The organism is Leptospira adleri, from assembly GCF_002811985.1.
In the GTDB taxonomy this organism is placed as follows: domain Bacteria; phylum Spirochaetota; class Leptospiria; order Leptospirales; family Leptospiraceae; genus Leptospira; species Leptospira adleri.
The window spans coordinates 1-57671 of the sequence record NZ_NPDU01000022.1 but is presented as its reverse complement, the minus strand read 5'-3'; the positions used below and the strand labels follow the sequence as shown (position 1 = coordinate 57671).

The 57671-nt window shown below is 44.1% G+C and carries 44 protein-coding genes, 2 tRNA genes and 1 pseudogene (1 of these 47 running past the window's edge); 19 read left to right on the top strand and 28 right to left on the bottom strand.

Going from position 1 to position 57671, the window contains the following annotated elements; translation table 11 throughout:
• The 3 genes from CH376_RS10350 to dusA all read right to left on the bottom strand — a co-directional run.
• Window positions 1–540, bottom strand: partial view of a leucine-rich repeat domain-containing protein gene (locus CH376_RS10350; protein WP_100785232.1) — the 5' portion only. The gene continues 369 nt to the left of window position 1, outside the view; 540 of the gene's 909 nt are visible here — the first part of the coding sequence; the start codon lies at window positions 538–540; the stop codon falls past the left edge of the window.
• A 556-nt stretch (window positions 541–1096) separates the two neighbouring features.
• A complete protein-coding gene (locus CH376_RS10345) occupies window positions 1097–3037 on the bottom strand; it encodes a PP2C family protein-serine/threonine phosphatase (protein WP_100785231.1) in 1941 nt (646 codons plus the stop codon).
• Window positions 3038–3100: 63 nt separating this feature from the next.
• The gene (gene dusA, locus CH376_RS10340) at window positions 3101–4159 is read right to left on the bottom strand and encodes a tRNA dihydrouridine(20/20a) synthase DusA (protein ID WP_100785261.1); all 1059 of its coding nucleotides are present in this window, start codon (window positions 4157–4159) and stop codon (window positions 3101–3103) included.
• A 92-nt stretch (window positions 4160–4251) separates the two neighbouring features.
• On the opposite strand from dusA, the gene CH376_RS10335 reads away from it, so the two are divergent.
• The 7 genes from CH376_RS10335 (at window position 4252) to CH376_RS10300 (ending at window position 14032) form a co-directional block, all read left to right on the top strand.
• Window positions 4252–5241, top strand: a complete 990-nt coding sequence (locus CH376_RS10335) for an LIC10647 family lipoprotein (RefSeq protein ID WP_100785230.1) — start codon at window positions 4252–4254, stop codon at window positions 5239–5241.
• A complete protein-coding gene (mnmC, locus tag CH376_RS10330; RefSeq protein WP_100785229.1) occupies window positions 5241–7202 on the top strand; it encodes a bifunctional tRNA (5-methylaminomethyl-2-thiouridine)(34)-methyltransferase MnmC2/FAD-dependent 5-carboxymethylaminomethyl-2-thiouridine(34) oxidoreductase MnmC1 in 1962 nt (653 codons plus the stop codon). Before CH376_RS10335 ends, mnmC begins: the two co-directional genes overlap by 1 nt.
• A 246-nt stretch (window positions 7203–7448) precedes the next feature.
• Window positions 7449–9323, top strand: a complete 1875-nt coding sequence (locus tag CH376_RS10325) for a RecQ family ATP-dependent DNA helicase (protein WP_100785228.1) — start codon at window positions 7449–7451, stop codon at window positions 9321–9323.
• 245 nt (window positions 9324–9568) lie between these two features.
• On the top strand, window positions 9569–10843 hold the full coding sequence (gene srpA / locus CH376_RS10320; RefSeq protein WP_100785227.1) for a sigma factor sigX-regulated lipoprotein SrpA: 1275 nt from the start codon (window positions 9569–9571) through the stop codon (window positions 10841–10843).
• Window positions 10844–11251: 408 nt separating this feature from the next.
• Window positions 11252–11773 (top strand): RNA polymerase sigma factor, encoded by a 522-nt coding sequence (locus tag CH376_RS10310; protein WP_100785260.1) that lies wholly within the window; start codon window positions 11252–11254, stop codon window positions 11771–11773.
• A 2-nt stretch (window positions 11774–11775) separates the two neighbouring features.
• Window positions 11776–13065: a FecR family protein gene (locus tag CH376_RS10305; RefSeq protein WP_100785225.1), complete on the top strand. Its 1290-nt coding sequence runs from the start codon at window positions 11776–11778 to the stop codon at window positions 13063–13065.
• 13 nt (window positions 13066–13078) lie between these two features.
• A complete protein-coding gene (locus CH376_RS10300; protein WP_100785224.1) occupies window positions 13079–14032 on the top strand; it encodes a hypothetical protein in 954 nt (317 codons plus the stop codon).
• A gap of 4 nt (window positions 14033–14036) precedes the next feature.
• Here CH376_RS10300 and dinB read toward each other — a convergent pair whose 3' ends face one another.
• The 3 genes from dinB to ompL47 form a co-directional block, all read right to left on the bottom strand.
• Window positions 14037–15131 (bottom strand): DNA polymerase IV, encoded by a 1095-nt coding sequence (dinB, locus tag CH376_RS10295; protein ID WP_100785223.1) that lies wholly within the window; start codon window positions 15129–15131, stop codon window positions 14037–14039.
• A gap of 42 nt (window positions 15132–15173) precedes the next feature.
• Window positions 15174–15911, bottom strand: coding sequence for a ComF family protein (locus CH376_RS10290; RefSeq protein ID WP_100785222.1), 738 nt, complete (start codon window positions 15909–15911; stop codon window positions 15174–15176).
• Between the two features lie 87 nt (window positions 15912–15998).
• On the bottom strand, window positions 15999–17081 hold the full coding sequence (ompL47, locus tag CH376_RS10285; RefSeq protein WP_100785221.1) for a multi-beta-barrel domain surface protein OmpL47: 1083 nt from the start codon (window positions 17079–17081) through the stop codon (window positions 15999–16001).
• Window positions 17082–17230: 149 nt separating this feature from the next.
• On the opposite strand from ompL47, the gene CH376_RS10280 reads away from it, so the two are divergent.
• Window positions 17231–17845: a flagellar filament outer layer protein FlaA gene (locus CH376_RS10280; protein ID WP_420843543.1), complete on the top strand. Its 615-nt coding sequence runs from the start codon at window positions 17231–17233 to the stop codon at window positions 17843–17845.
• Between the two features lie 665 nt (window positions 17846–18510).
• On the opposite strand, the gene CH376_RS10270 is transcribed toward CH376_RS10280, so the two are convergent.
• Window positions 18511–20892: a PAS domain-containing sensor histidine kinase gene (locus tag CH376_RS10270; RefSeq protein ID WP_100785219.1), complete on the bottom strand. Its 2382-nt coding sequence runs from the start codon at window positions 20890–20892 to the stop codon at window positions 18511–18513.
• A gap of 544 nt (window positions 20893–21436) precedes the next feature.
• Here CH376_RS10270 and CH376_RS10265 point away from each other — a divergent pair.
• Window positions 21437–24937 (top strand): PAS domain-containing hybrid sensor histidine kinase/response regulator, encoded by a 3501-nt coding sequence (locus CH376_RS10265; protein WP_100785259.1) that lies wholly within the window; start codon window positions 21437–21439, stop codon window positions 24935–24937.
• A 17-nt stretch (window positions 24938–24954) separates the two neighbouring features.
• On the opposite strand, the gene CH376_RS10260 is transcribed toward CH376_RS10265, so the two are convergent.
• The gene (locus tag CH376_RS10260; RefSeq protein ID WP_100785218.1) at window positions 24955–25464 is read right to left on the bottom strand and encodes a MarR family winged helix-turn-helix transcriptional regulator; all 510 of its coding nucleotides are present in this window, start codon (window positions 25462–25464) and stop codon (window positions 24955–24957) included.
• Between the two features lie 18 nt (window positions 25465–25482).
• Window positions 25483–26013 carry an acyl-CoA thioesterase gene (locus tag CH376_RS10255; RefSeq protein ID WP_100785217.1) on the bottom strand — a complete coding sequence of 177 codons (531 nt, stop codon included), beginning with the start codon at window positions 26011–26013 and terminating at the stop codon, window positions 25483–25485.
• Window positions 26014–26302: 289 nt separating this feature from the next.
• Here CH376_RS10255 and CH376_RS10250 point away from each other — a divergent pair, with 289 nt between their 5' ends.
• Window positions 26303–27133 carry an Fpg/Nei family DNA glycosylase gene (locus CH376_RS10250; protein ID WP_100785216.1) on the top strand — a complete coding sequence of 277 codons (831 nt, stop codon included), beginning with the start codon at window positions 26303–26305 and terminating at the stop codon, window positions 27131–27133.
• A 36-nt stretch (window positions 27134–27169) separates the two neighbouring features.
• On the opposite strand, the gene CH376_RS10245 is transcribed toward CH376_RS10250, so the two are convergent.
• A complete protein-coding gene (locus tag CH376_RS10245; protein WP_100785215.1) occupies window positions 27170–28192 on the bottom strand; it encodes an NAD(P)-dependent oxidoreductase in 1023 nt (340 codons plus the stop codon).
• 87 nt (window positions 28193–28279) lie between these two features.
• On the opposite strand from CH376_RS10245, the gene CH376_RS10240 reads away from it, so the two are divergent.
• The 3 genes from CH376_RS10240 to CH376_RS10230 are packed head-to-tail and all read left to right on the top strand — an operon-like array spanning window position 28280 to window position 31854.
• The gene (locus CH376_RS10240) at window positions 28280–29332 is read left to right on the top strand and encodes a lipase secretion chaperone (RefSeq protein WP_100785214.1); all 1053 of its coding nucleotides are present in this window, start codon (window positions 28280–28282) and stop codon (window positions 29330–29332) included.
• Complete coding sequence (locus CH376_RS10235; protein WP_100785213.1) at window positions 29332–31080, top strand: apolipoprotein N-acyltransferase; 1749 nt, start codon at window positions 29332–29334, stop codon at window positions 31078–31080. The genes CH376_RS10240 and CH376_RS10235 overlap by 1 nt, the downstream gene beginning before the upstream one ends.
• Window positions 31081–31854 carry a ribonuclease H-like domain-containing protein gene (locus CH376_RS10230; RefSeq protein WP_100785212.1) on the top strand — a complete coding sequence of 258 codons (774 nt, stop codon included), beginning with the start codon at window positions 31081–31083 and terminating at the stop codon, window positions 31852–31854.
• A gap of 46 nt (window positions 31855–31900) precedes the next feature.
• Here the strand turns inward: CH376_RS10230 and CH376_RS10225 are convergent, their stop codons facing one another.
• The 4 genes from CH376_RS10225 to CH376_RS10210 all read right to left on the bottom strand — a co-directional run bounded on the left by CH376_RS10225 (window position 31901) and on the right by CH376_RS10210 (window position 38131).
• Window positions 31901–32923, bottom strand: a complete 1023-nt coding sequence (locus CH376_RS10225) for an MBL fold metallo-hydrolase (RefSeq protein ID WP_100785211.1) — start codon at window positions 32921–32923, stop codon at window positions 31901–31903.
• 114 nt (window positions 32924–33037) lie between these two features.
• Window positions 33038–33433 (bottom strand): response regulator, encoded by a 396-nt coding sequence (locus tag CH376_RS10220; protein WP_100785210.1) that lies wholly within the window; start codon window positions 33431–33433, stop codon window positions 33038–33040.
• A 24-nt stretch (window positions 33434–33457) separates the two neighbouring features.
• Window positions 33458–36958, bottom strand: a complete 3501-nt coding sequence (locus CH376_RS10215) for a PAS domain-containing protein (protein WP_100785209.1) — start codon at window positions 36956–36958, stop codon at window positions 33458–33460.
• Window positions 36959–36967: 9 nt separating this feature from the next.
• Window positions 36968–38131: an LBF_2804 family protein gene (locus CH376_RS10210; RefSeq protein ID WP_207767170.1), complete on the bottom strand. Its 1164-nt coding sequence runs from the start codon at window positions 38129–38131 to the stop codon at window positions 36968–36970.
• 160 nt (window positions 38132–38291) lie between these two features.
• On the opposite strand from CH376_RS10210, the gene CH376_RS10205 reads away from it, so the two are divergent.
• Window positions 38292–39041: an LIC10920 family plasminogen-binding lipoprotein gene (locus tag CH376_RS10205; protein ID WP_100785207.1), complete on the top strand. Its 750-nt coding sequence runs from the start codon at window positions 38292–38294 to the stop codon at window positions 39039–39041.
• Window positions 39042–39099: 58 nt separating this feature from the next.
• Here the strand turns inward: CH376_RS10205 and CH376_RS10200 are convergent, their stop codons facing one another.
• The 5 genes from CH376_RS10200 to CH376_RS10180 form a co-directional block, all read right to left on the bottom strand.
• Window positions 39100–39603: an SRPBCC family protein gene (locus CH376_RS10200; protein WP_100785206.1), complete on the bottom strand. Its 504-nt coding sequence runs from the start codon at window positions 39601–39603 to the stop codon at window positions 39100–39102.
• 748 nt (window positions 39604–40351) lie between these two features.
• Window positions 40352–41311: a polyprenyl synthetase family protein gene (locus CH376_RS10195; RefSeq protein ID WP_100785204.1), complete on the bottom strand. Its 960-nt coding sequence runs from the start codon at window positions 41309–41311 to the stop codon at window positions 40352–40354.
• A 68-nt stretch (window positions 41312–41379) separates the two neighbouring features.
• Window positions 41380–42279 carry a transglutaminase-like domain-containing protein gene (locus CH376_RS10190; protein WP_100785203.1) on the bottom strand — a complete coding sequence of 300 codons (900 nt, stop codon included), beginning with the start codon at window positions 42277–42279 and terminating at the stop codon, window positions 41380–41382.
• A gap of 192 nt (window positions 42280–42471) precedes the next feature.
• A complete protein-coding gene (locus CH376_RS10185) occupies window positions 42472–43296 on the bottom strand; it encodes a transketolase (RefSeq protein ID WP_100785202.1) in 825 nt (274 codons plus the stop codon).
• Between the two features lie 60 nt (window positions 43297–43356).
• Window positions 43357–43743 (bottom strand): hypothetical protein, encoded by a 387-nt coding sequence (locus CH376_RS10180; protein ID WP_100785258.1) that lies wholly within the window; start codon window positions 43741–43743, stop codon window positions 43357–43359.
• A 192-nt stretch (window positions 43744–43935) separates the two neighbouring features.
• On the opposite strand from CH376_RS10180, the gene CH376_RS10175 reads away from it, so the two are divergent.
• Both CH376_RS10175 and CH376_RS10170 read left to right on the top strand, forming a co-directional pair.
• Window positions 43936–44008: transfer RNA gene (locus tag CH376_RS10175), tRNA-Thr, on the top strand.
• A gap of 11 nt (window positions 44009–44019) precedes the next feature.
• Window positions 44020–44101 (top strand) — tRNA-Tyr (locus CH376_RS10170).
• 722 nt (window positions 44102–44823) lie between these two features.
• Here the strand turns inward: CH376_RS10170 and CH376_RS10155 are convergent.
• The 5 genes from CH376_RS10155 to CH376_RS10135 form a co-directional block, all read right to left on the bottom strand.
• The gene (locus tag CH376_RS10155; RefSeq protein WP_100785200.1) at window positions 44824–46392 is read right to left on the bottom strand and encodes a hypothetical protein; all 1569 of its coding nucleotides are present in this window, start codon (window positions 46390–46392) and stop codon (window positions 44824–44826) included.
• Window positions 46382–49159, bottom strand: a complete 2778-nt coding sequence (locus tag CH376_RS10150; protein ID WP_100785257.1) for a transglycosylase domain-containing protein — start codon at window positions 49157–49159, stop codon at window positions 46382–46384. The genes CH376_RS10155 and CH376_RS10150 overlap by 11 nt, the downstream gene beginning before the upstream one ends.
• A gap of 44 nt (window positions 49160–49203) precedes the next feature.
• The gene (locus tag CH376_RS10145) at window positions 49204–50061 is read right to left on the bottom strand and encodes a ChaN family lipoprotein (RefSeq protein WP_243394707.1); all 858 of its coding nucleotides are present in this window, start codon (window positions 50059–50061) and stop codon (window positions 49204–49206) included.
• A gap of 63 nt (window positions 50062–50124) precedes the next feature.
• Window positions 50125–50673: a glutathione peroxidase gene (locus CH376_RS10140; protein WP_100785199.1), complete on the bottom strand. Its 549-nt coding sequence runs from the start codon at window positions 50671–50673 to the stop codon at window positions 50125–50127.
• Window positions 50674–50781: 108 nt separating this feature from the next.
• The gene (locus tag CH376_RS10135) at window positions 50782–51771 is read right to left on the bottom strand and encodes a zinc-binding dehydrogenase (RefSeq protein WP_100785198.1); all 990 of its coding nucleotides are present in this window, start codon (window positions 51769–51771) and stop codon (window positions 50782–50784) included.
• Window positions 51772–51860: 89 nt separating this feature from the next.
• On the opposite strand from CH376_RS10135, the gene CH376_RS10130 reads away from it, so the two are divergent.
• Window positions 51861–52763 (top strand): LysR family transcriptional regulator, encoded by a 903-nt coding sequence (locus tag CH376_RS10130; protein ID WP_125231923.1) that lies wholly within the window; start codon window positions 51861–51863, stop codon window positions 52761–52763.
• Here the strand turns inward: CH376_RS10130 and CH376_RS10125 are convergent.
• The 3 genes from CH376_RS10125 to CH376_RS10115 all read right to left on the bottom strand — a co-directional run bounded on the left by CH376_RS10125 (window position 52731) and on the right by CH376_RS10115 (window position 54919).
• Window positions 52731–53378 (bottom strand): hypothetical protein, encoded by a 648-nt coding sequence (locus CH376_RS10125; protein ID WP_100785196.1) that lies wholly within the window; start codon window positions 53376–53378, stop codon window positions 52731–52733. The genes CH376_RS10130 and CH376_RS10125 overlap by 33 nt on opposite strands.
• A gap of 134 nt (window positions 53379–53512) precedes the next feature.
• Window positions 53513–54133: a hypothetical protein gene (locus tag CH376_RS10120; RefSeq protein ID WP_100785195.1), complete on the bottom strand. Its 621-nt coding sequence runs from the start codon at window positions 54131–54133 to the stop codon at window positions 53513–53515.
• A 177-nt stretch (window positions 54134–54310) separates the two neighbouring features.
• A complete protein-coding gene (locus CH376_RS10115) occupies window positions 54311–54919 on the bottom strand; it encodes a hypothetical protein (protein WP_100785194.1) in 609 nt (202 codons plus the stop codon).
• 472 nt (window positions 54920–55391) lie between these two features.
• Between CH376_RS10115 and CH376_RS24840 the strand changes: the two are divergent.
• A pseudogene (locus CH376_RS24840) lies at window positions 55392–55763 on the top strand (tetratricopeptide repeat protein); the annotation flags it as partial.
• A gap of 54 nt (window positions 55764–55817) precedes the next feature.
• Complete coding sequence (locus tag CH376_RS10105; RefSeq protein ID WP_100785192.1) at window positions 55818–56039, top strand: hypothetical protein; 222 nt, start codon at window positions 55818–55820, stop codon at window positions 56037–56039.
• 479 nt (window positions 56040–56518) lie between these two features.
• On the opposite strand, the gene CH376_RS10095 is transcribed toward CH376_RS10105, so the two are convergent.
• On the bottom strand, window positions 56519–57424 hold the full coding sequence (locus CH376_RS10095) for a DMT family transporter (RefSeq protein WP_100785190.1): 906 nt from the start codon (window positions 57422–57424) through the stop codon (window positions 56519–56521).
• Window positions 57425–57671 lie beyond the last annotated feature (247 nt).

Genomic DNA, 57671 nt, shown 5'->3' with positions numbered 1-57671 from the left:
AAATTCTAAATTATCGAGTTCCATATTTGAAAATGATAATTCTTTTAGTTTTCTCATTTTGGAAAGATCGCTTAAGTCCCCAAGGTCGCAAGAACTGAGTGAAAGTTTTTTTATGTTCGATAGCGAAGATAGCTCGAGAGCAGAAAGGCCGCTAATCTTGAATAGATCAAGGTCGATGAGTTTCGGCAATCCATTCAGTAGATCGATTTTTGAAACATGCATGTTACAAATATGAATCCTTTTTAGTTGCTTACATTCAACCAGTAGTCGGAGATCTTCTTGATTCAATGAGGAGCTATTCAGACATATTGATCTAAGAGATTCTAATTTTGATATGTATTTTTTATTCGCGAGTTTTGGACAAAGTAAATGAAGTTCTTTTAAATTCTTCAGAAACTTAAGCGGCTCTAAATCCACTTCTTCTACGATATCGTTGGTTAAATTTAACCAGCTATCACATTTGCCAAATTTTTCTTTGTCGAGAACTCCCGACTGGAAACAGTTTTTGAAAGCCTCTTCCCAAAATATTTTTGTTTGCATGCAATCTCCTGCATATCGGCTGAAATCAAGATGAATTCTTTTATCTTATAAATTCAGTCGATACTATCAGTGCCTTTTACGAATTTTTAAAGCGCGATTTCCTAAAACGAAATCAAAACAAGTCGACTGAATTTAAAAGATGATTCGCACCAACTCTTGCTCGTTGTAACAAATCTTACATCGAAAACTGTCTCGTTTTTCCTAACGTGTCCCATATTTTTCCCAGATTTAAAATGGATAAATAGAGCTTCTTTCAGAATGAGTTTGTAGGGGCAAATTCAAAAATAAGAATCAAAAACGAAAGTGAAATCGTGCGAAGGTTGTCGCAGTGTTACTAAATGGAAACTCAGTGATTATGTTTGCCGCCGGAGTCTTCGACGAATTTTATAAATTCGATGAGAACTAAAATATCTGTTGATTTTGAGGAATTTAAAGAGTTACAAATTTCAAAGTTCACGGCTTGACGCTTTTCAAGCATTACCTGAAATTCTAATTGCGCGGAACTTTAAGGACACTATCACAATTGGGCGTTGTGCGAAATGTAAGAAAGGAATAACTACAATATATCCACGGTCAAGTAGGTTAGATCGTCAGGAATTTTAGAGGAGGAAAAAGATCTCACTGTCGCCAAAATTTCTTCGTTTAGATTTCTAGGATTTCTAAAAAAATTATTCTTCAGAACTTCCAGAAGTCGTCTTTCTCCGAAAATTTCCCTCTGCGGACTGAGCGCTTCCGTCACGCCGTCCGTATAAAAGAAAAATCGATCTCCGGTTTTGAGAGCGACCGTATAAGTTTCCGGTTCGATCGTCTTTAGCATCCCGAGAATCATTCCCCTTCCTTTTAGAAACTCCGGCTCGACGGGATCTTCCCGGATCAAAACGGGCGGAGGATGTCCCGCGACCGAATATCTAAATTCTTCTTTTTCAAGATCATACAAACATACGAAGGCGGAAATAAAATTCTTCTCCAAAACCTGAAACATCCTGTTGTTCAATTCGGAAAGAATTCGGGAAGGCTCCTCCATCTTTCGGCTCAGCTCCAAAAAGGAAACCTTGAGCATGGAAGAAACCAAAGCGGACGCAACCCCGTGTCCCAAAACGTCGCAGAGAATAAACATTATCTTTTTCTCATTTAGAATATGATAATCTAGAAAATCTCCTCCTACCTGATCCACGGGAATATAAACCGAGTTCACGGACAAACGATGGATTCTCCCGTCGAGCTGAGGGATCAACCTTGTCTGAAGATTGGCCGCCATTCCCAATTCTTCGTGAAGAATTCGGTTCTGCTTTTTTAATTCCTCCGTCCTCTGATCGACCTTAGCCTCCAGAGTGGTATTCAATTTTTTGAGTTCCGAGTGAGCTCTCGCGTTTTGATACGAAATGCTCACTGCGCCCGAAATGAGAAGTGCGAAAAATCCGTACTGGGATAAGAACATATTCTTACCCGAAACGTTGTCTAAAACGACGTCCACGATCGCAAAGATTGCGAGAAGTCCCACTCCTCCCACCATAATCAGGGCTTCCATGACCTTCTTTCGAAGTTCGGAATAAAAGATCGGAACGAGAAGTAAGAACATGGAAAACAAAATTCCTTCCCAAGCGTAAACGAGCAAAACTCTCTGCGTCCCGTCGAGTTCCAAAAGATGAAGCGCTCCGATCACAAGACTCGACTTCATAACGAGTTTCGCCGCAGCGCCCGTTTTTTTCCGGAACAACGCATACAAAAAATATAATATACAAGTCGGAAAAACCGTCTGAGCCAAAAAGAAGGATCTGGATAAAACTCCGAAAGGAATGTCTATGTAGTGCATCTTATGAAGGAGCGGCAATCTCCAAAATACGAAAAGAGAGGCGGATAACGCGAGAAAGATACTCGCTCTCGAATATCGATTGAGAGAATATGAAATCGACTGTTGTAAGAAAACGCCTAAGAATAAAACGATCAGCACGAGTTGAAGGGCGTCTTCCTGTATGAGAGCATCCTTGAGTTCGTCAAAGTCGCCTAACTTGGGAATACTTCTGAAAATTCCGCAGTGAAAACCGAGTTCTTGGCATTCTATCTCGATTCGAATCGTATTCTTCTTTCCTCTTTCGATCGATTCCAGGGGGATCTTATACAAACGACTTCGAAACCAAGCCGGAGAATACGGATCCATCTCGCCGGTCTTGCCGATCAATTTATCGTTGAAATAAACTTTATCCGCGGACTGAATTCTATCTAAAAAAATTCCTTGAGATCCGGAAGGAGCCGTCTGCGGATACTCGACCGAGATCGTATAATAACCTTTGATCGGAATCTCCAAACCCTGGCTCGTCAACCCGACTCCGGGAAGAATGATCCGATAACTTTTTCCGTCCGCGTTATAGTATTCCCATCCTTCGCTCAATAGCTGAACCTTCTCGGGATCGATAGGCTCCGAATAAACGGCGGAGGTAAGTAGACATAATAGAAATAATCCGAATGAAATCGGTTTCATACAAAATAAGGGGGTCAAACTAACTCTGCGTACGCGTCTGTAAAGTTAAATTTGAATTGGAAATAAAAGAATGAAGAAAGGCTACGCGGAAGCGATCGTGGATTCGAAGTTTCGTTTTTTATTTTGCGAAGGAATGAAATCTAACGCGGAATCGGGAATCTCGCCGGCGGCTTGGAACAAAAGATCGCGCGTATAATGCGAAAACATTTGTTCGGTAAGAATTCTTCGATAACTCCGAGCTCCTTTTTCGGCGTGAAACAAACCGAGAAGATGTCTTAGAACGAAATGAGGTTTTGAGTTTGGTTCGCCTAACACATAACGGTCGAGGTAATCCTGCATCCGAATCAGGATTTCCCTTCTGCTCGGCGGCAAAGAATTCTCCCCGAAAAAACGGGAATCGATCTCCGAAAAAAAATACGGAGTTTCATACGCGGCTCTTCCGATCATCACTCCGTCGTTCTTCTTCAATCGTTCTTCGATCTCGTCGTAGGTCCGAATCCCTCCGTTGATTTCGACGACGAGATCCGGAAACGTTTGTTTGATCCTCTCCACGTCCGCATAACGCAAGGGAGGAATCTGCCGATTCTGCGCGGGTGAAAGACCGCCTAAGATTGCGATTCTTGCATGGATGATAAAACGTCTTACGCCCGCGTCCTTTACGACTTCGATAAATCGACAAAGATCCTCGAAACTTTCTTTTCCCGGGATTCCGATTCTACACTTAACGGTTATCGGAATCGATACGGACGAGTCCATCGCAGCGACGAGTTCCGCGACTTTCTCCGGTGTTTCCATAAGACAAGCGCCGAAGTTTCCTTCTCTCACACGATCGCTCGGACAACCTACATTCAGATTGACCTCAGAATATCCGTAGTCTTCACTGATCTTGGAACATTCCGCAAGAGCCTTCGGTTGATCTCCGCCCAATTGAATCGCAAGAGGCAATTCTTCCGGATTGTATGATAAGAATCGTTTCCGATCTCCGTGAAGAATCGCACCCGTATGAATCATCTCCGTATAAAGAAACGTATGTTTGGAAATCAATCTGAGAAGATAACGAAAATGACGATCGGTCCAGTCCATCATAGGAGCCAGAGAAACGGGATATCTTTTTGGAATTTTAGAGCCGATCTCGATCATACAACTTCTTACCAGAATTTTTTTTCTAAGGTCTTCGGTCAAGGATCCTCTATCGCCGACTCGGCGAGGAATCGTTCGGGAACGAAAAAAGGATGAAACTTTCGGATGAGAATTTCGGACTTCGCGCCGTGCTCGGATTTTTTTCAAAGAAAAATCCATTCTTATTTGTTTGTGTCTTTCTCTCTTTCCATTCTTCCTGCAGAACCTTGGAATCTTTTTTTGAAACGATCGTATTAACCGGCGGCGTGGATTCTACAAAACTCTCGTTTTCCACGCACTATAGTCCTTTGGAAAACGTGGTTCGTTCGAACGCCGGAAGCAAAGAACCCGCGACGTCCGATAGAACCGTAAACCAGGATCCGTTCAAATCGGTTCCTTTTTATACGATCGGATCGATACCAAGAAGAATTCCGGGAACGCCCTTTGAAGGATATTTGAAATATCTAAACTACATGGCTTACGGATTGACCCTTACCGCGCCGAGAACCTTTCGAGGAAATCTTCTCAATTTTCCCGACGACGGAAGAGCGGCGACAAACGGATACGAACTCGCGGCTTACGGACTCTTTCCTCTCCCCGATCCTTTCGGAAGAAAGTCCGAATATCTCTATTCGGATTATCAGGCTTACGCGACGATCTATCTCGCCTTTTTAGAATTTCAAAATTGGAATTTCGGAGCCGGGTTCAACGTGGGTTTCAGCGTATACGACTTCGACGTATTGGAAAGAAACGTGAGAGTCTCATCGACGAGAAATCGAGTGAGGATGGTGACCGGAATCAAATTGTTATACGAATACAATATCGGAAGATTTTTGGAGGATTCCATCTTCTACAACACTTATCTTTACTTCGAAGTCTCCACGCTTTCCTCCGCGCACGATCCGATCAAGCAGACGATCCCGACTTCGATGGGAGGAACCGTACCCGATCTTTATCTTACGATGGACACATATCGAATCGGAGTCAGAAAAGAAATTCAGTTGTCTCGTCCATTGCAGGAGGAATCCTTGAGAAGAGACAGCGGCCCGACGAGAGAATCCACTCCGCCGAAACAAACCGAGCCGCTTCCACCTAGAATTTGATGTTGTCTTGGAAAGAAAATCTAACGCCGGTCTCGGAACAATTCGGAGACATCTATTTTTCACCGGAAAACGGATTGGAAGAAACAAAACACGTTTTTATCGAAGGAAACGATCTCATACGAAGATGGGAGGACCCGAATCTTCAAAAATCTTTCTCTATCTTAGAATTGGGATTCGGCACCGGACTCAACTTTTTAACGACTTGGAAAGAATATTCCAAACACGCGGATCGTTTTCGACTTCATTACGTTTCCATTGAAAAGTTTCCGTTGAACAAAGAGGAAATCTCAAAAGCGCTTTCGGTATTTCCGGAATTGAATTCGATCCGAGAAGAATTTCTGAATTCTTATCAAGACCTGATTCCGGGAATGAACTATTTCAAATTTCTAAACGGAAAGATTCATCTTACGCTTTTTATAGGAGACGCGGCGGACGCGTTATCCGAAATCTCGGGGAAAATGGACGCGATCTTTTTGGACGGATTCGCTCCGTCCAAAAATCCGGACATGTGGGAACAATCGATTCTCATCCGCCTAAAACGCGTTTGCAAACCTGGAACCACGTTTGCCACGTTCACGGTCGCGAGAATGGTAAGAGATTCATTGACTTCCTGCGGATTCTCTCTCGAAAAACGTCCCGGCTTCGGAAGAAAAAGGGAAATGCTCGCGGGAACATATCCGCAAAACAAAGAAAAGGCGGAAGAATTCATCCCGAAGGAAAAACCCTGGTGCAGGCGTCCCGATTCAGAACCGGAAACAAAAACCGCGACGATCATCGGAGCGGGAATCGCCGGTTCCTCTTTGGCTTATTCCTTATCCAAACGCGGGGTCCGAGTCGTTCTGATCGATCCTTCCGGAATCGCAAACGAAGCCTCCGGAATTCCGGGAGCGATCTCCCATCCTCACATAACGAAAAATCCGACTCCGACAAGCCTCTTCACGTTACGCGCCTTTCGATACGCGCTGCACTTTCTTTCATTCTTTGCTGACAAAAAAGAATTCAGAGCGTCCGGTCTTTTTCACGGAATCACCGCAGAGATGAGTTCCGAAAGATTCAGAAAAGGTCTGGAGAATCACGGACTTTCCGAAATGATCGCAACTTGGAAAGAATCCGCTCCAAATTCCGAAAACAAAACCGAACTGGAAAAAGAAACGGGCGACGGAATTTTTTTCCCGAAAGGATTTTGGACCCATCCGAATTCCATTTCGAAAAGAATGGTCGATTCTTCTTCGATCGAATTCGTTCGCCGAAAAGCCGTTTCGGTCCAACCGGACGGATCGCGCTGGAAAACGGTTCTTTCCGATTCGAACGAAGAAATACATTCCGATTCTATTATATTCTGTAATTCTCATAGAATCGAGGACTTACTCCGTTCTTATCTGGGCGAGGAATTCCTGCCCGTCAAAAAAGTAAGAGGACAATTGCTCGTCCTAGGAGAGAACGAAAATTCTTCCCGATTCTCGAGCATCCTCTGCGCGGAACACTATCTCACTCCTTCCATCGAAGGAAAACATGTCCTCGGTTCCACCTTCGACGAATTCGATCTCGATCCCGAAACGAGAAAAAAGGATACGAAGGAACTTTTAGAATACGTTCAAAACAAATACCCGAGTATAAAATGGAACGAAGAATCGGTTCTTTCCGAAATTGTCGGATTCCGCGCGCAGACTCCGGATCGTTTTCCCGTAATCGGCCCGGTCGTTTCTCCGCGAGAGTTTACAAAAATTTACAAAGGAATCGATCTCCCGCGGAATCGAAACAAAACCTACCCCGCATTAAAAACGATTCCGGGACTTTTTGTTTTCGGGGCGTTAGGTTCCCGTGGAATTATAAGTTCTTTTTTGGGTGCAGAGATTTTAGCGTCTTTGATACTGGATGAACCCGCACCCGTCGAATCTTCACTAATGGAATCCTTACATCCCGTTCGATTCTTATATCGTAAGATTCGAAGTCTGGATTGATTCCTTTGTTCTTTGTTTCGACAAAGAACTGGCTTATCTCGAAGGCGAAAAAGTAAGCCGGAAAATCGGATCTCCGATTCGATTCCTCGCGGATCAGAATAGATAAGAACCTGCCCCAAAAATGGGGACAGAACCTTGCAGCTTGATCTTTCTGATAGAGTAAAATAAGGTTTTAGGACAGGCTGTAAGTAAATCGATAGACACGGTTCCAAATCCATAGAAAGAAATTTACAAAAAACGGATTCCATGAACTCAGAAACAGACAAGAAGTTTAAAGATTTAGAATCAGCCCTCCGCGAAGTCTGGGGCCTTCCCCGTTTTCGAAAAGGACAAAAGGAAGCGATCGAGTCCGTCTTAGACGGAAACGATACGTTAGTCATCCTTCCCACCGGCGGAGGAAAATCCCTCATCTATCAGCTTCCGTCCATTTTGGAAGAAAGCTCCCTTACTCTCGTCATCTCGCCTCTGATCGCTCTTATGAAAGACCAAGTGGACTCTCTCAAAGCGAAGGGAATCACGGCGGAATACTGCAATTCCACTCAGGACGATCTCGAGCAGTTGAGAATTCTAAGCCGCGCCGCAACCGGTAAAATCCAAATTCTTTATCTGTCTCCCGAAAAAGCGCTGAGTCGTCAGGTGCTCGAAATTCTTCCCAAACTTCCCTTGAAAAGAATCGCCGTGGACGAAGCCCATTGTGTTTCCCAGTGGGGTCACGACTTTCGACCGGAATACAGAAAACTCTACGAACTCCGGGATAAATTTCCGAAAAAAATTCCGATCATCGCGTTAACCGCCACTGCGACGCAAAGAGTGATCAAGGACATTTCGGATTCTCTGGGACTCAAAGATCCTTCGCTTATCAAGGGAAGTTTTTACAGGGAAAACCTAAACTTTTCGGTTCTTTTCCCGCAGAACGAAACGTTTCGAGAAACTCAACTTCTGAAGATCCTGATCAAAGGCAATTTTCAAAAATCGACCTCCGGAAGAGCCATCATCTACTGCGCGACCAGACAAAAAGTGGAATCGGTTTACGATTTTCTAAAGAAGAACGGATTCAAAGTCGGAAAGTATCACGCAGGAAGAACCGATTCAAGCAGAGAAAAAGCACAGGACGGTTATTCAACCGGAAAAACGAACGTCCTTGTTGCGACTAATGCGTTCGGAATGGGTTTGGACAGCCCGGACGTAAGAATGGTGATTCACTATCAAACCCCGGCGTCCCTGGAAAGTTATTATCAAGAGGCGGGAAGAGCCGGAAGGGACGGAAAGAATTCGGATTGTATTCTGTTTTATCATCCGTCCGATTTGGTTACCCAAAGTTTCATCATCGGAAAGGAATCCAATCGCAAAGGAGGAGAAACTCTTCTTTCCTACGTAAAAGAATACGCGATCTCCAATCTTTGCAGACAACGGACGCTTTGTTCTTATTTCGGCGAAGAAATTTCCGAATGCAAAACCTGCGACATCTGTTTGGAGAAAGAATCCGAGGCGGAACTTTCATCCTCGGGAAGAGAAGAATTTCTCAAAAGAGAAGAAGATAAAAAACAAAAGAAAGAACAAAAAGAAAAATACGATTTCTCCGATGAAGAATTGAAAACGATCGAAGACTTGCTCGAACTCATTCCCGGAAAATTCGGAAAAAGAATGATCGCCGGAGTTCTCAGAGGATCGCGCTCGAACGAAATTCTTAGAAAAAAACTGGATCGAACTCCGATGTACGGAACGTTACGCTCCGTTCCCGAAGAAGCCGTCTTAAGAATCCTAGACGAATGGATCTCAGAAAAAAAAGTCAAAATCGTCGGAGACAAATATCCCAAGCTCATCCTATCATCCACCGTGATCGTAAGAACTCCGCGTAAGAAAAAAGAGGAAGACCCGAATACCGAACGCAAAACTCTTCCCGCAAAAAACGTGATCCAAGAACTCAAGAATTTTCGAGACAGAGAAGCGCGAAGAAGGAAGTGGAAAAAGTTTATGGTTCTTCAAAATCCGGTGATCGCGGAAATCGCAAAGGCCATGCCCGAAACTCCGGAAGACCTGTCCCTCATCAAAGGAATGGGTTCCGCCAAAGTCGAAAAATTCGGAAACGACATTTTAAGAATATTAGAAAAATGGAAATGACCGACTTCGCCCCTCCTCAATAAAGCTCGTATGAGCATAACCCTCCGCTAAAGATAAATTGCCTTGTTTTTGGTAAGCCGCGTTCCTTCAACTTCAATCATCGCTATACATTGCAGAGTTATAATTTGATTCGATTTTCGAATAAAATCGATCCGCAATTTCTTTCTTATTTTTAGCAAAAACTGTCTCGGTCCGCTCCGACTTTCTCTATATTTCATTCGTGATTTCATTGGAGGTTTTACGCGATGAAACAGAATAGAAATAAAACGGAACGGAACTTGTGGCAAGTAGCTGCATTCGCAATAGCAGTTCTGTTCTCGGTAACAAGTTGCAAAAAAGAAAAGAACGATAACATGAATTTACTGTTGGCAGCCGCCATATTAAGCGGACCGAACGGAACGGCAACGTTTAACTTTTCGAATACAAACGGATTGCTCGCGGCAAGGACTCAGGATTCATCCCACTTTTCTCTTCTTCCTGACTCAATCGGACAAACTTCCGGACTTCTAACGGATTTAGCCGGCGAAGATCCACAAGCCTACGGAGACGGGGCCGCGGACGGATTCAATGACAAGTTTTTGACTCCCGAAGCTGCCGGGATTCAAGTTTGTCAAATCGTTGCTTATAAATCCGTATCTAAGGGTGGGCCGGCAAAAGGGACCGAAACATTAGCAAACGCTAATTTTCTTTCCTTTAAATCCGAAGCCCCTGCATCGCCCTTTGGGGATTTGGGACCCTGCGCTGCTTTCTCTACGATGGGGATCACAAACCTAAACGGGACAGTGAAAGCCAGTTTGCCAATTCGACAAATTCCGGAAGGTGAGAAATCCGATTATGATCGAATTGGACTCGTTATCAGAGCGTTTTCGTATTATTTTAAACCAAGTGATGTACCGGAAAATTCTTATCGTTACGTGGATCTCATTCTAAATAAACCCATCACACCGAATGTTCCGGGAATGGAAGGATTTGTGATGGCGGAAAGGGGCGACGTTTCACCTGACATATTCTCTCCCGACTCACCACAATCTTTTTTGACATCCCCGAGTTTTATCTTTCCGGATTTGTTGTCTGGAAGCGAAGGGAGAAACAGCTTCTCTTTCTCAGAATCTTTCATCGATGCTTCCAGCGGATCGTTCTTAAGAATACCGGGAAGTCAGGGAGACCAAGTATTCGGAAACAATCTGAATTCTCCTCTGCCTCCTGGAATTTCTTATACGAGTAATTCACAGAAATTAAAGTTCAAAATTCCGACTTCCGCCTCTTCTTTAGGAGCAAACGAGCCTTATATTCTGGTCGTGGATTTAGATTCAACCAAAGGCAAGAACGGAAACCTTGTCTTTAACGTCTCCGTCGATAAGACGCTCTTCTGGGATTCCACAGCGGGGGATAACGTTTTTTCTCCCCAATTGGATGCAGCGGATAGACCGAACGCAACAAGCGGAATCGACAACCTGACCAATACAGCAAGAAGAAATTTGATCTTTCACTTACCGACGATCTTAAGTGAGACGAAATAAAGTAATTTCGAAAGAATTATATTCAGGAGAATATTTTTTCTTAAAGTGAAACACGGAAAGGAGCCTCGCGCTCCTTTCCTTACTTGAAGAGAACAGTCTCATTCTTAATAATGTCGACTTCAATTTTACGAATGATAAGGCGATCCTAAACCCTACTGCGGGAGAGGAGATCGTTTTCTGGTTTTCAAATGATAAAACGGTGTGCAGAAAAATAATTTTGACTCGATCAAACAATGTCTCTTTTGTGACCTTACAAATGCGAGTCCTTCATTGAGTGTGAAGGAATGAGAGCCATGCAAAGAAATTTAAGATTGAAACGTAGAATTGCATATTCGCCATTTAATTCTTTTTATTTTCGTCTGTCTTATTATCGATGTATTTTTGCGTTCTTATTTTCAAAGGATTAAAATGAAGTTAAATCAAGATCACGATTTTTCTTTGTTTTACCAAAATTACAAAGAGGCGATATACAAGGTCATTCGATATCTATCGGCGGATCCGAACGAAGTGGAGGACATTGCGCAAGAGGTATTCATCAATCTATACAGAGCCTTTTCGAATTTTTCGGAAGAGAAAGGAAGTTTTTACACTTGGGCCGCGGCAATAGCGAAAAATACGTATTTCTCATATCGTAAAAATCGCAAAAAGGAATTTGCCCTTGAAGAAAATGCTTCAATGGAAGCGCTTCTTGTGAAAGATGATTTTATTCAGGAACTGGAAAATAGAATCGTAGAGGAAGAATTGAGGGAGATCATCTCTTCGTTGCCTGAACCGGAAAAAAGTATCATCCTATTAAAAGAATTCAACAATTACACTTTGGAGAAAACCTCGCAAGCGTTGAATATATCTTCCAGAACCGTCAGTAGAAAATTATTAAAAGCCTTGGATCTGCTCCGAGAAGAATTAGAAAGAAGAAAAGTGGCTTTGTAAAGATGGAAAGAAACGATCTAATAGAAGAATTCGAAGATTTAATGTCTTTAGCCCTTTTCGGCGAAATCACCGAGGAGCAGAAAGAACGATTGAATCAAATCGTCGATCAAGACCCGTCCTTGCAAGAGCGATACGAAAACTATATCAAAATGCAAGAAGGCCTAAGACTTCATAAAACCGCGCTTTCACATTCCGAAAATCAAAACTTGTTTCCGTCTCGCGTATCCTTCACGGAAAAAATATTTAAGAATAGAATTCTTCTATTGGCCGCAATCGTTCCGTTGATCGTTTCCATTTCTTTTGTCTTTCGATCTTGGATATTTCCGAAAACGGATTCGGTCGCAATTCAAACGTTCGGCGCTTGCAATTCTCAATCCATCCGTGCGACGGAACGGATTCAACTGGATCAGAATTCCTTTTGTGACGTTGAAATTGTAAGAGCACAAGGTTCGATTCGTTTTAAAATTTTTCCGAACTCGGAAGTAAGAATTCTGCGTCTCCCGAGATCCGGCGATTCGGAAGAATCCCTGTCCTTATATTTTGCAAAAGGAAAACTTTTGTTAAACGAAACGGTTCGTTCCACCGGCAAAACAAAACTCTATTCGAACGGAACTCAGATCGAATTGCTCGGTACCAAAGTTCTGGTCGAAGATTTAGAAAAAGGAAGAAGTGTCAAAGTGTGGGACGGCGCGGTCGCGGTTCGTTCCGGGATTAGATATCTTCTTCCATTCTTGCTAAACCCTTCCGAAAACGAAATCGGAATCTTCGAAAAAGATAACGAAGAATTATTAAGCGACATCCAAGAAATAAAACTTTCTAATTCTTCTTTGGAAACAAAATCCATCGATCTTTCCGAGGAATCTAAAACCCTTTTCGTTTCAAAGGACGATCCTAAGACAATAAACAGGGAAAAGCTCCGAGACGAACTGAGACGGATCCGAAACGTCCTTTCGCTCGCTCTCAAAGAAAACAAAACAAAACCTTTGAGCGTTCAAGACCTTGAAAATCTGGAAAAAATCATACAAAGCTCCGGAGGCGACGAACTTCCGGACTTGAAAGAGAAAATCGAGCAACCGATTCAAACCCAAAAGAACGTTAAGCGCCTTGTGGTCGAAGAAAAAGAAGAGCCGCAAAAACAGGAACCCGTCCGCTTGGGAAACAAGACGATCAAGTTGAAAGACGGATCCGAATTAAAAGGAAATCTTATCCAATATGAAAACGAATACGTTCTGGAAGCGGAAGGTAAAAAAAGAATCATCAAAGCCGAAGACGTGGAATCCATTTCCTTTTAAATCGAAAGGTTTCATGAGAAATTTTTTCTTCGTACATCGAATCCGAATTCTTCTTTGGATTCTTTTTTTCTTTTTGATTACGATTCCAAAATTGATATTCGGGAATTCGGTGGTTTTAAAGGACGGTTCGGTTTTAAAAAACGTAAAAACCACTTTAAGAGAAGATCATGTATTGATCGAAGATAAATTCGGCAAGGTTGAAAAAATAGATCTTCAACTCGTGGAAAAAATTCTGGTTTCGGAAATTAAAAAAGAGGAAATTCAAAATCCGAAGGATTTCAAAAAATTCTATCTTTCACTGCTCGGTTCGCAATGGAATTCTCGAATTTCCGAGCCTATGGATCTCAACCGTCATTATACTCTAACTGATTTCGTTACGACCACCCTCTATATCGATCCTTATTTGGAAAAAAAATATTCAGTAACGGTTCAATCCGTCGCTTTACAGGGAGAATACCGCCGCAACCCGAACTTTGCGTTTGCCCTTGCTTTGGAGCATAACAACTTTTCATTTCCGACGACGGGGGTTTCGGCGCTTACGGCGATTGCGACTAACGCGAGTTTGAATCAATCGCCCGAATACCAGACCTTAGCCGGTCTGTCGACATTGACTCAAATTTTCGGCTCAAACTCGAGCGAATACAAAGGAAGTCGAGCTTCCAGTTCGGCGTTCACGATTTCGACGTTTTCACTTTTACCGAGCGTTAAGTATTTGATTCCAATCTCGGATTCTATCGTTTGGTTTGCGCAGGCGGGCGCAGGGGTCGGAAGAAGCTACAATAGCGGAATTTATTCGCGACAATTGATTTACGGAACCGCCTTGGTCGGAACGGGTCTTCAAGCGGAATTCGATTCTTATTTTTTCAATCTTACGGTTCAATACAGAAAGACGATCTTAAACGGGTCCGTAAATACCTATCAATTCGGCGAACCTATGATTCTTTTCGGAATCGGAATCAAAATTTAGAATATTATAAAGTTGGAAATAAACTCGGCTCGTCTTCTTCTTCCGCGGTATTCGGATGAGAAAGACTGATTCCTAAAAGTCGGATCGCCTTGATCGCAACGAGTTTTCCGTCCTTCGATTCTATAAACTCCTCGAGAAGCGCGGAAGCGGTATTAAAAAGCTCCTCCCCCGAAAAGATCGTTTCGGAAAGAGTTTTGGATCTTGTTTTCAGCGTAAAGTCGTGAAACTTGATTTTCAAAGTCAGAGTTCTTCCGGAAAAATCCCTTTTTTTCAATCGTCGTTCCACTTCTCCGGAAACGTATTTGAGTTGGTTAAAGAGGTCTTCCTTTTCGATTCGATCTTGATCGAATGTGATTTCGGCGCCGAGAGATTTTCGTTCCCTCGAGGATTCCACCTCTCGGTCGTCTTCTCCTCTCGAAATCTTATAATAATAGATTCCCATTTTTCCGAAGTGCTGGACGAGTTCTTCGACGCTCTTTGTGCGAAGATCCTTTCCCGTGTGGATTCCCAATTCTTCCATTTTTTGAGCGGTCACCTTTCCGATTCCGTGAAAACTGCTCACAGGCAACGGTTCGATAAACGAAACCACGTCCTCCGGTAAGACGACTGTAAGACCGTTGGGTTTATTTTTTTCCGAAGCCAACTTGGCGATGAACTTTGAGTTTCCGACTCCGGCGGAAGCCGTAAGACTCGTTCGTTTCAAAATTTCGCTTCGAATCTCTTTTGCGATCGTAACCGCGAAAGGAATATTCTTTTTATTGAATGTAACGTCCAGATATCCTTCGTCCAAGGACAACATCTCGACTCGATCTGTGTATTCTAAAAAGATTTCCTTGATCTGTCTGGAAACTTCCTTGTAAGCCTCGAAACGCGGAAATACAAAAATCGCCTGCGGAGCCAACTGAGCGGCCCGAGAACAAGGCATCGCGGAACGAACGCCGAACCTTCTTGCCTCGTAAGAAGCCGCAGCAACCACGGATCGACTTCCCGGAGGACCTCCTACGATCAGAGGTTTTCCCTTGTATTCCGGAAAGTCTCTTTGTTCCACGGAAGCGTAAAAGGCATCCATATCCACATGAATGATTTTTCGTGGTTCCATCTTTAGTTCAGGTCAAATTATAACATACTAAACATTTGTAACCTATTTTTTCAAAGCGCCTTTTCCTTCCGTTCGAATCAGGGTGAGAACCCGAACGGAGTCGGCTCCGTTCTCCAAAAGGATTCTCGCCAATTCGTTTGCGGAAGCCCCGGTTGTAAAGACGTCGTCCAAGAGAAGATAATCGCCTTTCAGCCTCCCTTTATACTCCTCTTTGATTTGAAACGCAAGCCTTGCATGAATGAATCGTTCCGCATAACTTTTACCCGCTTGTTTTTCCCGGCTGATCTTTGCGACGGGCGCGAGAAGAGGAAACGGAAGAATGGTTCTCATTCTTTTTAGGGCGAAATCACAGGATTCAAAAGGTCTTTTTTTCTTTCTTTGATACCATCTTGTTTCCGTAGAAGGCATCACGATGATTCCAGAAAAAGAAATTTCTTTCCAAGACGCGAGTTCCCTTTTGATTCCAAGACAGAGATAAACGGAAAGCAGATAGACGGATTGAAATTTGACGTAATTGATGACCTTCGCTAAAAAAGGAGTTCTGCTTCTTAAAAATCTTAATTCTTCAAAGAAAAGATTTCGGGAGAAACAAAAGGAACATTCGGTTTCAATATTCCATTCTTTGCATATTCCACATTCGGAGCCCTGGAATGTTTCGGCGCTTCGATGATCGTTGTGACAAAGTTTACAGACTCCGATCTTGGAGGAGAAAAAATCGTGTCTTCCGCAAAACTCGCAAGAAGAAGGAAGAAATATATCTAAGAATTTCCAGATTCCCATACCCTTTACGGTTCCGGGAAGAATGCGGAGAAAATAAAAAAGCCCGGCAAACCGGGCTTTTTTATCATCGGTAAGATTTTTTAATTCTTACTTTTTAGCGGGCGCGGGAGTTGTAGTCGCCGGCTTTGCTGGTTGAGCTGGAGGCGCAGGTTGTGTGTTGCTGTTAGAGCTTGCATCCACCTTACGAATCTGAGTAGTCGGAGGATTTACGTCTACGGAAAAGCTGACTTTTTTAGTTTCACTTTCGTTGCCCACGTTATCCACGGCCTTTGCTTCGATCGTGTGTTCTCCTTGAGAATCGATTACGATCGATTCGGCATAAGGAACGAAATCGGGAGCGTTGTCGACTTTGATCAGAATTCTTTTGATTCCGGATTGTCCGTCCACCGCTTTGATGGTGAAAGAGTTTCCTTTTCTGGAATATGTTTTTCCGTCGATGATCACAAGAGGAGTATTTCCTTGGATTTCAACTTCGGGTTTTACGTCGTCCAAAGTTACGACAAGAATCGCTTCCGAAGTTGCGTTTCCTGAGTTGTCCACCGCGGAATACTTGATCAGATTGACGCCGGCTTTTTCCAGTTTGATCGGCTGGTTGTCGTAAGTTTTCAAATCTCCGCCGTTGATGGAATACTTTACTTCCTTCACGCCGGAAAGACCGTCGATCGCGGTGATTGTGTAAGTTACGTTCTTAGAACCGAAATTGTATCCTTCCAAGTTGTAAAGAATTTCACTCGGAGCGATTTTGATGGTCGGAGCTGTGTTGTCCACAACCACGACAAGAGCCTTTGCAGGTTCTTTGTTTCCGGCTTTGTCCACGGCTCTGTAAGTCAGACGGTTTACGCCTTCTTTGAGAATCGTGATCGGAGAAGTATATTTTGCGTAATCCGCTTCGCCGATTTTGTATTCGATATAATCTACCGTACTGGAATCGTCTTTTGCGGAAATTTCAAAAGAACTTTTAGAGTTCACGTAAAGATCTGCATTCTTTACGTCATCAATTTGAGTGTTTCCTGCAGTTTTAGTGGTAGCCGCAGGCGCTGTCGCCCCTGTTTGCCCTTGGGTCGTTGCCTGAGGGGAGGAATTTTCGTCCAGATCTTCCTGCGCTACGAGAGCCACGGAAAAGGACATTAAAAAAGCGATTGCGAGTCTTGCGAGATAAGAACCCTTCATTTTACACTCCTATGAATTAGGTTAATTAGTTTTTTGACGATATTCGGATAGTGGAAACCTTTGGAAGGAGCGTGTCAACCGATTCTATGAAAAAAAAATCCTTCCCGTCAAGGAGAAAGACCCGACTCGAAAATTACGTTCTCTTAGTGATGCTTCTTTTTTTCAATTTGTCCAATGAGCTGAACGCTCAAGAAAAATCGCCGGCGGAAATTTGGAAACAAGTAGTAGTCGAGGATTTCGAAACAAAAGAATGGACTACGAAGAATCTAAAGACGCGCCTGGCGGACGAATACCATCCGGACATAAGAACTTCCTCCTTATTACTCAGCCCCGAACGCAATTCATCCAAAAGCCTTCTTTTAGAAGTGCCCTCTGAAAAAAATCAATCCTTTGAAATCCTCTGGGAATCTCCTTGGAGAACCCGCGGTTTCGTTCAGGAATTCCAGTTTCACGTCTATTCTTCCGGATCGGGGGCGTCGCTTTACGTTTTGTTAAGGGATTCTACTTTAGAAGTTAAGAAAATACTAATCACCCATCTCAGCTTCGAAGGATGGAAAAAGATCAAACTCAACGTTGTAAGAAAGATCAGGCAAGACGATATCGTTTTTACAAAACAAGCTCCCGTCGAATTTTTGGGTCTTCTCTACGAGGCGCCGTTCGAAATGAAACGCGGCACCAGAGATCTTTTTGCGATCGACGACATTCTTGTGATCATACGAGATAAGAATCGGATGTTTCAGAACGACAAGACCTTGGTCCGCTGATCCGAGCCGGACTTTTTCAAAAGAAGAACGGTTACCTCCGGGTTCGCGGAACGTTTTCGCAAATTAAATTCAATTTTTCTAATATATTAGAACGGGAAACGGAAGTTTTGTCTTTAAAAACGAAATCGATCCGAATTTTAGATTCGGTAAAAATTAAAATCCTCCGCAATTCTACTCGGAGCGGACCTAAAGCCTTACCCAAAAAAACTCAGAAAACAAAAAAGTTTCGAGTTAGAGCTTGCCCCAAAAGTTGTCTGACTCTTTCAAAGAATTTGTCGGAACTCCAACGGTTTTTTCCGTGAAAGGCGCGGGCCCCAACCCTGCATAGCGACTCATAGGGAGCGAATCATTGAGTTTTGGAGGCGGAAAACTCGGGAGACTTTCCTCTATCACAAAAACATCCTTTTCGCAAGTAAAATTCCCTCACGAGCGCCATGTAGGAACTCCTACGAAAATTCTCCCCGGGATCTTCTTTCCAATTTACCGGCGAGGCTATACAAAACGCGGAAGATCGAAAAAGACGTTTTGTAAAATTCGAACACTTTCGTGTGAGTTCCCACAAATTACAATTTGTTCGGTTTCAAAGAAGATTTTGAATCCTTCCTCGTTTCCAAAAAAAGTATGAGTTCCTACTTTTTTAGATTTCGGGACGGGCTCTAAGTTTGTTAGGCGATAGGAAGAGTGACGAAAAATTTTGTTCCGGAAGCGGAAGTTTCAAAACGAATCGAACCTCCGTGTGTTTCTATGATTCTTCGGGCGATATCCAGACCGAGACCGGAACCTTCCCCTTGAGCTTTGGTGGTAAAAAAAGGTTCGAAGATTCGGTCCTGAACCGCAAACGGAATTCCGGGGCCCGAATCGGAGACGATCACCTCGACTTCGTTTGCACCGCTTCGTTTTAACGTAATACCCAGAATCCCCTTAAAGGACATCGCCTGAACCGCGTTATAGATCAGGTTTGTCCATACGTGGATGAGATCGTCCGCATAACCCTGAATAGGCGGAACATCGTCGTAGTTTTTCCGAATTTCAACCCCCGTTTTCAACTGATTTTGATAGATAGTAAGAACGGTTTCCAGATTTTCGGACAGAATCACGGATGTTTTGATTCCTTCCGAACCGAAATGAGAAAATTTCCGAAGAGCAAAAACTACCTTGGAGGTTCGATTTACGGACATATCGATCAGCCTCGAACTTTTAGAAGCCTGAATCTCTTCCATAGCGAAGTTCAAAAGGATCTGAACGTGCTCCGCGGAAAATAACTTCGGAAATTCGTGAAGAGCGTCTTCCAAACCGGATTCCACCAAATCCTGGGCGACAGAATGTGAGTTCTCGATTTTGAACTCCTTGAGTTTCGCTTCCAATGCCTTGATCTTGGATCGAGCTTCCTTCGGAGAAATCATTTCTTGAAGTCTTTTACCTTTGTTCATAAAAGCGAAAAGTTCCTTCAAAACTGAAATGTCCAAACTCTGAATCAGATCCGAATGTCTGGACAAACGGTCCGTGGAATGTTCGAAATAATTCTGAATCGAGTCGTTGGCCGCTTTGATGACTCCGATCGGATTGTTGATTTCGTGAGCGATACCGGCGACTAACTGTCCTAAGGCGGCCATCTTCTCCGAAACGATCAACTGGCTCTGCGTTTTTTTTAAGTTCTGAAGAATCTCTTCCAAATCCTGTTTTTGTTTTTCGATCAATCCTTTCTGATCGGAGATTTCCTTATTCAATCTTCGTAACGCTTCCGCTTCTTTTTTTTCGGAAATATCTTTCACGAGATTGATTACACAGAGTTTGCCGTTGATTTCGGCGAACATGCTGTAACATTCCGCGTGAATCGCCCTTCCATCCTTCGATTGCAGAATCAGTTCCTGATCCAATAGAATTTTTTCGCGGATCAGCCTCTCCAGATATTCTTTGCGAACGTTCGGATCCGGCCAGATGTTCAATTCAGTGCTCGTCCTTCCGATCGATTCCTCTCTCGTATAACCGAATAGATTCACGAAACTGTCGTTGACTTCGATATATCTTCCCTCTTCCACCGTGGAGATCGTGGTTGAAATCGGACTTAGGGTAAACACTTTGGAATAAATTTCCTGAGTCGGCCTCAGAGCTTCTTCCGCTAAATATTTTTCCGTAATATCCTGCGCGGTTCCGTACGCGATAAACGAATTGAGGAATCTTCCTTTTACGGAAAGAAAAAGATTTTTTCCGTCGATCCTTCGGATTTGATAGATAAATTCCACCGTATAATTCGGATCCTCTTTATGAGTTAAACTTTCGGCGAGGACCGTAAGAAGTTTTGTCTTATCTTCTTCGACGACATAGGTGTTTAAAAACGAGGAAAAGGAAACGACGATAGACTCCAGCGCGTCGGAATCCCCTAAAAGGAATTGATATTCCTTGGTCAGAGTCAGCTCCAGCGTCGCCGTGTTCAAACTCCAGCCGCCCAATTTCGCATAACGTTGAACGTCGGAAAGCTCCTTTTTCACCTTTGTAAAACCGAGCAAAGTATATCTCATAAGAATCGCGACTAGAATAAACGCGGAAATTTCTCCCATAAGAACGGACCAAGGACCGGTGGGACTTTCCACAGGTTGAATGATTCCTTTTTGAATCAGATATTCGCTGAGGACCGCGAGAGAAACCGAAAGCGTCGCGTAAAAATAAACTGCTCTGGTTCCCAAGAGAAGCGCGGAAATTAAAATCAAAACCAGACTGAACGGAAACACGACCGTTTGAGTCGCTCCTTCTCGAAACATGATTCCGAACGTCGCGAGCCATTCGATGCCGATCATGACATGAGCCGCGAGCAGAATCCTGCCGGTTTTAGCGATCAGGTGACACACAAGAACCGCGACCGGGATCAGATACGCGGCGATATAAATCGCCTTGGGTTTTTCCGCGAGAATCGGATGAAGAATTCGATAACTCAGCGCCACCGCCAAACAAGCGAGCATGATCCCGTACATCAGACGTACGGAAAAATCCTTCTCCGTATCGGAAAAGACCGGCGGCGTTAAAAAGGAAGGTAATTTAAAACGAATCATGATTTTTGTGGAATCGGGCGGCCATTTTCATCCGGAATCATTTGAAAGCAAAGTCTGATTTCATTGGAAATAAATTTTTTAGAAATGATATCTCCCATTTCGGATTATTGAGAATTTTTCTAATACGAAAGGATTAAAATCATAGAACCCTACCGAAATGTAAGGATACTCCGCATTTTTAAAAAGTAAATTCAATTTTTTGAATATTCTTGTTTAAATCCGAAGATTTCTTTTCGACGGAGAATCGGTGGAAATCGCTGAACGATCGTATCGCTTTGGTCGAGGATTCGAAAGTACGCCCGTCAAAAAGGGGAAGACGTCCGGGTTTTTGACACAAATTAAACAAAAAGGAATCAAAAAAAAAAATTCGAAACTCGTTTCGAAGGGGAAATCCAAATCCGTAAATGATTCGGGGCGTCTCTTCCGAGTCTCGCGAAACGATAGAACGGGAAAGGAAGGATTTTCAATTGACTTGGATTTTTTTCCCCGTTTATTAAGTCGCGGGACCTTTTATAAAGGTCTCATCCGTCCAATTCTAAAGTATATGCCACATTCCCTGGAAAAGGAAATCTATCTCCGAATTCAAAAGGATCATACGTTCTATGAATGGATTCAAAATCAAGCGCTGGACGGATTGTGGATTTTAGATTTAGAATCGGAGAAAAATTTTTGGTGCGACAAGAAATTCTTACGGACTCTTGCATTGGACCTTGCACCGACCGAGCCTGCCTCCGTCTTTACCGCGGAAAGTCTCCGCAGAATTTCTGAAATCGTCTTCGAGATCAAAAAAGGGAACGCGGAAATAAACGAGGAACGTTTTTCCTTTTACAGCAAAGGGCAGGAGATTCTTCTCAAGAATAATTTAAAGACAGTATATAACGAAAACGGAGTCGCCTATCTTTTGTTAGGCGGACTCGATCTTTCGGAAGAATTTCAAAACGTCGAAGACTCCAAAAACCTGCACGTACATTTTCGTTCGATTCTGGACGCGTTACCCGCGCTTATCGGTTTTTGGGATTCAAATCTAATCAACCGTTTTTCCAACAAAGCCTATATCGATTGGTTCGGGATGAAACCTCGGGAAATCTACGGCAAACACATCCGGGACGTTTTGGGAGAATCTCTCTACGAACAAAATCTTCCTTATATGGAAAAAGCTCTCAAAGGCGAAATGCAGAGTTTCGAAAGAAAAATTCCGATGCCGGACGGAAAATCCTGCAAATATTCTTTAGCCCAATACATCCCCAATACCGTAAACGGAAAAACCTCCGGCTTTTTTGTGATCGTCAACGATATAACTTCGATCAGGGAAACCACCGAACTTTTACGAAAGAGCGAAATCGAACTGAACACCTTGTTCGAATCGCTTCCGATCGGAGTGACTTTGTTGAATCACGACCACGAGGTCGTCAAAGTGAATCCCGCTTTGGAAAAGATCGTTTCGATGAACAACATAAGTTTGGGTAAAGGATATTATAAAAATAGAATCTATCTTAAAGCGGACGGCGGGCATTATTCTCCGGAGGAACTTCCGAGCGTACGCGCAAGAACAGGAAACAACGCGATCAAGGACGAAGTAGTCGGAATTCAAATCGAAAACGGGTCCGTCATCTGGACGAAAGTGACTGCTGTGCCTCTAAATCTTCCCGATTATTCGGTGATGATTCTTACTTACGATATCACGGAAAGTAAGAATTTCGAAAGTGAATTGATCAGAGCCAAGGGACTTCTGGAACAGACGAGTCGACTCGTTCGCATCGGAGCCTGGGACGCTGACTTAAGAAGCGGAACAGGCACTTGGTCCGCGGTCACAAAGGAAATGCACGAAGTTCCGCCCGACTTCGTGCCTACGATCGAGAACGGACTCAAGTTTATAAAAGAAGGAGAAAGCAGAAAAACCGTAACCGAAGCCGTTGAAAAATTGATCACAAAAGGGATTCCCTACGATATCGAAATGCAATTGATAACCGCCAAAGGGAACGAACTCTGGGTGCGTTCGGTCGCGAGCGCGGAATTTGAAAACGGCGTCTGTACAAGAATTTATGGCGCGTTATACGACATCGATGAAAGAAAAAAAACGGAGCTGGCGCTTTTCAGGGAAAGATCCAGACTGCTCGCATTCGTAGAACACGCGCCCGCGGCAGTCGCGATGTTCGACACGGAAATCAAATACATAGCGGTAAGCGAAAGATGGCTCGTCGACTACCATCTTCAGGGAAGAGACATTCTCGGACTATCGCACTACGAAGTATTTCCGAACATATCGCAGGAATGGAAGGATACCCATCAGAAATGTCTTTCGGGAGAAGTTCTTAAAAACGAAGAGGACGTCTGGAGGCCGGCCGGTTGGGATCAGGATCAATATCTGAGATGGGAAGTCCGGCCCTGGTATCAGTTGGACGGAACGATCGGCGGAATCATGATGTTCACTCAGGATATCACCGAAAGCTGTCTGCAAAGAGAAGAACTCAAAAAAGCGAAAATTCTCGCGGAAAAGGCAAGCCGCGCAAAATCCGAATTCTTAGCTAACATGAGTCATGAAATCCGGACCCCGCTCAACGGAATCATAGGATTTACTGACCTGCTGCTTAGAACCAATCTGGACGCGACACAACATCAGTATATGATGACCGTCTATCAATCGGCGGGTTCCCTTCTCGACGTGATCAATGATATATTAGATTTTTCTAAAATTGAAGCCGGAAAACTAGAACTTTCCTACGAGATGACCGACGTCTGGGAACTCGGAAGCCAGGTGGTGAACACGATCAAATTTCAGGCGCACAAGAAGAATTTGGAATTGCTCGTAAACATAAGCCCTTCGGTTCCGAAATTCGTGAATACGGACAGCGTTCGGCTAAAGCAGATCATCGTAAACTTATTCAGCAACGCGATCAAATTCACCGAGGAAGGAGAAATAGAATTCAGGATCGAAGTCTTAAAAACGTTATCCGAAACCAAAGCCGTAATTCGATTTTCCGTGCGCGACACCGGAATCGGAATCGCAAAGGAAAACCAAAAAAGGATTTTCGAGGCATTTTCGCAGGAAGACGCTTCGACCACGAGAAGGTTCGGAGGAACCGGATTGGGGCTTAGCATCTCCAATCAGATTCTAGCGATGATGAAAAGCAAATTGGAAGTCGAAAGCGAAGCGGGAACCGGCAGCAGATTTTTTTTCGATCTCACTATGGAAATCCTGGACTCAAAACAGACGAACGAATGGCCTCGGTTTGAAAACGTAAAAAGAATATTGATCGTCGACGACAACGAAAACAACCGCAAGATTCTCGAAGGAATGTTAAAATTATCTAATATTCCGTGCGAATCCGCCGAAAACGGAACCGAGGCGATCGAAAAAATCGCCGCCGGAAACCGGTACGATTTTATTTTGATGGACTATCACATGCCGTTTATGGACGGAATCGAAGCCGCGAAAATCATCCGTCAAAAACTCGACGTTCCTTCGGAAGAACAGCCGATCATCCTATTGAGCAGCGCTTCCGACGATTCGAATACGATCGAAGAATCGCAGACGATCGGGATCCAGGAAGTGATCACAAAACCGATCTATATTCGGGAACTCAACGATCTGATCGGAAGAAATCAGATTCTTAAAAAACCAAACTTGCAGAAAAGCGAAATCAAAAAGGGCGAAGCCATGGCGTCGATCCGCAAGGCCGTCAAAATTTTAATCGCGGAAGACAATCCGGTCAATATGCTTCTGACAAAAAGTATAATCGCAAGAATTCTTCCTTCCGCAAAAATCGTAGAAGCGGCGAACGGACTCGAGGCCGTGGAGCAAAATTTAAAATCCGTACCTGACTTGATTTTTATGGATATTCAAATGCCGGACATGAACGGTTACGAGGCGACCATCGCGATTCGAAGTCTGGAAATGGATAAAAGGGTTCCGATCATCGCTCTTACCGCGGGCATCGTTTCCGGAGAAAGGGAAAAGTGTATGGAAGCCGGGATGGACGACTACGTGAGCAAGCCGGCGGTTCAGGCCGATTTTACCCGGGTCATCTTAAAATGGTTGGCATAGAAAAAATCTCAAGGAATTTAAGAATTTTCGAATATTCTCTTTTTTGAAATCGTTCTGAGACCTTTGATAATCGATTTCCATTCGGGAACTCCGAGATTTTGGACGACGTGATCGTGAGCCACTTTCCAAACCGGATAAGCGGAACGAAGGGCTTCCCAACCCTTTTCGGTGAGTGCGACCTTTCGCGCCCTTTTGTTTTCCGAGGGAATATCCTTGATATAGCCTAACGTTTCCAAAGGTTCAAGATTTCTAATAAGAGTGGTTCTATCCAAAACGAGAAGATCGGCCATCGGAGCCAGCTCCATACCGTCGGTGGTTCCGAGCGTCATCAGAATATTAAAACGCGCCGAGGTCAAGCCGACCGGATCCAGGACATGATCGAAGTATTGAGCGATGGCTCGGGACGCCCTTTTCAAATTAAAATTCAGACATCCCAAGCCCACGGTCAAAAGTTCGTCGCGCGAGGGATTCAAAGATTCTTTCTTTGATTTCTTTTTTAAAACCGTCGACTCCGCTTTCTTGACCATAAAATTCTCCGAATTGATTTAAACGAGAACGCTTTCCATTCCCGGAGCCATTGTTCGCTTCATCTCGCGAACGCGCTCTTCAAAATTACCGTTCTCCAAACCGGAATCCGAATAGAGAACGGAATTGAAAAACTGATTCAAATCCTCTCCGTGCCGGGTCGGTCTTCCCTTTTTAAGATCGATAAACGCAAAATCAATCCATATCAAAGCCTTCAATCTTTTTCCGGCTTGATCATACATCAAATCTTCGTTCCGGATTGAGCTGTCGCTTTTTGAAACGAGTCTTGTAACGATTCTCACCAGATCGCTCTGTTTTGCGGGCTCAAGATAAGCGATCTGAGTCCTGGTCACGACCCAGGATTTTCCTTCTCTGGAAGAATGCTCAAAAAGATCGAAACCGTAGAAATCCCTCAGATGATCCTCCCTCGCCTCCAAAAAGTAATCCATATAACGGGCGTTATTGAGATGTCCGAATGGATCACAATCCTGAAAACGGATCCGGTAAAAACCGGAAGGTGATAATTCCGTCTTGTCCAATGTAGAAAGCATAAAAGCCTCCGAGTCTTTAGTGTGCAAATACACAGTTGCATCTACACATGTGTAATTGCACACTAAAAACCGAAAAAGTCAACCCGATTTTGCGCTTTTTTTCGAGACCGATCTCATTCGTTTTGCGAAAGGAGTCCGTCGGGTCTGAGATTTCAGCCGAATAAAATCGGAATCCAAGGGAAAAGAATCAAACGTTCCCGTACAGGAAAAATCCATTCTCCGATAAATTCTGATTCTAATCCTAACAACAACTTCTTGACGAAAGAAAAAAACTGAGTTCAATCGCCTTATGCCAGAACTACCGGACTTGGTCGTTATTCAAGAAAGGCTCATTCCCGAATTGATCGAACGAAAAATCGAGTCCGTCGAAATCGTCGATCCGATTGTGGTCCGCGATCTTACCGGAGGCGCTCTGGAAAGTTCCTTTGAGGGCGCGGTTTTTCGGGAGATAAAAAGAAACGGTCCCTTCCTAAATTTCATATTCGAAAATAAGAATATAGTAATCCATCCGATGTTGTCCGGAAGATTCTCCTTGGACCCGAAATACAAACGGAAAGATCTTTGTCTTCGCATTAAAACGGACGGGCCCGTCTTGAATTATATGGACGACACGAGAATGGGAAAGGTTTATTTTTTAAAGCCGGAAGAATTGGGACAAATCCCGAAATACAAAGAACAGGGAGTCGATCTGCTCTCGGAAGAATTTACCGAATCTCTTTTTCTGAAACTGATGGACAAAAGCAGAAAACAAACCAGGGTATTTCTGATGGATCAGACCAAACTCAGTGCATTAGGAAACGCTTATGCGGACGAAGTTCTGTTCGCCGCGAAAATCCATCCGAAAACTCCGTGCAACCAACTCACTCCGGAGGACAAATCCTTACTTTATAAAAGTATAAAGGAAGTTCTTTCCTCTTCGATCGATTACATCCGGAGAAAAAACGCGCCCTTGGAAGTGAAAGTCAGGGATCACGTCAAAGTCAGAAACCGCAAGAACGAACCCTGCCCCGTCTGCGGAACGACGATTCGAAGAGCGAACGTCTTAGGTTACGATTCCTTCTTTTGTCCGAATTGCCAACAAGCAAAGGGACAACAGTTCATCGACTGGAGAAATAAATAATAAGGACTCGCACCCGTTTTTGAAAAAAATCGGGTTCTAAGCCAATCCCCAGTCCAATCGGATAGGATAAGAATTTCGCCTTTTTTCAAAATAACCCGGATCTCCGTTCTTCCAAGATTCCCTCAAAAGACGATCTTCTTCCAAGATAAAAGTTTCGGTTTTAAATTCTCCTTTCGTCTCCAAAAAAAATTCGAGCGGAGGCAAGGGTTTATCCCCGTAAAGTATCGACAATTTTTCAGCGACACGATGAGTTCCGCTCATTCTTCCGATTTGACTGTAACCCGCGATATGAGGAGTGAGAACGGCATTTTCAACTCGCGCAAGAAAGGCTCCGAATTCTTCCGTCGGCGGTTCCGGATCAAACACATCTAATATTTTGAATATATCTTTTCTTTCCGTTAATTTCAAAAAGGCTTCCGGAGTAAAAATTTCCCCGCGGCTGGAATTGATAAAAACGGTTTGCGGCTTCAGAGAATCGATCAACGATCCGGTGATCATCCGAAAAGTCGGTTCGGATCCTTCCTTTGTCAAAGGAACGTGATAACTTAGGACATCGGAACTCAAAACTTCCGGAAGGGAAGCGGACTCCGACTTGTAAAACGGATCGTAAAAAACGCATTCAATTTCGAAGAACTTTAGAATTTTATAAAATTCTTTTCCTGTATGACCGTGCCCGATCAGCCCCACTCGAAGTCGCTTTAATTCCGGATCCGAAAACCGGCTTTTTAATCCTGCAAAACAATATTCAGCGACGGAACCCGCGTTACAACCGGGAGCGTTTAAAAAAATTCTTCCGGTTTCCTTCAGAGCCGCAAAATCCACATGGTCCGTACCGGAACTCACCGTCGCAAAAATTCTTACCGTAGGAAATTTTAAAACCGCTTCTTTGTCCACCTTGAGTCTCGTATTCGCGACGAGAATTTCCGGTTTCTCTTCGTTTAATCCGGAGATTTGATCGGAAGAATACGAACGCGCGTCCAATTTTTCCAAACGGGAAAAAATCTCCCCCGCGCCCGTGGTCCCTTTCGGGTAATAGAGAATCGGTCTTTTTTGTTGCACTACTTTGTCATTTCATCCAAACCCTCTTTTTCAGAAAAAACAAAAAAGGTTTGCCTTGGGAAAGAATTCTTTAAGAATCACAGGTCCATGAAATCCCTTCAGGAAAGAATTACATTCCCAGCGGTGATCGTATTGATCTCCGTGATTCTCATCGCGTTGGTCTGGTTCGTTTTTTTTAGCGGAGGCGTCGGCTCCAAGAGCGGCTCCGCGGATTCCGAAACCGAATTTACTCTGCAAAGATCGGAATCCGGAGAATGGATTCTAAACCAAGCGGTCGTCGATACTTCGAGAAGAATTTTCGACGAGAACGGCAACTGGCTGACGTTCGACGAACTCATGCAATACGCCGCCACCGGAGAAGTCAATCTTGTCTCCGAACTCTGGGCGCTTCGAAGACAATGCCCGGAGAATACCGGCTTCGAACAGTGCAACGAAATCATCCGAGCCTTTATAGCGGATCACTACTCCGGTAAGGACGCCGATTATCTGATGAAATTATTTTCCGGTTATTTGAGATACGAAACCACGATGAGAGAATTCGAACTCCCCGATAAACTCAGCCGTGCGGAAAAATACGAACTCGTCAAAAAGAAAAGAAGGGAAATTTTTTCGGATAACGACGCTAAGCTGATCTTCGGTTTGGAAGAGGCGGAAGAAACTTATCGGGATTCTTTGAGCGGTTTTTTAAAGGAAACCGAATCCTTGAACGGCGACAAAAGATTGGAACGATACGAAGAATATCGAAAAAACGTCTATGGTCAGTATTACAATACCGTAAAGACAAGAGAACCGAAATACAACACATACGAAACCGAAATGTTTTTACGCGATAAGGAATTGGAAAGAATGAATCTCTCCGATCGAAACGGTAAAACGAGATCGATTCGCGAAAAGTATTTCGGAAAAGACGGAGCGGATCGTATGGACGCGGTTTATAAGGAAATCGAAGAAAGGGAAAAGAAGGAAAAACAAACCCAAACGGAAGAAACCGATTGGCTTCAGAAAAATTCGAACGTAAAAGGCGAAGCGCGAGATAAAGCTCTTATGGAAATCCGCATTAAAAACCTCGGAAAAGAAGAAGCGGAAGAATATTCAAGAAGACTGAAATACGAAGAGGAAATGAAAAAAAATCAAAATTGATGTTTTATAGATTCGTTCCCTTAGATTCGTTTCGTTACCGGCTCCTGCTTTGTTTCGGAGTCGGCTTCGGCGTCCTGTTAGGACTTCCCCCTTTTTCCTTTCTAAGCGCGGGAATCGTAGCTTCGATTTCTGCGTTGTCCCTTTTTCTTTCTCTCAATCGAGAATCTCCGATCCGTGCGATTCTCTGGCTTTTGTTTCTTTCTCAGATTCTGAACTTCACTACTTTTTTTTGGATTCCAGGCGCGGTTTCTCGGATTTCCGGAGCCGGCCCGATCGTTTCCTTCGCCTTTTTTCTTTTCTACGGATTGATTTCCCACATTAAATTCATCCCGTTTTACATCATATTTCGCTTTTCGAATATTCAAAATTCTTCCAAGACCTGGGTTTTGCTTCTGTTTCCGGCTGCCGGAACTTTTTCCGATCTGATCACGTATCAGATATTTCCCTGGTATTGGGGAAACCTGGTTTCGGGTTCTATCGTTTTCGAGCAGTTCGCGTCCGTTCTCGGAGTTTACGGATTGAGTTTTCTTTTGCTTTTTATTTCATCCGCTCTTTTATTTTTTATATCACATTATAAAAATCGAAAGTCGAACGAGTTTAAAATTTCCGTTCTTTCCTTTGCCGCGGTATTCTGCGTTTTCGTTTACGGCTTATATAGGATCGGATTCGTTTCGGATTCTTTGGTTCCAGGTGAAACAAAAATTCTTTCCGTCGTCATGGTTCAACCGGATACTTCCCCCGGAACGAAAGATCTTCAGAACGATGAAATTTTTCTCGCGAGCACTATGAGCAAGATTCTTTCCCTTTCACTGCAGGGAAGTATGGCTGCGGAAAAACCCCCTTCGCTTATCATTCTTCCGGAATCGGCGATTCCATTTCACGGCACGATCCCTTCCGAAGAAAACAAAAGGGAACACATCTATTCGTCCACGATGGATGGAATAATTTTATACCTTTCCAAACACTCCGGCGCCGACATCCTTTTTAACGAATTGAATATGGAAGAAGGCAAGTTGAGAAATCAAATCAGCCTGTTCAAAAATCTGGACGGAATCACGGAACGTTACAACAAAAGAAAACTTCTGGCTTTCGGAGAATATCTTCCTTGGGAATCACAATTCCCGATTTTAAGAAAGACATTCCGAGAAACTTCGCGTTATGTTCCCGGAGAATTTCCGAAACTGCTTTCCGGAACGATCGAAAAAAACCGGATTCAGGTTTCGGCCCCGGACAGACACGACCTCGAACAACTCAAAGTTCCGGAAACGATGAAGACCGAATTCTCCTCACCCGAACTTCAAGCGAAGAAAATTAAGAATTTAGAATATTCTTATTCTATTCTCCCTTTGTTGTGTTACGAGGCGATGTTTACTGATCTTGTGTTAGATTATTTTCGTTCCGAGGAACGCCCCGATATTCTTATCAATCTCACCAACGACTCTTGGTTTGATTCTGAGTTGGAAGCAAATCAACACTCCGGAACCGTTCGTTTGAGAGCGATCGAAACCGGACTTCCGATGATCCGTTCCACGGTTTCCGGAATCACGGACGTTTGGGATTCGAGAGGAATTTCGCTGATTACTCCGGTCGGCTTTCATGAAACCGCGATCCGAACCTTTGCAATTCAACTCAATCCTTCCGCTTCTACGTTCTACGTTAAGATCGGAAATTCTTTTTTATGGATCGTGTCGTTTCTTTTAATTTCGCTTCGTTTAACGCTCGTATTTCGAAGTGAAAGGAAAGTGTAAATGCTCGAGCATACGTTTTGTCATTTGCCGGGCATCGATTCGGTCGAAGAAAAGCAACTCTGGGAAAAAGGGATTCTAAACTGGAAGGATTTGAAGGATTTTATAAAAACCGAATCCGTTCCGATCAAAAATCTCATTTTAGACGCATTAGAATTTTCTAAAAAAGAATTGGAACGGGAGAATTTTTTTTACTTCTTCCACGTCCTTTCCGCCAAACACCACTGGAGATTGTTCCCCGCGGTTCGCCGAAAGCTGCTCTATCTGGACATTGAAACGACCGGATTGGCAAGCGAAGATAGGACGACTATGATCGGCACATACGACGGAAACGAATACAAGGCTTACACCCGCGGATTCAATCTCGACTTTTTTTTAGACAACGTAAGTCCCGATCGTATCTTCGTAACCTACAACGGAATCGCTTTCGACGTCCCTTTTTTGGAAAGGGAGTTCAACGTTCGTTTTCGAAACAACCATATCGATATTATGTTTTTCTTACGTTCTCTCGGAATCAAAGGCGGACTCAAAGGTTGCGAAAAAGCGCTGGGAATCGATCGGCCGGAAGAGGCCGCGATCAACGGGGCAGACGCGGTCAGACTCTGGAGACAGTACGTCGATTACGACGACACGGACGCGCTGAGAATTTTGGAAAGTTATAACCGAGAAGACACGGTAAATCTCGAGATCCTGCTTATCAAAGGATACAATCTAAAAATAAAAGATACTCCGTTCTACGGAGAGATCATTCGAGAACCTGAAAACACCCGTTATTAATTGAATCGGCTGATTCTTATTTTATTTTTAGAAGAATCAAAGAATCCTATTCTCCGCCGATCCAATGATATTTTTCGTAAGGAGGATCGATTTCCATAATCCGCACCTGACCTTGATCGATCAGCTTTCGAATCAGAGAATGCATAATCGCCAAAGCGGTGTTATAGTATCCGCTATTCGCAACCTTTTCTCCCATCGCTTCCAAAACCAAAGTGGAAAGATCTTGATCGTTCTCCTTCAATCGCCGAACCACCCCTCTTTCCAAAAGGTTGAGAGTTTTAGAAAGAAGTTTGATCGCCCTCTGCGGATCTTCCGGTTCCGGTCCGTGAGCCGGAAGAATTCTTCGTATCGGCAGTTTGGAAAGCCGGTCCAAGGATTGGTGATAGTCGTAGAGATTGCCGTCGATCTCCGCGTAGATCGAGGAGATATTCTGTAAAACCAGATCCCCCGTGAAATAAATTTTTTCACCGAGGATATAAGGAGTGAGGTGCCAACGATTGTGTCCGGGCGTATAAAGAATTCCGATCTCCCTTCCGCCGGCGACGATCACGTCTCCTTCCACGAGCTCTACGTCGAAGTTTAAATACGGATCGACTCTTTCAGAATTGTTAAGCGCATCTTGAAATTCGAAAATTCCAGTGTCGACCCTTTTGAGTTCCTGAGCTCGAACCGTATTATCGTGATGTCCCTTATACACCAATCTTCTCATCGCCCTTTGGAATACCTGAACGAATTCAACGTAGTTGTCGATACCGGCCGCCATACCCGCCATCGCGTATAACTTAGCGTCCGTGTAATAACGAATCGTCAAAGCCGCGCTCATGTGATCCAAATGATTGTGAGTATAGATGATATGTTTTATTTTGCTCAGAGAAAGTCCGATCTTTTTGAGAGCCCTTTGCAAAAGTCCGAGGTTCTCGATATAACCCGAATCGATGATCGTGGGTTCTCCGTCCGGAAGGATATAAATATTGTTAGGCGAATAGAACGGTTGCGGGATTTCGGTTTTGAAAATTCCGTCGCCGATTTCCTTGACGTCCGGTATAGAATCATATCGGTGAATTTTCATTAAAATCTCCCAAAAAGGAACGGACCCTTTTTGATTACACGGTCTTTGGATGCGCGCGGACGGGCAATTGAAATTTCGAGCGCCTTCTTCCGCGGTAGAATTTCGATAAGGATCTTAATTCTTACCGCAACAAACTTTGACCGCGTCCAACAATTGTTTCCGATCCCACGGCTTTGGAAGAACCGCATAAGTTCCGGCTTCCCTCATCACTCTTTCCACTGCCGCTTCGTCGACGTGACCCGTGATCAAGATGGAACGGATATTAGGATATTTTTGATGGACTAAAATTAAAAATTCGTCTCCCTTAATTCCGGGCATTCTCCAATCGGAAAGAATAAGAATCACGTTGACTCCGTTCGCAACCAACTCATCCACAACCTCGAGAGCTTCTTTCGCGTTGATCGCGGTTTCATATTGAAACTCGTTTCCGAACTGCTTTTTTAACTCTTGTTTTAACGCGATCAGGATGATCGGTTCGTCGTCCACGCAAAGGATGGCATTGTTATTCATAGTATCTTATTAAAGGTATCTCCGTTATACCGAGCCTGCGGACTTCAACCACACGCTGAACTTTGTTCTTCCGGGAACGCTTTCAAACTCTATCTTTCCGCCCATCTTCTCTACGATCTTTTTACAAATATCCAGTCCGAGTCCGATTCCTTCTCCTTGTTTTTTTGTGGTGAAGAAGGGTTCGAAGATCTTGTCCTTCACCGAATCCGGAATCCCGCTCCCGGAATCGACAAAGGAAGTTATAATCCAAGAATCTTGTTTTTCAATACGGATTTCAATCTTCCCCTGATAATTCATAGCCTGCAAACCATTATTCAAAAGATTGATCCAAACTTGATTGAGTTTATTTCCGTCTCCGAGACAACGTTCGTCGGTCAGAAAATCGGTAACGACTTCGACTCCGTACTTTATCTTTGTATGATATAAAGTAAGAATGGTTTCGATTTCCGATTTTATATCCACGGGAACGATTTCCCCCTCTTCGTCGTTGACTCCTGGATTCAAATAATTCTTCAGCGCCTCGACCACGTGGGAAGCCTTTCCGCTCGCGATCGAAATCACGTTGCTCAACCTAACGATCGTGGAAAAGGAAGAGACCGCGGTCAAGATCTCCATTCTTCTATCGGTCTTGAGAAGTTCCGGAAGTTTTTCTCTCAACCGATAAACTCCGGAATCCAAAACCGCGTTAGCCACGTTATCGTGATCGGGAATCCCCGAGTTTTGAAACAATTGAACGAGTTCCTTTTTCAAACTTCGGTTCGGAATGATTTCGGATTGTGAGGCTTCCTGCAGACTTTCGGTCAATAGAATTCTAAAGTCCCGGATTTCCTCTTCGTTAAAACGAAAAATCAAATCGGGAATCTCCCTGATTTCGTTTTGAAGAATTTCCAAGATGGCCCGATTTGAAGATACGATGGCCCCCAGAGGCGTGTTGAGTTCGTGAGTCATCCCAGCCGCAAGTTGTCCGATGGCGGCTAACTTTTCCGAAAGCAACAATTGATCCTGAGCGCCGTGAAGTTCCTTCATGATCTTTTCCAGATTTCGAACGGCTTCGACCAAGTCGGAATTCGATTTGCGAAGTTCTTCCGTGCGGACGTCGATCTTTTTTTCCAAATTTGCGTTTAGATCCAGGATCGTCTCTTCCGCCTCTTTGTTTTTTGTGATATCGTAGATGATTCCGAAAATCTGTTTCGGGGAACCGTTGGTATTTCGTTTGTAGATCAATTCCCTTGAAATCAGCCATCTCCAACTTCCGTTTTCGTGTTTCATCCGATATTGATGTTCGATCAGATCCTTGTCGCTCGCCGTCGCATAACGCGGAACCACCTCGGCGAGATAGATCTTGTAATCGTCCGGATGCATCAGACTTCGGACCAATTGATCGCCCATGGATTGAAGTTGTTCCACCGTATATCCAAGGACGATTTCGATTCCGTTGTTGCTGTATATATTCACCTTTTCTTCTATATCATAGATGTATAATATATCGGGAGTGATATCCAGGATGGATTCTATGAATTGATTTCTTTCCCTGAGATTTTCCTCGATTTGTTTGCGTTCGGTTACGTCCACCATCACGCCCCTCAGCCAGCGGGGCCGATTATCGACTACGATCACTTTTACGAGATCGCGAAGCCAGACCACGGTTCCGTCCTTTCTCAGAAAACGATATTCGAAGTCGTGCGCCTCCATTCTTCCCGTACATGCTATGCAGAAATCGACGGCCCAGCTTCGATCGTCCGGATGAAGATGATTCGCCCAAAAACCCGGCTCTTTCCATTCATCCACGGAGTATCCCAGCATACTCACGACCTGTTGACTCACGAACGTAAAATCGAAGTTAGTCGCATCCGCCTCCCATACGATCCCGGGCGTCGTGTCCACGAGATCTCGGAATCTTTCCTCGCTCGACTTTGTTCTTCGAAAAGATTCCTGGAGTTGTTCCGCCATGTGATTGAAAGAATGGGAAAGGGTTCCCAATTCTTCCAAACGACTTTTCGGAACTCGCTGATTAAAATCCCCTTGCGCCATCGCGCGGCTCGCGTTCAGAATTTTCTGAATCGGAGCGGTAACTATCCCCGCAAGAAAGGCGCCGATGAGAAGTGAAAGAGTAAGAGCAAGCGCAAAGACCATTGCGGATTGACTGCTCCCGATTCGAACTCCTTCCTGATAATACGCGGCCGGAATCGCAGTGATCACGATCCAATTCTTATCCTTTTGATTGTCTTCGTACGGAGTCGCTTGTGTGAGCCAAGTTTCCAAAGACAACGGCTTTGCGGTGATCACGTCAAAGCTGAATTGCACCGGCGACTTCAACACGTTGAGATCGCCGATATTCTTTCGCAAAGTCCGAATCGCGTTCACAAAAACCGGATCTCCCTCCACTCCTTGTTTCCAATCGCCCGCGTTCTCGTATCTGGATGAACCGATCAGAGTTCCGGAACGATCTATGATGATCGCGCGTCCGTGTTCGGCGACGCTCATCGATTTTAAAAGAGGAAGAATCCCTTTTAAGCGAATCGATTCTTCTTGTTTTTTGGAATTTTCGAGATAACGATCCAATTGAAGATTTATGTTTTCAGAAATTTCCTGATGCAATCTTCCGGCGAGTTTGTCCGCGGCGTTCTCGGAACTTTTAAGATTGAGATACGCGGTCATTCCGACCATCACCATCACGAGAAAAATAAAAGGGGTCACCATAAACATCCGGATCGGTAAACCCAGAATCGGGTTTTCCTCTTCGTCCGGATTCTTGATCTCCTTCCAAACCCATTCTTTTCTATTAAAGACGAATTCTCTTACGTGGCAGGGAATTTGAATCCAGAACATTCCGTATTTTTTTGCGAGCGGAAGCGCCAAGAACATCGCCAACGGAGCGAGGACCCAAGTGATCGAAGTCGTAAAAAACAAAGCGGGAGTGATGTTTCTGTAGGAAATTCCCGGAGTGAATTGATTCGCGCAGATATAACCCCAGAGCTGCGGTTCAACGGCCATAAAAATAAAAACAAAAAGAAGATAATAAAACCATGTTTTGATTTTTCCGAAATCGGGATCCCTTCCGATCAATTGATAAGCGACCCAAAAACATGCAGGATTTATAAAGTATCCGAGCAGCCAGTCGATTAAAAAATCGGGGGGAACTCCTTCGATCAGATCGGAAAGACCGTATGCGAAAGGAACGGCGATGAGCGCCGGATATCCAAAAAGAACGATACAAAGAAAAACAGAAAGATCTTTGAGTGATTCGAACGTTTGAGCTCCGGGAACCAAGACGATAAAAGAACCTAGATAACCTGTGATAAAAATGAGAACGAACGTGAGAGGAATACTCAGGAAAGCCTGTGTATCCCAAGACTGACGTTCCCTTCCGAATCCGAATTTACCGCCGGGCCGAAACGTAAAACCTCCGAAGGCGGAAACCATAAGAATTAAGCCGAAGAAATATCCGAAGTTTCCCCAGACTTCCAACAGAGGAAGCGGAATCGATTGAAAAATAGATTCAAACCACTGGACTACGACTTGCATTTTAAGAACCTATCGGGAAACCGAAAAACCCAATTTGGATAATTCCCTTGCGTCTTCCAGATCTCCGCGACCGATCGACTTCGCAAGCGATTCCACCCATACCAATCGTTCTTCCGATTTTTCCCCGAAAACAAGCGGAAGATGTTTCCTTTCAAAGGAGGAAATTTTACCATCGAAACAGCAAGTTATGCTCAATATTTTTAGGCAGAGTTCTTTTTCTTCTTCGTTTAAATCCTTCAATAGTTTTTCGAGAGATTCCCATTCATCCAAACGAAAGTGGTAATTTTCTATCTGAAACGCCTTGTGAAGTTTGATAAGAATGTATTCTAAGTTCGGATGAAATCTCTGCGTAAAAACGACCGAATTTCCGATCGCGGTCATACAAGCGATCTTCGCCTCGCGGCTCAGAGAATTTTTTCTGGAGAGAATGTCTTCGACAAGTTCCTTGGATAAAATCCTTGTCAGAAGCCTCGTCCTCAACTCCTTAAGAATAATATAAAGTACGATTGCGTCCCAAATTGCGGTGATAGGCGCGGCGACAAAATCGGCGTAGACTCGAAATGAATTTCTCGCGAGAATTTTCCGGATGACGATCTTTGCGACCAGGTTCGAAAGAAAAACTTTGGCTTTGTAGAGAATCGTCGTGATAAAAAGACTCTGTTTATTAGTGAGACGATACGGATCGATTCCTAAAAGTCTAAGATCCGGATCCGGAATTTCCAGGGCCAACCTGGAAAGAAGATTGCTGACGCCCGTGATAAGATCCGGGTCTTCCTCCAAATCCAATCCCGCGAGCCGAGTCATCTTGTAGACGGAAGAAAGTCCGATTCTATAAAGAAGATAAAATTCGAGAAGAGTTCCAAACAAAAGAGCGAGTCCAGTCCAAAACCATTTTTCCAAAAATACGGAGGACCAGAGTTCCGGGGCGTCCGGAAAAATCTTTTCGACGACGATGATGAAGAAGGTAGTCCAAAAGCCGGTTTGTAAGGACCAGAAAACCGTCCAGCCTATGATTTTTCTGGAAGCGCTTCCAAATTCCTGACGAGTCCAATTTCCCGGAGATCTTTTGTCTCTTTGCGCGAGATCCTGTAAAACGCGGATTCCCCATAGCTCCAAGATTCCAGGTTTGTATTCTGCGGCTCGAGGGCTGTTTTCCATGCGCCGGGAGTTCATACCGTTTTCCGAGTCTGTCAAACCATTCTTTCAATTTTTATTTCAGAATCGGGGCTCTGCGGAACGATCTTCTAAATACAGGGTCGAAACCTGAAAGCGAAGTTCAATTTCATTCTTGACCTTCTTTCGCTTTTCAATCAGCATGAATTAAAGGCATTCCATGAAACGTTCTTATACCATTCTTATCATTTCCATTCTCAGTTCGGCGCTGTTCTTTCTCGATTGTGAACATAAGGATCAGAACAATGTGGACCTGAAGGTTTTAGCCGTAGGAAGCGGAGATATCATCTTTATCAACGGAGAGGTCGATTCCGATAAGATTTCTTCTTGCGGAGTCGCAGTCCCGGGAACTGCTTCCAGTGGAACGACGGGGACCACTTCGGGAACGACCACTACTACGACTTCCGGATCGACAAGCACGCGTTATACGATTACGAGCCAATTGATTATGAAAACTACGGGAGAATCTTTGGTTCTTCGGTTTCAATTCGATTCCTCCCAATATCAAGGTTCCGTGGATCCGCAACAAGGATTCAGTTATTCGGGCGGCGCTTTCGCAAGAACGGTCACTGGTAACGTAGGTAAGGTAGAATGGGGAGCTTCCGGAATTCCGGTTTATCCGAGCACAAGCGGCGGCGCTCAACAGCAGACGCTTCAATACATGGATATCGATCTTTCGCTCACCGGAAAATTACTGGCTAGTTCTACGACCACAGGAATTCTCAACCAATGTTATACTTCGGATAACGTAAATTGCACCTCGATTACCACCACGCAGCAGTGTTTTACTCAGGACAATCAGACCTGCGTTTCGACTGCTTCCTCTGCGGGGACGGCTGTCACCATCACCGGACATATCTCTTGTAACGCGCCGAACGTGATCCCAAGCGGAAGCGCGACAACTCAATAAGAATCTCCCCAAAACAAAACGAAAATTCCGATCTAATTTACATCGGAATTTTATTATATTAGAGTTTTATTGTTTTTGCAAGTTCTACGAGCTGATCGAGGGCCTTACCCCAGCCTTCGTGAAAACCCATTTCTTCGTGTTTCTTACGATTGACTACGTTTCCATGAATGGCAGTAGCCACGTATTTTGTTCCCTTCCCGTGGGTTTCCAGAGTCAGAATTGCGGTGAAAAATCCGAAAGGATGAGTCGGATCCGGAGAAGGACGAAATCCCGGCTGAAGAGCGTCGGTCCAAGAAAGTTTTTCATTCGGAATCACTTCCAGATAACAGCCGTTATTCGGAAAATTCTCTCCTTCCGGAGATTGCATTGTCGTACGAAAAATTCCTCCCGGACGGAGATCGATTTCGCAATCGATCGTCTTCCAAGGCGAAGGAGTGAACCATTTTACGATATGTTCCGGCTTTGTCCAAGCGGCCCAGACAAGTTCGCGAGGAACGTCCACGATTCTTTCGAAAACCAAATCCAGATCGGAATCGATCTGAGGATAAATTTTAGGCGCCATATTACTTCCTCTGTGATTCAAAGTATATTTATTTTTTATAATATAAAACATCTACAGAAGGCGCTCGTCGCAAAAAAGTCGCGTCGCGCATCCAGGATCGAGAGTTTTTTCATCTTAGGCCTAAGATCTCCTTCGAGACGAAGCCTTACCCGCAATCACCTGAATCTAAGGACAAACCGTCGTAACAACGACAACCTTCCGTAAAAATCGAGCACCCCCGCCCTGCGAGGCGATCCGTAGAGAGTGCCGCGCTGAGTTTTGGGTGGAGGAAGGCTCCGGGAGATTTTTCTCTATCGGAAAATTCTACTTTTTGCAAGTAAAAAGTCCCGAGTGTAGGAACTCCCACAAAAATTCTCATAACAACACATTGATTCTATCTAGTTTTTCCGATCTTACGATGCCGAACGTAAGCGAACGTCAAAATCGGGGAGTTTACTCTATCATAAAATTATAATTTTCTAAGCCCAAAATTCTTCTTGAGTAGGAACTCTTACCGAAATATCCGTTTCAGAATCCTGCGATTTCCGATTCTTTTCTCCGCAACCTTATGATTCGAATCGAGACTACAAGAATTGGGATCAAATTTCATACAAACAGTTCCAGGATTCTCCTCTTCTTTCTTTTGATCCCGGGAAATTCATTTTTCCCGCCGGATTCGAATTGAACTTTGAAAAGTAAAATCGAATCATCGGAAAACGTTTTACCGCATCGATAGAAAGTAAAAATTCCTTTGCGGGAAAATGCAAATTTATTCTTCTAAAAGTTTTAGAATTTGGTCTTTTAATAGGTTGCGGATTCCGGACTCGGAGAAGCTATTTAAGAATTTCATCAAGTTATCCGCAATACTTTGAAACTCGGCGTCCATCTGTTCCCGAATTTTATAGCGGGAAAGCAAACTCAAGATCACAACTCCGTCTCCTTGAGAACGTTCCGATTTTGCAAACAAAGAATGAATCAGCTTTTTATCGTTCTTATCGGCTTTTTCCAGAAGCAGAAGAATCGGATACGTATAAAGACCGTTGTAAAAATCTTTGAGCGGAACCTTACCGCTCTTGCTCGCCGGACTAAAATAATCGATCGCGTCGTCCTTCTTTTGAAAAAAAGAACCGAGATCGATTCCGAATTGTCTGAGTTTCTTCTTTTCCTTTTCCTGTTTTTCGGAAAGTACGCCGGCCGACAAAGTAACCGCTCCGAAAAGAGATGCGGTTTTTCCATACACAACTCTATTATAAATATCTAATGTGATTTTCGGATTTTTTTCCCATTCCATCTGAATGAGTTCGGAAACCGAAAGATCTTTGATCACTTGGGTAAAGATATCCATGAGTTCAGGATAACCCAATCCGTTCAGGTGATCGATTCCGCAGGCCAGGAGATAATCTCCCGCAAGAATCGCGGTTTTATTCCCGAATTTGGAACCCACGCTTTGAAGACCGCGTCTGGTCTCTGCCTCGTCAACGACGTCGTCGTGGAGCAGACTCGCCGCGTGAATCAACTCGGCAATGGCGCCGACGTCGAGCCAGTATTTTCCGGAATATCCGAGGAGTTGACAAAGACAATAGTGCAGGATCGGACGAATCCGTTTTCCGCCGGATCGGATCGTATAGGTTTTGATTTCGGCAAGAATTTTGAGATCCTCGCGGATGATCGCTTCCAGTTTTTTATCAAACTTACGAACTAAAGAATCTTTCAGTACAGATACTTTCACTACCTCTTCCCGTGGGGACAGTATTCAAAATATCCGTACAGGCTCAAGCAGAACTCTTTCGCGGGAATTCAGGCTTTCAGTTTGTTTTCGAGAATCAAAAGCTGACGAGCGAGAATATCTTCCATATCCCGATACTGTTCCTTACGGTAGATATGAATTAGATTCCGATACATTCTTTTGATGATGGAAAGCGTGCTCGCGCGGGTGAAGTATCTTTCGCTCGGAGTAAAACTGTTCGCTTCCAAAAATCGAATACAGGTCGATTTATCCAGAAGAACTCCTCCGTGAAACGGATCGATAAACGTTTCGTAATCGGGAGAATCGAAATGAAGAAGAAAATGAAGCGGCATATTCACGCCGTAAAGCGGAAGAGACAACCTCTGACCTACGAGGAGATAGATCGCCGACAAAGAGATCGGAATCCCCTTACGAGTACGCACGATTCTGGTTACGAAAGAATTATTCGGGTCGTCGTACTGATCGTTGTTCCCTTGAAAGTTTTCCTCCGAGGAAAGAACCCTTGTTAAAAAATGAACCTTGAGTTCTTCCGAAACGTATTCCGGATTGAGGTCGCAAAGTTCTTCCACCCTGAGGGCCAACTGATCGAGATAGATTTTAAATTCGTGATAAGAAGCGTCCGGATCGCCGACACTCGAAAGAAGAAAGACCGCTTCCTCCAAATCCGAATAGTCGTTGATGTGACCCTTTCCTGCGAGAAGCATATAACGTGAATTGATGCGTTCGAGATGAACGATGGAAGAAATAGAACGGGCATAAACTCGCAACGTAGGATCTTTGAACTCGTCGACGAAGTCGCTGATTCTGAATTGCCAAGGAACCATTTCCGCGATCTCTCGCATTACTTGAATCTTATCTTCCACACCCGCAAATTCCAACTGATAGAATTTTTCTTCCAACTTCTCGGGAGGAAAGGAAAGAGAACCAAAGTAAGAATCGGATGAAGGCATAAACTAGATCATTTTCCAAAAAACGAAATGAGTCAATTCAGAATGAAATTTCTTTGCGGAAAAAATGAAATGCGAATGATAAATTACTATGTCTTACGGTCGATCGTTGGAAGAGCTTAAAAATTGAAAAGAGGATTCGGAAAGAAATAAAAAAAAGGAAATGCTCCCCTACAATTCGGAGAGCGATCCACTTCAAACGGAAAGCGCTGATAATTCTTCGAGAGCTTTTTTTTCTTCTTCCGGTTTCGGAGGAGTTCCGTGCCAACCGGGATTGTTTTCCATAAATGAAACTCCCTTTCCGAGCACCGTATTGAACAAAATGATCGTAGGAGAACCTTTGTGAAGTTTTGCTTTTTCAAAAGCTTCTATGATTTGCTGGATATTGTGTCCGTCCGCTTCCAAAACGTTCCAACCGAAGGCAAGAAATTTCTCGCTGAGAGGTTCGAGATTCATTACGTCTTTTGTAAATCCGTCGATCTGAATTCCATTCTTATCCATAAATGCGATCAGGTTATCCAACTTATAGTGCGCACCGGATTGGGCCGCTTCCCAAGTCATTCCTTCTCCGCATTCTCCGTCGGATATACAAGTGTAGATCTTATGATTTTGTTTTTTCAATCTTGCCGCAAGCGCCAGGCCGATCGAAACGGAAAGACCTTGTCCGAGAGAACCGGAAGAACTTTCGATCCCTTTCATATAACGTGTGGAAGGATGACCTTGCAATTTGCTGTTCAACTTGCGGAAAGTAAGAAGTTCTTCCACCGGGAAATAACCGGAATGCGCCATCGCCGCGTAACGAATCGCGCAGACGTGACCGTTGGAAAGAATCAATCTGTCTCGTTCTTCCCATTCCGGATTGGAAGGTTTGTGATTTAGAATTTTCTTATATAGAACCGCATAGATATCGGCAAGACCCAAAGGTCCGCCCGGGTGACCGGAATTGGCGGCGGTCACCATACGGATCACGCTCTTTCTGAGCTCGTTTGCGAAATTCTTGAGTTCGTTGATTTCGTTCATATTCTTCCTATGTGATTGCGATAAAGATTTCCAACCTCTTAGAGAGGTGCCGAAAGGAGGTCAGTTCGTAGAACGAAACAGAACCAGGCCGGAAAGGAAAATCACGGTGTATAGAGGAAGGAAAATATAGTGCAGTTTTCTGTGAAATTCTTTTTTTCGCATAATACCCGACCAGGCCATAAGAAGCATCAAAACCAAGGTCAAGGCTGCGAACGCTCGATGAGTATCAATGATCCAACGATCGACGGTCGGAATGATTCCCGCATTCTCCAGGCCTCCCCCTAGATACTTTACATAGAGAAGACCAACGGCGGTGAGAAGATTCAGAGAAGTACCGAGCAAATTAAAAATACGATGGAGAAGATTCTTTCTGAAACGAAAATAATAACCTGCGTAAAAACTAAGGAGCGAAAACGCCATTCCGACATTGATCAGGGTTAAAATCATCTCATTCCATTTTCGGAAGAATTCAGACTTTCGAAACTCTTTTTCCAATCTTCCGCCTAAGAAAGAGGGAAATAATCCGAGCCAAGCGCCGCGCCTTTACTCAAAAAAATCAAATTAAGAGAGAAGACCGGTCTTGGTTTTTTTATTTGACCAAGGAAAAGAACCCGAAATACTGGTTTTCATAGTAAAATTGCTGCCTTAGCTCAATTGGTAGAGCATCTGATTTGTAATCAGACGGTTGTGGGTTCGATTCCTATAGGCAGCTAATTTCTCTTCGGGTAGGTACTCAAGTGGCCAACGAGGGCAGACTGTAAATCTGCTGACTATGTCTTCGAAGGTTCGAATCCTTCCCTGCCCACAAATTTGTCCTTCATTCCTTTTAATAAAATCCTAAACAACAAAACGAGTCCGGTAGGATTCGAAGCTTTCGAGTGAAAGCGTTTTTGAGCGATCCATAGAGAGCGAAAGAAACGTGAACCGAGTCCATGGATGGACGAGGCACGAGAAAGACGCCTCGGAGCAAAATCGAGCAAGGATGCGAGATTGCGTAGAAGCGAATCCTTCCCTGCCCACAAATCTCTCTCCTCTATTTTACAAAAATTGAATCAATGAAAGCGAATCCGGAAGGATTCGAATAGACCGAATGCGGTCGCGACCCATAGGGAGCGATGTGAGACAGGATGTCGAACAAGCATCGGGACGAGCCTACGCAAGCGAGGCAGGATTGCCGAGCGCAGGGGAGGCGAATCCTTCCCTGCCCACAAATCTCTCTCCTCTATTTTACAAAAATTGAATCAATGAAAGCGAATCCGGAAGATGGATCCTTTCCAGTATTCCAGTAAGGGAAGAATCCGCTGAGTTTGCTTTCGCGAGCTTTGAAAATAAAAACATCTTGATCTTCAAAACGCAGCTTAAATCAAACACTAAGCTGTCTTAGACATTTTTCCTCTCCGTCTTCTTCTTAGATAAAGATTCAATCGGAGACTAACGTTTGTTACTTCCTTTTACCCTCTTTTTAATTTACTTCGTGATAGCAACTTCTCAATCGACGACGGGAATGCTTTGACGGAATCTCGCTTCTTAATTTCCTTCCGAAAATTCCATCTTGAGATTCTTCCAATCGATAGAATAAAAACGATACTTTCCGTCGTTCAAAAATCCTTCCGCGAAGAATCGATTCAGAGACTTACGATAGACGATAGACGAAATTTGCAACGATTCTTCGGAAGTTTCTCCGCTAAACACGATTCGACCCGGAACGGTGTTATAAGCCGCGTTCGCAAACAAGAGGCTCCATTCCTCTTGATCAGAAACAAAAAGAGCGCTCCCCAAAATTGCCTCTGGAGAAAGTTCCTGAAAAGGAACGCAGTTCTGCGGCTGTATTAGATTTTTCTTAAATAATGAAGAACGTCCTTGTTTGCATAGAAAAGCGGGCTTTGCGGGCAAAAAAAACGCCGTCTCTACTTTTCTATAGTCCCAGAACGGAGTCTGATTTTTTTCTCCTCCGAAAAGTTTATCGTCGAGAAGTTTTGCATAACGTGAAGAGTTTTCGGAAGTTTCTTCCGGCTCCGAATCTTCAGTCTTTTGCGAAGGCCCTCTTCCTAGAAGATATTCGTAAACCGGATCGGACGCATCCGAGTTTAAGATCCGAATCGCTTTCAAAAGTTCCTGGCCTGGATGACCGTCTTCAAAGTTCTTAAAACAGATCCGATTCAAAAGTTCTTCCGATTCGTCTCCGGGAGAAAATCCTTTCGCAATCTGCGCGCATGCCTCTTGCTTCCTTCCGGAAGCGAGCAGAGTTTTTGCAGTTTCTATCCTTCCCCGTTCCTTACTCCCGTAAGAAGCGCTCATCCAAAAATAACGTGCGGAAGAATCGAACTTCCCCAGATTTCTCAGGAACTTTCCGTAGAGATACAAAAGATCGGATTTTCCTTCTTCGCTTAACGATTTTAATCTGCCTCCGGAATAGATTCTTTTATAGGCGCTTCCTCGATCTGAATGCAGAGTATAACTAATCCTAAGAGCGAGCGACGTTTCCGGACTCAATATGTTTCTCATCTCTCCGAACGCGTGAATTTTTTCCCAGCCGTCGTAATCTCCCGATTTGATTTTTACCGCATAACACGCCTTATAGAGAGGAGCATTTTCCTTTTTGGAAAGAATTTTAAACAAATACGGAAGTTCTGCGGGAGGAGAAACAACGTTTGTTTCCACCGATTCCTCCGCAACGAGATCGGTGGAATTTTCTTTCGAAGTTTGTTCCTGAAAAAAAGGATCGGGATCGGGAATCGGCCGACTACAGCCCGAGATCACCGAAACCAAGGCAGAGGGATTTACGTTCAAACCGCCGGCGAGTTCGGTTACGATCGAAGGATACTTTCCCTTTTTATCCGTAATCTTTCCGGAACGGCTCATGATCAGGATCGCCGGAATGTATTTGCGATATTTCTCATATAGAAAAAAAAGTCTAGAGGAAGCGGTTTTACGGATGTCCGACTTTTGAGAAGTCCGAAGCAATTCTTCGTATAAGGGAATTGAAAAAAGAGGATCTTCCTTTTCCATCGCGTAAGCGTCCTCGTAGGAAACGGATTCCAAGCTCAAAACAAAACTTAAGAAAACTAGAATATAAGAGAAACGTTTAAAATACATTTCTAAGGACTTCCCGTTTTGCATCGCTTCCGTGATTGAGTGGGCAGACTTCGGAAGGCACGGTTCCATTCTTGAATAGTTCTTTTTTGGAATGTTTGCAGGAAGGTCCGGGTAATTTTCCGGACTCTTCGCAGACGGTGGCGGTGATCGCGTGTTCGGTTACGGGATATCTTCGTTTTAATTCTTCTGCGCCTTCGGCCGATTCGAACACTTTTGCGACCGCGCCCCAAAGCGGAGCCGCGACTGTTCCGCCTAACGCGGAAGAACCGAGTCCGTAACTCGGGTCGTCGTATCCGAGCCAGATCGCCATGGAAAGTCCGGGTTTAACTCCGACGAACCAGTTGTCTCGGTTGTCGTTCGTAGTCCCGGTTTTTCCAGCGACTTCTCCTTTGTATCCGTTGTTTCTTACTCCCGCGGAATTCGCGCTTCCGTGAAGAAGATCGATCATAATCTCCGCGACTTGGGAGGATAAGACCTTCCTTTCTTCCGGAACTTTTAAACCGAACTCGTCCGTCGCCTTTCTTTCAAAGATGATCTTCCCGGAACGATCCGTAATCTTTTGAATCAGATAAGGACGTTTGATGGAGCCGTCGTTTGCAAACGCAGAATAAGCCGAAGCCATTTCAAGAGGAGAAATTTCCAACGACCCGAGCGCCAAGGAAAGATCTCCTCTGAATCTGGATTGAAGCACCTTGGAATCTGGGAAGAAAAACTTTTGGAAGAATTCTTGGATTTTTGAAATCCCGAGTTTTTCGGCAATCTGAACCGCAGCCGTATTTTTGGACTTTGCCAAGGCTTGTCTAACGCTGATATCTCCGTCGTATTGATTTCCGATATTTTCGGGCATCCAATTTCCGGTTTGATTCCGGTAAATCAAAGGCGCGTCTAGGATTCGAGAAGAAGCGTTGACGATTCCGTTTTCAATCGCGGCCGAATAGAGAATCGGTTTGATCGAAGATCCCGTCTGACGTTTCATTCCGGTCGTTCGGTCCAGTTGGTTGTCCGCCTTGAACTCGGAACCTCCGTGCATCAAAAGAATTTCTCCCGTGGAAGGATCAACGGCGACTAACGCGACTTGAAGCCCGGACTCGTTCGCCCCCGAAAAAGAATCCGTATCCATAAAAAGTTCGAGCGCCGGTGAAAGATCCTGTACATATTTTCGAAAAACCGCGGTCTCGCTGGAATTCTTATTATCCGTAAGTTTCGTTTTTCGGACCAAGCCGTTTTTCTGGACGTTGTCCACATACAACTTTACGATTTTCTGAAGTTCCGCTTGAACCGGTTCGGCGATCGTAGTATGGATCGAAAATCCGCCGGTCTCATAGATATTGGAATCGGGATAAAGCGAGTTCAAAAATTTACGGACGTGTTCCGTAACGTACGGAGAGTGGTCCCTTCGATTCCCGAAGACCGTCTCGCCTGGAGAACGCATGTGAAAGGAAAGATAGAGTTCGTCCAACTTCGTTTTCGGATTCTCTTTGAGAATTTCGTCCTCCCGAAAAGAATGAATGATCGCATTGACTCTTTGTCTGGAAAGATCGGGATTTTTCAAAGGTGAAAACCGATTCGGAGCGGACGCCAACGACGCAAGGACGATCATCTCTTCCGTCGTGAGTTCGTTCGGATTCTTCTTGAAATAAAATTCCGCGGCGCTTGCGAAACCGAAGGCGCCGTGACCCAAATAGACGTTGTTAAGATAATATAAGAATATTTGCTTTTTCTCATACGTATATTCCAAAGCAAAAGCGAGTTGCGCTTCTTTGATTTTCCGTATCAGACTTTTTTCGCGATCGTCCAAAAGAATTCTCGCGAGCTGTTGTGTGATCGTCGAGGCGCCCTGTTTAAAACGAAAACTCGTGATGTTCACGAGAATCGCTCTCGCGATCGAAAGATAATTGATTCCGCTATGCGAAAAAAATCTTCTGTCTTCCACGAGAAGTACGATCTTCTTTAGATTCTCCGGATACGCGTCCCATTCCAAGTTGCTCGTCTTTTTCGCGAAGATTTCGGAAACTTTTTTTCCATCCCGATCGTAGATCACCGAAGGTTGGTGATTGTAAAAAAGGGAAATCATTTGTTGGAGTTCCGACTCTCGGGAAATGACCCCGACCCAAAAAACGATCATTCCTACAAGAAGAAGGGAAATTACGGCGCCGGCGGAAAGTAGAACAAAATTTGGGAGTCGAATTCGATGAGAAGACATCCGACCTCGAAGCCTTTCGGCCAAGGTTTTGATCCGAGGTTGATCCGTGTCCTCGATTTCCCGACGAACGACGAAGAAGGGTTTTTCTTCGAATGAGATTTTTTCCCGGCGCAAAAGCGGACGTTCTTCTCCGAAGAGCGGATCGGGAGTCGGAGTCTTCCGTAATTCCCGGATTTTTTGCGGGAGTTCCCGCACTTTCTCGTTCAGAAAAACTTGAATCTGCGAAAGGGAACTCGAAATTCTTTCCAACAATCCCGGACCCGTAGGTTCGGGATCTTTTGGTGGAGCCGAAATCGGCGGAGTTCCCGCATTTCGAAAAGATTCCTCTCTTCGGGTAAGTTCAGTCGATCTCGGAGGATCGGCTTTGGGAGTGGAAACGAGCGGTTCTCGGGGAGGCAACGCCGGAGGCGAAGGTTCCATTCTTACCAAAGCCTTATGGCCGCACTGATAACAAGTCAGTCGGAAGACCGAACCCGTAGGAACTCCTTCCGGCAATCGGGACGCAGTTCCGCACTCAGGACAAAGAAATCGAGGACTTCTTAGAGTTTGAATCCCTGTCTCCATCATCCTCTTAATTGTCGGAGGATCTTCCGGATCCAGACAAGCACTTAATTCTCTTTTTCTTTCCTTTCCGTAACAACCGTGAAATCGTTCCCGTCGATCGTTCCCCTTGGAATCGATTCCTCGGGTCCGAGCGGAAACATAGAAACGGTAAGAACCTTGAACCCGAGCTCTCGAAGACGATGAGTGACTCCGAAACCTTCGTCGCTGTGAAATCTTCCGTTGATATGAACTATCTTTTTGCCTCGGGTCAAAAACGCATTCGCGATCGAGTCCGTCATCCCGGCGTCCCAAAGAGATTGCGCGTCGATAAATCTTCGGAGCGTCGTTTCATCCGAACTCGCGCCCGGATGCGACTGAAGCGCATTCTTAATCTTTGTCTCGTATCCTTCTTGGGAGAATTTTCGGATCAGATATTTCGGCGGTAAAAAGACGGAACGAATCGAAAAGAGAGTTTCGAGTCCGGAAGAAGAAACCAGATTTGCGTATTTTTTAGGAACGTTCGAAGCGATCACCGGAATTCCATGTTCCTTTGCGTATTGTAAGAATGGATGATAATCCCTGAGATGATTGGGCCAGAGTTTCAGAGAATTGAAAAACGTCTTTTCTCCGATTTGTCCGCTCAGGTATTCGTCCAAGGTTTTCTGCTGATCCCTCTCCAACATCTCCAGAGAAAGAATCACTTCGTTCGAAGCGGAAATTTTTTTAAACCAATCCAGCCTGATTTTGTGACCGGCTACGTCGTCGTGTTCCTCTCCAAATATAAGAATATCATAATTTCTGAATGAATTAAAAATCGCCTCGGCGTCGACGCCCGTTGCCGTCGATCCTTTCTGAATCGAATAGGGACGAGAAATTTCCTTCATTTGAAGAATGTCTTCCGAACGAAGGGAGACAAAACTCAAAACAAGAAGAATCGAACCGAAAACAACACGCCGAAAGGACAATTTCGTTTTCAAGAAAACCTTTTACTTCAGAAGAGATTCGATTTTTTGAGAAACGTCGGCGCCGTCCGGCTCTACCGCCGAAAGATAACGTGCTTCGATCTTTCCATCCTTGGAAATGAGAATCTTTTCGAAATTCCACTGCACTTCCCCGGGGTTCGGAGAATTTTGAGTGAGATACTGATAGAGCGGATGCTGATCCTTTCCCTTGACCGAAATCTTAGACATCATATCGAAACTGGCGCCCTTTTGGATTCTGCAAAAAGTTTCGATTTCCTTATCCGATCCCGGCTCTTGACTTCCGAAGTTATTCGCGGGAAAACCTACGACTACGAACCCTTGATCCTTGTATTTTTTATAGACCTTTTCGAGATTGTCGTATTGATACGTATATCCGCACTTCGAAGCTACGTTCACGACCATCACCACTTTTCCCTTATATTTAGAAAGCGGGACTTCGTTTCCTTTGATGTCCTTCACTTTAAAGTCGTAAAAACTTCCTTTGGCGAAAGTTCCCGCGATCGGGAAAAGAATTCCAAGAATAAAAAATAGAATGAAAAGTTTCGTCTGCATTTATAATACCTTCTTTCTGAAGAGTTTAAAACCGAATGCGGTTTCGATTCAATCGTTTTTCAATCCTTCCGATTTCATTCTTCGCTTATCGTGATAACGCGAGCAAACTCAATCGACAACGACCGCGATCTTTCCGAAACCTCTTCCTTCCTCCAATTTCTTATGAGCCTCTCCGATCTTTTTCCAAGAGAAAATTTCCGGATCCACTACGGGTTTCAGAATTCCCGCTTCCGCAAGTCTTGCAATTTCTTTCAGTATAAAACCGTGCTTCTCTCTTCCTTCGTTGTGCAAAAGAGGAATCAGCATAAAGACCACGGCGAGATCCAAACTTTTAGAATGCGCTTTCCCGAGATCGAACGTTCCGGACGCGTTGATCGTAATCGCCTTTCCTTTTCTTTTTACCGCGGCGATCGCCGTTTCAAAGCCGCTTCCTCCCCCGGTGTCTAACGCGAGATCGAACTCGGAAGAACCGAAATGTTCTAGCGCCGTTTTTTGAATCTCAGATTCCGCTCTTCCGCTCACGGCTTCGGCGCCGAGTTTTAAGACGAGTTCCTTTTTTACCGGATCCGTCGCAGTGGCTATAACTCTCGCACCCGCCCAACGAGCGAGTTGTACCGCGATATGCCCGACCCCGCCCGCTCCTCCCGTAATCAAAATTTTATTTCCTGCCTGAAGATTCCCTTTTTCAAAAAGACCTTCCCAGGCTGTGATCGATACCAAAGGAAGAACCGCCGATTCGACAAAACTCAGATTTTTCGGTTTCGAAGCGATCAATCGCTCGTCCGCAAGAATAAATTCCGCCAAAGCTCCCCCGGTTCCAGCGACGCCGCCCACACAACCGAAAACTTCGTCCCCTTTTTTCCACCGAGAAATGTTATCCGCAACATCTTCTATAATTCCTGCGACGTCTCCGTGAAGAACCGCTGGAAAGGCCGGCGCGATCGCCGGACCGAACTTACGAATCTTATAATCCACCGGATTTACGCTCGTTGCTTTGACCCGGATCAAAACGTGACCTGGAACCGTTTTCGGTGTAGCGATTTCTCCTTCCTCAAAAACTTCCGGACCGCCGAAACTACGAATGACCATCGTTTTCATAAAAACAATCTCCTATATCCTTTGAGAAGATTCTAACCTAGTCCCATTATTTCCACAATGTCTTGAATTTGAAAGAGATTCTTTCTAAAATGGAAAGAATGAATATCGACAGCATTTTGGATCTGGAATTGTTCGAAGCGGTTTGTTCGGAAGGAAATTTTGCGAAGGCCGCGAGAAAGACCGGGACCTCCCTTCCGACGATCAGCAAAAGAATATCGAGACTGGAAAGGGCGCTCAAAGTGACGCTTTTCGAAAGGACCACAAGAACGATTCGACTCACGGAAGCCGGAGATCGATTTCGACTTCGTGCGGAAAGAATTCTGACGGAACTCCGAACCGCCGAAAAGGAAGCGACCGTTGAAAAAGAACTCAAAGGAAAAATCAGAATCACCGCTCCCTCTCCGTTTGCGACTCGGATTTTACCGGGCATTTTCGCGGAGTTTCGAAATCAAAATCCGGAGATTCAATTGGAAGTCGTCTTTGGAAACGAAAAGTTCAATCTGATCGAAGACCGTTTCGATTTAGGAATTCGAATTATGAAACCGATTCGAGGAGAACGTTGTAAGGCTCTTTTGCCCAACCGGATCATAGCCGTAGCCGCACCGAGCTATCTGGAAAAAGTAGGAACTCCTTCCCGTCTTTCCGATCTGCAAAAACATTCAATTTTCTTTGTGGACGAGCAGGCCAACGTAAGAATTCCCGAATTAAAAAAAACAATCTCCGAATTATCGGGAGACAGAGGAATGAGATCCAACAACGGATCCTTTCTTGCTGAATACGTCGCAAACGGAGGATCCGGAATTCTCTTTCGATCTTATTGGGACGTGGAAGAGCAAATCGAGTCGGGGAACATAAAAAGAATCTTCCCTAACCTTCATTGGAAAGCGGAAACTTCAGTTTGTCTTTTATTTCCTTCCGGAGAAAAAGCGCCGAAACGGGTTCTTCGTTTTGCCGAGTTTTTAGAGTCCCGAATTTTCTCGGGGAGACTCTGACTGGCTGCGAAAAATTTTTTCTAAAACGTTGTCCGGGAACAAAGAGACAACGATGAAAATTTCGAAGATCAACACCGCGATCATCAAACCCAGAGCGGGAATCAATCCGAGCGGCTCGTCTCCTCTTTCGATCAAATAAACCGGACGGTCCAAAACGTAACCTTTACTCTTATAAAAACTCACCGCTCGATCTCCGAATAACGCATCGTCGCTAAATCTGCCTTCGATCGAAAACGAGAGGGAAGAAAAATACGTACTGTTATCAAACTCTTCTTGAGTAACGTCGCTGTCCTTAACGATCACCTTTACGTTTTTTGATCCGGCTTTTTCAAGAGACGTGACCATAAAAGCAATGGATTCCAGTCGATCGTGTTTTGAGAATTCCACATAATCGTATGCGGGAACTACATCTTTGATCTTGACATATCTGGGAATTTGATCCGCCGGAGTGGAAACGAATTCTTCGAACGTAAATTCCTTCCGATTTTTCTTTTCGTAATTATATTTTAAATCCGGAATCGCAACTCCGAAGATAAGATAAACCCCATATCCCAAACTGAGGATTCGATAAAAGATCGGAATTATTTGAAAGACATCGACCCACTTCTTAATCATTGATTTTACCGAGTTCTTACAGCGCGTCCCAAAACCTTATTTTATTTTTCGGAAAGATCAAGCTGCAAGGTTCTGTCCTAGTGGACAGGTTCTTATTGTTTTCCTTGAATCTTCCGAAGAACAGACTCCGAGAGTCACTGCGGAAGAATTTTTCCTAAAATCGATTCCGGCAGCAAAGAGGCCGCGACAAAAATCCCGAAGATCAACGCGGCGATCGCAAGACCCAGAGCGGGAAAAAAACCGAGCGGCTCGCTCCCTCTTTCGATCAAAAAAATCGGGCTGTCCAAAACGTAACCCATGTCCCTGTAAATTTTTTCCGATTCGCTATCTAAAGAAGTATCGTTAAATCTTCCTTCGATGGAAAACGAGGGAGAAGAAAAATACGTTCCATCGTCCAACTCTTCTTGGGTTACGGAACTGTCTTTCACGATCACTTTAACGTGTTTCGTTCCGGTCTTGTCGAGAGTTGTGACGGGATAAGTGATGTGTTGAAGTCGATCTTTTTTTGTGGAGATTACGTAATTGTTCGCAGGAACGACTCCGTCTTTGATTTTGATGTATCTCGGAATTTGATCCGCCGGGGTTGAAACGAATTCGACGAACGTAAATTCGGTCTTATTGTTTTTTGCGGAATGGAACTTCATATCCGGAACCGCGATTCCGAAGATGACGAAGGCGCTCAAACCGACTCCGCCGATTCTGTACAAGACCGAAAATCGGTGTAAAAATTGAATTCCTTTGAATACAAGATTCATTCTATTCTCCTAATATTCTTTATTGATTCTGCAAAGAATGATCAAATCTAAGATTACGGTCGAATTCTTTTTAAAGGAAAGAAACGATTCCTTAAAAACAAAAAAGAATCGAGTCTTACAAAAGACCCGATTCTTTCTATCAACAAGAGTATTGGAAATTTTTGAAAGAAAAACGGACTAAACGGCGATTCCTTCAAAAAAGGTAAGAATGTTGGAATCGTCTTTTTCCAGATGATCTAAGGATTGTTCGACGACCGACTCGAGATAATAAGCGTAGTTCTTGTAACTTTTGAGAAAGGTCTTCGCTTCCTCGACTCGGTCCGCAGGAATTTTGTCCTGAACGATCAATTGAAAGAGCGCAAGAACTCCGAATGCGGATTTGAGGGGATCCGGTGTTGCGGCAATTTTTAGAATTTCATCCGCATCCACTTCGCTGAAAGAAGGAAGCAAGTCTGTGATCAACTCCAAGGCGCCGATCGGAATCTGACGATCCAACGATTTAACGTAATTGATGATGGCTCGATATGCGCGGCTGTCTCCGACTCTGGAAAGAATCTGAACGACGCCCGAAAGGAGTCTTTTGTGATAACCCCAGGAAAGTCTTCCGGAATCCGCGTCCCTCATCACCTGATATAAAAAACTCCAGACGAACTTATCGTTTTCGATCGCCTTATCGGCGAGTTCGGTAAGCCATTCGTCGAACGCGGGGTTCTCCATTTCTTTGGAAAGAAATTCCTCCAACTCGGTCGGATTTCTTGTTTCAGGCATGTGGTTTTTTTTGCGCATAGGCTCCCGATTATCCGCTAGAGAAGTTTCCTTTTCCATTCTTTTTCTTCTTAAAATAGACGGATTATATAAAAAAACTAAAACGGAAACGAAGGAAGAATTCCGTTCCAAAAGAATCAAATCGAATCTCGAAGAAGAATCCGAATTCTAATACATTCTTAACATCCCTTTGCAATCGCTAACGCGGAAATGAAACAGTTCCCTTGCAATTCTTCTCCGATCCTGCATCCTAATCAGTAGGATGAAACAGAACACAAAAAGAATTTCTTTTACGATTCTTCTGCTCGCATTTTCGGAAGAACCTATTTACCCCGAAGAGGTTGAAAACCGAGTCGTATATTTTGAAGAATCCTCGGAAGAAACCAAAACTCAAAAAACCGAGAATTCCACCGGCAAAGAAACGAAAATCCCTTCGAGGGTTCCGCTTTCCGCCGAACAAAAGGATGAAAAGGCATTTCCTTCGGACGAAAATTTCGCAAAACAAGAGATCCTCAAAATCGAGGAAGAATGGAATCGATATTCTCCGGAGGATCCGAAAAAACTTGCGGCCAAACTAAGCACGTTAGGCGCGATCAAACAGAAGTTTCGCGATTACAAAACCGCAATCCTTTTCTACGAACAATCTCTGGCGATCCAAGACCGACTGGGAGAAAATAAAAGCAGGGAATACGCTCTTACATTGTATCTAAAATCCATTGCGGAATTTAGAATCGGACAAACATGCCGGGCCGTAGTCAGCATTCAATCCGTCATCGAAATCTATCATTTCTTGGGAGATGTGGATTCTGCGATTCAAGCGGAGGATTCTTTTAAAAAGTATTCGAGTTTCTGCCCGAAGAACTAAAAACTCTTTGACACAAAACGAACGACTCTCGAAAAATATGGAATCTTCTTCTTTATGAATCCTCTTTCCACACAAATCTTCCAAGATATATATCACGCGTCGCAAGCCGGAAAAATCATCACGATGGGAGATTTGGAGATCAAGACCGCAAAATCCGCCCATCAGTTAAGACCTCATCTGGAGGATCTAAAAGAATCAAGCCTCGTCGTGGAACATCCGGAGGGTTTTGAAATCGCCCCATCCGGAAATCATTACTACCAAAGCCGCTGGGGCTAACACGAGAACTTTAGAATTTCGTATTTTTCATATATTCTTTTTTTTTAATGTATTTATTCTTTCCGCCCCGAAACCGGGAGGACAAAAAAGCCTCCCGACAAAATTCGAATTCTTTGTTTACGTTTCTGCAAAGGACGACTCGTTCGATTTTTGGGTCATTCCCGATCGTTCCAAGAACGTATGAGTTCCACATTCTTAGGTTTTGAAACATGTTCTTTGACTCGAAAGATTTCGGCTGCTTCGATATCGGACGATTCTCCCCAAAAAAAAGATCGAAACAAACGCGCGTCTGAGGCCGATCCAACCTGAAAACTTTCAGCGCCGCGAAATTTAGAAACTCGAATTTTTAAGAATCGAGTTCTTTCGAAACGGAAATCGATCCACCTTTCGGCAAAAACCTTGCTCGAAGGTGGAAGAAATCTATCTTTTCGATTTTCACTCTTGCTCTTTTTGTAATGCCTCTGGTGAGGGGAGGCGTTTCAAGCCTCGGCTTTTTTCTCTTCCGGTTTACCACGATTCAAAAGAAAAACGGCGAGTACCGCGAAAAATCCTCCGATCGTCGTGGTATAACTCGGAATTTCACCCAAGAAGATCCAGCTTCCCAAAAGCGCCGTGACTGGAACGAGAAAGATAAATGAACTCGCAACCCTGGAACCCAATTTGGTGGAAGCGAAAAAATAAACGGTGGTTCCGAACGTGGTGGAAATCACCGCGAGATAAAGAACTTGAATCCAAAAACCGAAACCCGCGGAAAGAGCTTTGGTCACTCCGTATGGAAGCGCGAGAAAAAAATCGAGAAAGGTTCCGATCGAAAACACGTAGAAGCTATAAACAAGAGGAGAAATGTTTTGTCCTGTGCTGTGACTGTTCATACTCAAAAAAGCCCAGCTGAACGCACAAAGAAGAAAGAAAATATTTCCCGATTGAAACAGAGAGTCCCAGTTTAAGTTCCAAATCTGAAGAAGGATACAACCTCCCACCAAACCGAGAATCAGACCGATCGCCTCTCTTCCGGTCGGTAACTTTTTTTGAAACGAATGAACGAGAATATATGTAAAAATCGGATTCATAGTAGTGACGAGAACTCCTCCCGCTCCGGCCAATCCGTTGTTCAAACCCAAAAAGAAAAATTGGTTATAGATCGTATAAAGAATACCGCCGATTCCGACTTGAAAAAAAGTTTTATAATTAGGCAAACGAAAGGATTCCTTTCTCCAAAGCACGACTGGAAACAAGGAGACGGCGGTGGCTAAGAATCTCCAAAAAATAATCACATTCGGGTGTTGATCGCCGACGATCAATTTGGCGGAAGGCCAAGCAAAGCCCCATGAGATCATCGAGATCACCAATAGAAAATAGAATTTTGTGCCAGTCGTGGATTGCATGAAGGAGTTGCCCGAACTCGTCAAAGAACACAGAAATCGAACCAAAGGTTGATTTGTCTTTTATGCGGAAGGGAACGGCTTTTGTTCTGATCGGAGGCATCGTTTTCAGTTAAATCGAAAGATTGAGAAGTAAGGATTGTATCTGATTTTCAATTTCTGAGATTGGTAAAAGGGGCAACTCCTTCATGCAATCCACGACTGGCACAAAATTCTATTTTCTATTGGTGATCTCGATGATCTCATGGGG

What these genes read in the sequence shown, in the direction of transcription:
- CH376_RS10230 (WP_100785212.1), top strand. Translation starts at nt 31,081, where the DNA reads ATGCTCGAGCATACGTTTTGTCATTTGCCGGGCATCGATTCGGTCGAA.
- CH376_RS10120 (WP_100785195.1), bottom strand. Translation starts at nt 54,133, where the DNA reads ATGAATCTTGTATTCAAAGGAATTCAATTTTTACACCGATTTTCGGTC.
- srpA (WP_100785227.1), top strand. Translation starts at nt 9,569, where the DNA reads ATGAAACAGAATAGAAATAAAACGGAACGGAACTTGTGGCAAGTAGCT.
- CH376_RS10335 (WP_100785230.1), top strand. Translation starts at nt 4,252, where the DNA reads ATGAAACTTTCGGATGAGAATTTCGGACTTCGCGCCGTGCTCGGATTT.
- dinB (WP_100785223.1), bottom strand. Translation starts at nt 15,131, where the DNA reads ATGGAACCACGAAAAATCATTCATGTGGATATGGATGCCTTTTACGCT.
- CH376_RS10095 (WP_100785190.1), bottom strand. Translation starts at nt 57,424, where the DNA reads ATGCAATCCACGACTGGCACAAAATTCTATTTTCTATTGGTGATCTCG.
- CH376_RS10255 (WP_100785217.1), bottom strand. Translation starts at nt 26,013, where the DNA reads ATGCTTTCTACATTGGACAAGACGGAATTATCACCTTCCGGTTTTTAC.
- CH376_RS10125 (WP_100785196.1), bottom strand. Translation starts at nt 53,378, where the DNA reads ATGATTAAGAAGTGGGTCGATGTCTTTCAAATAATTCCGATCTTTTAT.
- ompL47 (WP_100785221.1), bottom strand. Translation starts at nt 17,081, where the DNA reads ATGAAGGGTTCTTATCTCGCAAGACTCGCAATCGCTTTTTTAATGTCC.
- CH376_RS10225 (WP_100785211.1), bottom strand. Translation starts at nt 32,923, where the DNA reads ATGAAAATTCACCGATATGATTCTATACCGGACGTCAAGGAAATCGGC.
- CH376_RS10305 (WP_100785225.1), top strand. Translation starts at nt 11,776, where the DNA reads ATGGAAAGAAACGATCTAATAGAAGAATTCGAAGATTTAATGTCTTTA.
- CH376_RS10150 (WP_100785257.1), bottom strand. Translation starts at nt 49,159, where the DNA reads ATGGAGACAGGGATTCAAACTCTAAGAAGTCCTCGATTTCTTTGTCCT.
- CH376_RS10280 (WP_420843543.1), top strand. Translation starts at nt 17,231, where the DNA reads ATGCTTCTTTTTTTCAATTTGTCCAATGAGCTGAACGCTCAAGAAAAA.
- CH376_RS10190 (WP_100785203.1), bottom strand. Translation starts at nt 42,279, where the DNA reads ATGCCTTCATCCGATTCTTACTTTGGTTCTCTTTCCTTTCCTCCCGAG.
- CH376_RS10215 (WP_100785209.1), bottom strand. Translation starts at nt 36,958, where the DNA reads ATGCAAGTCGTAGTCCAGTGGTTTGAATCTATTTTTCAATCGATTCCG.
- CH376_RS10135 (WP_100785198.1), bottom strand. Translation starts at nt 51,771, where the DNA reads ATGAAAACGATGGTCATTCGTAGTTTCGGCGGTCCGGAAGTTTTTGAG.
- CH376_RS10250 (WP_100785216.1), top strand. Translation starts at nt 26,303, where the DNA reads ATGCCAGAACTACCGGACTTGGTCGTTATTCAAGAAAGGCTCATTCCC.
- CH376_RS10205 (WP_100785207.1), top strand. Translation starts at nt 38,292, where the DNA reads ATGAAACGTTCTTATACCATTCTTATCATTTCCATTCTCAGTTCGGCG.
- CH376_RS10260 (WP_100785218.1), bottom strand. Translation starts at nt 25,464, where the DNA reads ATGGTCAAGAAAGCGGAGTCGACGGTTTTAAAAAAGAAATCAAAGAAA.
- CH376_RS10210 (WP_207767170.1), bottom strand. Translation starts at nt 38,131, where the DNA reads ATGAACTCCCGGCGCATGGAAAACAGCCCTCGAGCCGCAGAATACAAA.
- CH376_RS10200 (WP_100785206.1), bottom strand. Translation starts at nt 39,603, where the DNA reads ATGGCGCCTAAAATTTATCCTCAGATCGATTCCGATCTGGATTTGGTT.
- CH376_RS10270 (WP_100785219.1), bottom strand. Translation starts at nt 20,892, where the DNA reads ATGATTCGTTTTAAATTACCTTCCTTTTTAACGCCGCCGGTCTTTTCC.
- CH376_RS10155 (WP_100785200.1), bottom strand. Translation starts at nt 46,392, where the DNA reads ATGTATTTTAAACGTTTCTCTTATATTCTAGTTTTCTTAAGTTTTGTT.
- CH376_RS10140 (WP_100785199.1), bottom strand. Translation starts at nt 50,673, where the DNA reads ATGCAGACGAAACTTTTCATTCTATTTTTTATTCTTGGAATTCTTTTC.
- CH376_RS10130 (WP_125231923.1), top strand. Translation starts at nt 51,861, where the DNA reads ATGGAAAGAATGAATATCGACAGCATTTTGGATCTGGAATTGTTCGAA.
- CH376_RS10325 (WP_100785228.1), top strand. Translation starts at nt 7,449, where the DNA reads ATGAACTCAGAAACAGACAAGAAGTTTAAAGATTTAGAATCAGCCCTC.
- CH376_RS10240 (WP_100785214.1), top strand. Translation starts at nt 28,280, where the DNA reads ATGAAATCCCTTCAGGAAAGAATTACATTCCCAGCGGTGATCGTATTG.
- CH376_RS10300 (WP_100785224.1), top strand. Translation starts at nt 13,079, where the DNA reads ATGAGAAATTTTTTCTTCGTACATCGAATCCGAATTCTTCTTTGGATT.
- CH376_RS10220 (WP_100785210.1), bottom strand. Translation starts at nt 33,433, where the DNA reads ATGAATAACAATGCCATCCTTTGCGTGGACGACGAACCGATCATCCTG.
- mnmC (WP_100785229.1), top strand. Translation starts at nt 5,241, where the DNA reads ATGTTGTCTTGGAAAGAAAATCTAACGCCGGTCTCGGAACAATTCGGA.
- CH376_RS10185 (WP_100785202.1), bottom strand. Translation starts at nt 43,296, where the DNA reads ATGAACGAAATCAACGAACTCAAGAATTTCGCAAACGAGCTCAGAAAG.
- CH376_RS10290 (WP_100785222.1), bottom strand. Translation starts at nt 15,911, where the DNA reads ATGGGAATCTGGAAATTCTTAGATATATTTCTTCCTTCTTCTTGCGAG.
- CH376_RS10180 (WP_100785258.1), bottom strand. Translation starts at nt 43,743, where the DNA reads ATGATTTTAACCCTGATCAATGTCGGAATGGCGTTTTCGCTCCTTAGT.
- CH376_RS10235 (WP_100785213.1), top strand. Translation starts at nt 29,332, where the DNA reads ATGTTTTATAGATTCGTTCCCTTAGATTCGTTTCGTTACCGGCTCCTG.
- CH376_RS10310 (WP_100785260.1), top strand. Translation starts at nt 11,252, where the DNA reads ATGAAGTTAAATCAAGATCACGATTTTTCTTTGTTTTACCAAAATTAC.
- CH376_RS10265 (WP_100785259.1), top strand. Translation starts at nt 21,437, where the DNA reads ATGCCACATTCCCTGGAAAAGGAAATCTATCTCCGAATTCAAAAGGAT.
- CH376_RS10105 (WP_100785192.1), top strand. Translation starts at nt 55,818, where the DNA reads ATGAATCCTCTTTCCACACAAATCTTCCAAGATATATATCACGCGTCG.
- CH376_RS10115 (WP_100785194.1), bottom strand. Translation starts at nt 54,919, where the DNA reads ATGCGCAAAAAAAACCACATGCCTGAAACAAGAAATCCGACCGAGTTG.
- dusA (WP_100785261.1), bottom strand. Translation starts at nt 4,159, where the DNA reads ATGATCGAGATCGGCTCTAAAATTCCAAAAAGATATCCCGTTTCTCTG.